General features: G+C 36.7%; 59 protein-coding genes and 1 riboswitch (1 of these 60 running past the window's edge). Of the genes, 41 read left to right on the forward strand and 18 right to left on the reverse strand.

What is annotated here, in order from left to right; translation table 11 throughout:
- The 5 genes from V7097_RS09300 to V7097_RS09320 form a co-directional block, all read left to right on the forward strand.
- Positions 1–790, forward strand: a 790-nt coding sequence (locus tag V7097_RS09300; protein ID WP_335703327.1) for an O-antigen ligase family protein, incomplete at its 5' end; no start/stop codon positions are given.
- 55 nt (positions 791–845) lie between these two features.
- Positions 846–1,958, forward strand: coding sequence for a glycosyltransferase family 4 protein (locus V7097_RS09305; RefSeq protein WP_335703328.1), 1,113 nt, complete (start codon positions 846–848; stop codon positions 1,956–1,958).
- Between the two features lie 88 nt (positions 1,959–2,046).
- The gene (locus tag V7097_RS09310; protein WP_335703329.1) at positions 2,047–3,354 is read left to right on the forward strand and encodes a lipopolysaccharide biosynthesis protein; all 1,308 of its coding nucleotides are present in this window, start codon (positions 2,047–2,049) and stop codon (positions 3,352–3,354) included.
- A 268-nt stretch (positions 3,355–3,622) separates the two neighbouring features.
- On the forward strand, positions 3,623–4,993 hold the full coding sequence (locus tag V7097_RS09315; RefSeq protein ID WP_335703330.1) for a UDP-glucose dehydrogenase family protein: 1,371 nt from the start codon (positions 3,623–3,625) through the stop codon (positions 4,991–4,993).
- Positions 4,974–5,999: a GDP-mannose 4,6-dehydratase gene (locus tag V7097_RS09320; protein WP_335703331.1), complete on the forward strand. Its 1,026-nt coding sequence runs from the start codon at positions 4,974–4,976 to the stop codon at positions 5,997–5,999. Before V7097_RS09315 ends, V7097_RS09320 begins: the two co-directional genes overlap by 20 nt.
- A gap of 291 nt (positions 6,000–6,290) precedes the next feature.
- Here the strand turns inward: V7097_RS09320 and tagU are convergent, their stop codons facing one another.
- From tagU to V7097_RS09355, 7 genes are all read right to left on the reverse strand, one after another.
- Positions 6,291–7,247: a polyisoprenyl-teichoic acid--peptidoglycan teichoic acid transferase TagU gene (tagU, locus tag V7097_RS09325; RefSeq protein ID WP_335703332.1), complete on the reverse strand. Its 957-nt coding sequence runs from the start codon at positions 7,245–7,247 to the stop codon at positions 6,291–6,293.
- 549 nt (positions 7,248–7,796) lie between these two features.
- Complete coding sequence (locus V7097_RS09330) at positions 7,797–8,318, reverse strand: hypothetical protein (protein ID WP_335703333.1); 522 nt, start codon at positions 8,316–8,318, stop codon at positions 7,797–7,799.
- Between the two features lie 385 nt (positions 8,319–8,703).
- Positions 8,704–9,846: an acyltransferase family protein gene (locus V7097_RS09335; RefSeq protein WP_335703334.1), complete on the reverse strand. Its 1,143-nt coding sequence runs from the start codon at positions 9,844–9,846 to the stop codon at positions 8,704–8,706.
- 132 nt (positions 9,847–9,978) lie between these two features.
- Positions 9,979–10,254: a hypothetical protein gene (locus tag V7097_RS09340; protein ID WP_335703335.1), complete on the reverse strand. Its 276-nt coding sequence runs from the start codon at positions 10,252–10,254 to the stop codon at positions 9,979–9,981.
- 174 nt (positions 10,255–10,428) lie between these two features.
- A complete protein-coding gene (locus tag V7097_RS09345) occupies positions 10,429–10,992 on the reverse strand; it encodes a hypothetical protein (RefSeq protein WP_335703336.1) in 564 nt (187 codons plus the stop codon).
- A complete protein-coding gene (locus tag V7097_RS09350; protein ID WP_335703337.1) occupies positions 10,964–11,185 on the reverse strand; it encodes a hypothetical protein in 222 nt (73 codons plus the stop codon). The genes V7097_RS09345 and V7097_RS09350 overlap by 29 nt, the downstream gene beginning before the upstream one ends.
- Before the next feature lie 82 nt (positions 11,186–11,267).
- Complete coding sequence (locus tag V7097_RS09355; RefSeq protein WP_335703338.1) at positions 11,268–11,579, reverse strand: hypothetical protein; 312 nt, start codon at positions 11,577–11,579, stop codon at positions 11,268–11,270.
- A gap of 292 nt (positions 11,580–11,871) precedes the next feature.
- Positions 11,872–11,956, forward strand: a riboswitch (cyclic di-GMP riboswitch).
- A gap of 50 nt (positions 11,957–12,006) precedes the next feature.
- On the opposite strand from V7097_RS09355, the gene V7097_RS09360 reads away from it, so the two are divergent.
- Entirely contained in the window at positions 12,007–12,114 is a 108-nt protein-coding gene (locus tag V7097_RS09360) for a DUF3789 domain-containing protein (RefSeq protein ID WP_335703339.1), read from the forward strand.
- 774 nt (positions 12,115–12,888) lie between these two features.
- Here the strand turns inward: V7097_RS09360 and V7097_RS09365 are convergent.
- Positions 12,889–13,428 carry a GNAT family N-acetyltransferase gene (locus V7097_RS09365; RefSeq protein WP_335703340.1) on the reverse strand — a complete coding sequence of 180 codons (540 nt, stop codon included), beginning with the start codon at positions 13,426–13,428 and terminating at the stop codon, positions 12,889–12,891.
- 417 nt (positions 13,429–13,845) lie between these two features.
- Here V7097_RS09365 and V7097_RS09370 point away from each other — a divergent pair, with 417 nt between their 5' ends.
- The 7 genes from V7097_RS09370 (at position 13,846) to V7097_RS09400 (ending at position 19,626) form a co-directional block, all read left to right on the forward strand.
- Positions 13,846–14,436, forward strand: coding sequence for a 4Fe-4S single cluster domain-containing protein (locus V7097_RS09370; protein ID WP_335703413.1), 591 nt, complete (start codon positions 13,846–13,848; stop codon positions 14,434–14,436).
- Positions 14,437–14,490: 54 nt separating this feature from the next.
- Positions 14,491–15,210: a ComEA family DNA-binding protein gene (locus V7097_RS09375; protein ID WP_335703341.1), complete on the forward strand. Its 720-nt coding sequence runs from the start codon at positions 14,491–14,493 to the stop codon at positions 15,208–15,210.
- Between the two features lie 24 nt (positions 15,211–15,234).
- Positions 15,235–16,917 (forward strand): AAA family ATPase, encoded by a 1,683-nt coding sequence (locus V7097_RS09380; RefSeq protein WP_335703342.1) that lies wholly within the window; start codon positions 15,235–15,237, stop codon positions 16,915–16,917.
- Positions 16,918–16,929: 12 nt separating this feature from the next.
- Complete coding sequence (locus V7097_RS09385) at positions 16,930–17,142, forward strand: DUF2997 domain-containing protein (RefSeq protein WP_335703343.1); 213 nt, start codon at positions 16,930–16,932, stop codon at positions 17,140–17,142.
- Between the two features lie 71 nt (positions 17,143–17,213).
- Entirely contained in the window at positions 17,214–17,945 is a 732-nt protein-coding gene (locus tag V7097_RS09390) for a hypothetical protein (RefSeq protein WP_335703344.1), read from the forward strand.
- Positions 17,946–17,952: 7 nt separating this feature from the next.
- Positions 17,953–18,930, forward strand: a complete 978-nt coding sequence (locus tag V7097_RS09395) for a helix-hairpin-helix domain-containing protein (RefSeq protein WP_335703345.1) — start codon at positions 17,953–17,955, stop codon at positions 18,928–18,930.
- 171 nt (positions 18,931–19,101) lie between these two features.
- Positions 19,102–19,626 carry a type 1 glutamine amidotransferase domain-containing protein gene (locus V7097_RS09400; protein ID WP_335703346.1) on the forward strand — a complete coding sequence of 175 codons (525 nt, stop codon included), beginning with the start codon at positions 19,102–19,104 and terminating at the stop codon, positions 19,624–19,626.
- Between the two features lie 127 nt (positions 19,627–19,753).
- Here the strand turns inward: V7097_RS09400 and V7097_RS09405 are convergent, their stop codons facing one another.
- Positions 19,754–20,632: a M15 family metallopeptidase gene (locus V7097_RS09405; RefSeq protein WP_335703414.1), complete on the reverse strand. Its 879-nt coding sequence runs from the start codon at positions 20,630–20,632 to the stop codon at positions 19,754–19,756.
- A gap of 398 nt (positions 20,633–21,030) precedes the next feature.
- On the opposite strand from V7097_RS09405, the gene V7097_RS09410 reads away from it, so the two are divergent.
- The 4 genes from V7097_RS09410 to V7097_RS09425 all read left to right on the forward strand — a co-directional run bounded on the left by V7097_RS09410 (position 21,031) and on the right by V7097_RS09425 (position 25,769).
- On the forward strand, positions 21,031–22,455 hold the full coding sequence (locus V7097_RS09410; protein ID WP_335703415.1) for a sigma-54 interaction domain-containing protein: 1,425 nt from the start codon (positions 21,031–21,033) through the stop codon (positions 22,453–22,455).
- 378 nt (positions 22,456–22,833) lie between these two features.
- Positions 22,834–24,132 (forward strand): CitMHS family transporter, encoded by a 1,299-nt coding sequence (locus tag V7097_RS09415; protein ID WP_335703347.1) that lies wholly within the window; start codon positions 22,834–22,836, stop codon positions 24,130–24,132.
- A gap of 10 nt (positions 24,133–24,142) precedes the next feature.
- Positions 24,143–25,480 (forward strand): acyclic terpene utilization AtuA family protein, encoded by a 1,338-nt coding sequence (locus tag V7097_RS09420; protein WP_335703348.1) that lies wholly within the window; start codon positions 24,143–24,145, stop codon positions 25,478–25,480.
- The gene (locus V7097_RS09425; RefSeq protein ID WP_335703349.1) at positions 25,461–25,769 is read left to right on the forward strand and encodes an AtuA-related protein; all 309 of its coding nucleotides are present in this window, start codon (positions 25,461–25,463) and stop codon (positions 25,767–25,769) included. The genes V7097_RS09420 and V7097_RS09425 overlap by 20 nt, the downstream gene beginning before the upstream one ends.
- Before the next feature lie 224 nt (positions 25,770–25,993).
- On the opposite strand, the gene V7097_RS09430 is transcribed toward V7097_RS09425, so the two are convergent.
- The gene (locus V7097_RS09430) at positions 25,994–26,185 is read right to left on the reverse strand and encodes a hypothetical protein (protein WP_335703350.1); all 192 of its coding nucleotides are present in this window, start codon (positions 26,183–26,185) and stop codon (positions 25,994–25,996) included.
- Positions 26,186–26,561: 376 nt separating this feature from the next.
- Here V7097_RS09430 and V7097_RS09435 point away from each other — a divergent pair, with 376 nt between their 5' ends.
- Positions 26,562–27,581, forward strand: a complete 1,020-nt coding sequence (locus tag V7097_RS09435) for an acyltransferase family protein (RefSeq protein WP_335703351.1) — start codon at positions 26,562–26,564, stop codon at positions 27,579–27,581.
- Positions 27,582–27,783: 202 nt separating this feature from the next.
- Here V7097_RS09435 and V7097_RS09440 read toward each other — a convergent pair whose 3' ends face one another.
- The 4 genes from V7097_RS09440 to V7097_RS09455 all read right to left on the reverse strand — a co-directional run bounded on the left by V7097_RS09440 (position 27,784) and on the right by V7097_RS09455 (position 30,735).
- On the reverse strand, positions 27,784–28,224 hold the full coding sequence (locus tag V7097_RS09440) for a CoxG family protein (protein WP_335703352.1): 441 nt from the start codon (positions 28,222–28,224) through the stop codon (positions 27,784–27,786).
- Between the two features lie 415 nt (positions 28,225–28,639).
- Positions 28,640–29,674 carry a DnaD domain-containing protein gene (locus V7097_RS09445; RefSeq protein ID WP_335703353.1) on the reverse strand — a complete coding sequence of 345 codons (1,035 nt, stop codon included), beginning with the start codon at positions 29,672–29,674 and terminating at the stop codon, positions 28,640–28,642.
- Positions 29,675–29,760: 86 nt separating this feature from the next.
- Entirely contained in the window at positions 29,761–30,264 is a 504-nt protein-coding gene (locus V7097_RS09450; RefSeq protein WP_335703354.1) for a competence protein ComK, read from the reverse strand.
- 120 nt (positions 30,265–30,384) lie between these two features.
- On the reverse strand, positions 30,385–30,735 hold the full coding sequence (locus V7097_RS09455; RefSeq protein ID WP_335703355.1) for a helix-turn-helix domain-containing protein: 351 nt from the start codon (positions 30,733–30,735) through the stop codon (positions 30,385–30,387).
- A gap of 528 nt (positions 30,736–31,263) precedes the next feature.
- Between V7097_RS09455 and V7097_RS09460 the strand changes: the two genes are divergently transcribed.
- The 3 genes from V7097_RS09460 to V7097_RS09470 all read left to right on the forward strand — a co-directional run bounded on the left by V7097_RS09460 (position 31,264) and on the right by V7097_RS09470 (position 33,726).
- Positions 31,264–31,602: a hypothetical protein gene (locus tag V7097_RS09460; RefSeq protein ID WP_335703356.1), complete on the forward strand. Its 339-nt coding sequence runs from the start codon at positions 31,264–31,266 to the stop codon at positions 31,600–31,602.
- A gap of 763 nt (positions 31,603–32,365) precedes the next feature.
- Entirely contained in the window at positions 32,366–32,545 is a 180-nt protein-coding gene (locus V7097_RS09465) for an HAD family hydrolase (RefSeq protein WP_335703357.1), read from the forward strand.
- A gap of 557 nt (positions 32,546–33,102) precedes the next feature.
- Positions 33,103–33,726, forward strand: coding sequence for an EcsC family protein (locus V7097_RS09470; protein WP_335703358.1), 624 nt, complete (start codon positions 33,103–33,105; stop codon positions 33,724–33,726).
- Positions 33,727–34,364: 638 nt separating this feature from the next.
- Here the strand turns inward: V7097_RS09470 and gucD are convergent.
- Positions 34,365–35,837 (reverse strand): alpha-ketoglutaric semialdehyde dehydrogenase GucD, encoded by a 1,473-nt coding sequence (gene gucD, locus V7097_RS09475; protein WP_335703359.1) that lies wholly within the window; start codon positions 35,835–35,837, stop codon positions 34,365–34,367.
- A gap of 154 nt (positions 35,838–35,991) precedes the next feature.
- Between gucD and V7097_RS09480 the strand changes: the two genes are divergently transcribed.
- Positions 35,992–36,318, forward strand: a complete 327-nt coding sequence (locus V7097_RS09480) for a DUF3870 domain-containing protein (RefSeq protein ID WP_335703360.1) — start codon at positions 35,992–35,994, stop codon at positions 36,316–36,318.
- Between the two features lie 59 nt (positions 36,319–36,377).
- On the opposite strand, the gene V7097_RS09485 is transcribed toward V7097_RS09480, so the two are convergent.
- The 3 genes from V7097_RS09485 to V7097_RS09495 all read right to left on the reverse strand — a co-directional run bounded on the left by V7097_RS09485 (position 36,378) and on the right by V7097_RS09495 (position 39,805).
- Positions 36,378–37,586 carry an acyl-CoA dehydrogenase family protein gene (locus V7097_RS09485; protein WP_335703361.1) on the reverse strand — a complete coding sequence of 403 codons (1,209 nt, stop codon included), beginning with the start codon at positions 37,584–37,586 and terminating at the stop codon, positions 36,378–36,380.
- A 12-nt stretch (positions 37,587–37,598) separates the two neighbouring features.
- Positions 37,599–38,753 (reverse strand): CaiB/BaiF CoA transferase family protein, encoded by a 1,155-nt coding sequence (locus V7097_RS09490; RefSeq protein WP_335703362.1) that lies wholly within the window; start codon positions 38,751–38,753, stop codon positions 37,599–37,601.
- 290 nt (positions 38,754–39,043) lie between these two features.
- Complete coding sequence (locus tag V7097_RS09495; RefSeq protein WP_335703363.1) at positions 39,044–39,805, reverse strand: SDR family NAD(P)-dependent oxidoreductase; 762 nt, start codon at positions 39,803–39,805, stop codon at positions 39,044–39,046.
- A 174-nt stretch (positions 39,806–39,979) separates the two neighbouring features.
- Here V7097_RS09495 and V7097_RS09500 point away from each other — a divergent pair, with 174 nt between their 5' ends.
- The 19 genes from V7097_RS09500 to V7097_RS09590 all read left to right on the forward strand — a co-directional run.
- Positions 39,980–41,425, forward strand: a complete 1,446-nt coding sequence (locus V7097_RS09500; RefSeq protein WP_335703364.1) for a sigma-54 interaction domain-containing protein — start codon at positions 39,980–39,982, stop codon at positions 41,423–41,425.
- Between the two features lie 153 nt (positions 41,426–41,578).
- Positions 41,579–42,244 (forward strand): cysteine hydrolase family protein, encoded by a 666-nt coding sequence (locus V7097_RS09505; RefSeq protein WP_335703365.1) that lies wholly within the window; start codon positions 41,579–41,581, stop codon positions 42,242–42,244.
- A gap of 29 nt (positions 42,245–42,273) precedes the next feature.
- A complete protein-coding gene (locus V7097_RS09510; RefSeq protein ID WP_335703366.1) occupies positions 42,274–43,458 on the forward strand; it encodes an amidohydrolase family protein in 1,185 nt (394 codons plus the stop codon).
- A 44-nt stretch (positions 43,459–43,502) separates the two neighbouring features.
- Complete coding sequence (locus V7097_RS09515; RefSeq protein ID WP_335703367.1) at positions 43,503–44,075, forward strand: amino acid synthesis family protein; 573 nt, start codon at positions 43,503–43,505, stop codon at positions 44,073–44,075.
- A gap of 39 nt (positions 44,076–44,114) precedes the next feature.
- Positions 44,115–44,732 carry an ECF transporter S component gene (locus V7097_RS09520; RefSeq protein ID WP_335703368.1) on the forward strand — a complete coding sequence of 206 codons (618 nt, stop codon included), beginning with the start codon at positions 44,115–44,117 and terminating at the stop codon, positions 44,730–44,732.
- Between the two features lie 109 nt (positions 44,733–44,841).
- Positions 44,842–45,639, forward strand: a complete 798-nt coding sequence (locus V7097_RS09525; protein ID WP_335703369.1) for an energy-coupling factor transporter transmembrane component T — start codon at positions 44,842–44,844, stop codon at positions 45,637–45,639.
- Positions 45,640–45,654: 15 nt separating this feature from the next.
- On the forward strand, positions 45,655–46,524 hold the full coding sequence (locus V7097_RS09530; protein ID WP_335703370.1) for an energy-coupling factor ABC transporter ATP-binding protein: 870 nt from the start codon (positions 45,655–45,657) through the stop codon (positions 46,522–46,524).
- Positions 46,514–47,308, forward strand: a complete 795-nt coding sequence (locus tag V7097_RS09535; RefSeq protein ID WP_335703371.1) for an energy-coupling factor ABC transporter ATP-binding protein — start codon at positions 46,514–46,516, stop codon at positions 47,306–47,308. The genes V7097_RS09530 and V7097_RS09535 overlap by 11 nt, the downstream gene beginning before the upstream one ends.
- 78 nt (positions 47,309–47,386) lie before the next feature.
- The gene (locus tag V7097_RS09540; protein ID WP_335703372.1) at positions 47,387–48,322 is read left to right on the forward strand and encodes a carbohydrate kinase family protein; all 936 of its coding nucleotides are present in this window, start codon (positions 47,387–47,389) and stop codon (positions 48,320–48,322) included.
- Positions 48,323–48,336: 14 nt separating this feature from the next.
- The gene (locus tag V7097_RS09545; protein ID WP_335703373.1) at positions 48,337–49,488 is read left to right on the forward strand and encodes a hypothetical protein; all 1,152 of its coding nucleotides are present in this window, start codon (positions 48,337–48,339) and stop codon (positions 49,486–49,488) included.
- A 12-nt stretch (positions 49,489–49,500) separates the two neighbouring features.
- Positions 49,501–49,908 (forward strand): secondary thiamine-phosphate synthase enzyme YjbQ, encoded by a 408-nt coding sequence (locus V7097_RS09550; RefSeq protein WP_335703374.1) that lies wholly within the window; start codon positions 49,501–49,503, stop codon positions 49,906–49,908.
- A 27-nt stretch (positions 49,909–49,935) separates the two neighbouring features.
- Positions 49,936–50,346, forward strand: coding sequence for a secondary thiamine-phosphate synthase enzyme YjbQ (locus V7097_RS09555; protein WP_335703375.1), 411 nt, complete (start codon positions 49,936–49,938; stop codon positions 50,344–50,346).
- A gap of 32 nt (positions 50,347–50,378) precedes the next feature.
- A complete protein-coding gene (locus V7097_RS09560) occupies positions 50,379–51,530 on the forward strand; it encodes an SIS domain-containing protein (RefSeq protein ID WP_335703376.1) in 1,152 nt (383 codons plus the stop codon).
- A gap of 17 nt (positions 51,531–51,547) precedes the next feature.
- Entirely contained in the window at positions 51,548–51,952 is a 405-nt protein-coding gene (locus V7097_RS09565) for a secondary thiamine-phosphate synthase enzyme YjbQ (protein ID WP_335703377.1), read from the forward strand.
- A 122-nt stretch (positions 51,953–52,074) separates the two neighbouring features.
- The gene (locus V7097_RS09570) at positions 52,075–53,052 is read left to right on the forward strand and encodes a hypothetical protein (RefSeq protein ID WP_335703378.1); all 978 of its coding nucleotides are present in this window, start codon (positions 52,075–52,077) and stop codon (positions 53,050–53,052) included.
- A gap of 165 nt (positions 53,053–53,217) precedes the next feature.
- A complete protein-coding gene (locus tag V7097_RS09575) occupies positions 53,218–54,177 on the forward strand; it encodes a nucleoside hydrolase (RefSeq protein WP_335703379.1) in 960 nt (319 codons plus the stop codon).
- Positions 54,178–54,193: 16 nt separating this feature from the next.
- Positions 54,194–55,123 carry a nucleoside hydrolase gene (locus tag V7097_RS09580; RefSeq protein ID WP_335703380.1) on the forward strand — a complete coding sequence of 310 codons (930 nt, stop codon included), beginning with the start codon at positions 54,194–54,196 and terminating at the stop codon, positions 55,121–55,123.
- Between the two features lie 37 nt (positions 55,124–55,160).
- Positions 55,161–55,853, forward strand: a complete 693-nt coding sequence (locus V7097_RS09585; RefSeq protein WP_335703381.1) for an SDR family oxidoreductase — start codon at positions 55,161–55,163, stop codon at positions 55,851–55,853.
- 692 nt (positions 55,854–56,545) lie between these two features.
- A protein-coding gene (locus V7097_RS09590; protein WP_335703382.1) for a pectate lyase family protein crosses the window boundary here: on the forward strand, positions 56,546–57,671 show its beginning. 1,283 nt of this gene lie beyond the right edge of the window; the window shows 1,126 of its 2,409 coding nt (coding positions 1–1,126); the start codon lies at positions 56,546–56,548; the stop codon falls past the right edge of the window.

Genomic DNA, 57,671 nt, shown 5'->3' on the forward strand with positions numbered 1-57,671 from the left:
TTCTTTAATAGAATACTTATTAGGATTTAAACCAAAAGCGACTTATACAAATGAAAATAATTTAAGTACCTTTTTGTTATTTGTTACTCCCTTTCTGCTATCGGAAATTATATTGAAAATGAAAATTAAACGGAATGTAATATTATTAGCGTTAATTTTTATTACTGTTCACATCGCAGAAGCAAGGCTGGGACAGTTAGCATTTATTATACAACTTACTGCATTCTTTTTTATTTTTATGAAGGTAAATAAGGTTAAGGGTAGAAAGCTTTTTCTTATTATATTGACTTATTTAGTTATCCTATCTTCTCCAGTCGTTTTATGGGTCATTACTAAGGAGACTACTGGAGAGACAATAGCTCAACAATTAAATAGAACTGGTTCTTCAATTAATATAAGAATTCACATGATAAAAGAGGGAATCAGATTATTTAAAGAAAGTAATTTTATGGGAGTTGGAGCAGGAAATATAATTATTCAAGATGTATGGAATCCAGAGATAGAAAGAAAGCAGAGTTTGCATTTCTTTATTGTAACATTACTAGCATCATATGGAATAATAAGTGCGGTTTTATTTATCTATATGCATATACGATTATTTAAAATTATTAAATTTATGCGGGATAATTCTGATTTTATTAAGTTTCTTAAATCGTCATTAATAATATTTTTAATATCATTTTTAATAGTTGCTAATCTTCCTTCAACATTAATCGATTTTAGACCCTTTTATTTCTTTTTTGGGTACTTCTTTGCATTCATAAGAGTATATAAGAAAAAATATAGTTGAATTTTTGTAGGTCAATATTTATAAAAATTTTGATACTAAACTTAGGAGGCATGTTATGAAAAATATTGTTTATTTAGTTTCAACCTTAAAAAGAACTGGACCTACAAATCAGTTGTTCAATATTGTCAGTAACCTAGATCGGAATATGTATAATTTTAAGGTAATTACATTATCACCAGAACCTGAAGACTCTTTAATAGAAAAGTTTCTAGGAAATAATATTGAGGTTAAATCATTACAACTCTCCCGAGCAGAAGGAATTTTGACTGGTCCAAAAAAACTTAAAAAAATATTAAATGAGTTTAAACCCGATATTATTCACACACAAGGAATTAGATCAGATTTTATGTCTGCATCTTTTTTAAAGGAATATAAAAGAGTTGCTACTTTAAGAAACTATCCACTATTGGATTATGTTATGACATATGGCAAAATAGTCGGTAAATTTATGGCATATGTTCATTTAAATGTTTTAAGAAAAATAGAGGCGCCTGTTGCATGTTCATACAGTATTTCAAAGATGGTTGATAAACATAATGTAAAAACAAGTGTTGTTCAAAATGGTGTCGATACAAATAATTTTTTTCCTATATCTGACATACAAAAGAAGAAATTAAGAGAGGAACTTAATTTACCACACGATAAAAAAATCATTATATCTGTTGGACATCTTAGTTCAAGGAAAGATCCTGAAAAAGTAATAAGAGGATTTGTCAACAGCAATGCAAGTGAGAACGGAGAATTAATATTAATTGGAGATGGTCATTTAAGGAATGAATGTAATCATTTCGCACAAAAGTATGATAATGTCAAAATTTTAGGTAGAACAGATAAGGTTTCAGATTATTTAAGAGCATCAGACTATTTCATTTCTGCATCTAAAGCTGAGGGTTTTCCAAATTCCGTATTAGAGGCATTAGCCTCTGGATTGCCAATTTGTCTTTCAGATATTGAACCTCACAAGGAATTCTTTAAATTTGATGATCAAATTGGTGTACTGTTTAAAACTGAAAATGAAAACAGTCTTATAATTAAATTGAATGATTTAATTGCTAATGACAATTATGAAGAAATAAAAAATTCTACAATAAGTGTTATTGAGAAACATCTGAGTGCAAAAAAAATGTCTGAAAACTATATGGCTATATATGAAAAAATAAGCCACTAGTTTATTATTAGACTTTATGAATAATATTTTGTAAAAAGAGAAAAATTTATAGTTTATTTTTATTGATTAGACACCAAAGGGGCTTAGTATGAAAAGAATATATAAAGGTATAGGTAAAAGTCCATTTGTGCGTAATATAGTAATTATTGCAACGGGGACAGCAGCTGCACAAGCAATAACTATGGCCGTATCTCCTATTATTACCAGAATATACGGCCCAGATGCGTATGGCTTATTAGGTGTATTTACAGCACTTGTTGGAATTCTTTCACCAGTTGCGGCATTGACATATCCAACTGCAATTGTCCTACCAGCAAAAAATAATGAAGCATTTGGTGTTATTCGGCTTTCATTAATTATTACATTTATCATGTCGATGTTCGTTACACTTATATTGTTTTTTTTCAAAGATATTATAATCAATAGTTTTCAATTAGAGGCTATAGCTCCTTTTTTATACCTAGTACCATTGTTTATATTATTTTCAGGATTACTACAAATAATGGAACAATGGTTAATAAGGATCAAAGCATTCAAAATTACTGCTAAAGTGACATTTTTTCAGGCAATTATCATTCAGGGTAGTAAAATTGGGATTGGGACAATTAATCCAACTGCAGCTATACTTATATTCATTACAGTTTTAGGGCAGGCATTAAAAGCATTAATGTTATTATTAGGTGGGAAAAACCTAGTTGCAAAAGAAAAGATTCAATCTAATAATGAGAAAACTTCTATAATTGAGCTCGCAAAAAAGTATAAGGATTTCCCAATATTTAAAGCACCAGAAGTTTCTATAAATGCTTTATCACAAAGTTTACCAATTTTACTATTAACAAGTTTCTTTGGTCCTGCTTCAGCTGGATTTTATTCCATTGGTAAAACTGTACTTAATATGCCATCTCAGTTAATTGGAAAATCTGTTGGCGATGTATTTTATCCAAGGATTTCTGAAGCTGCAAACAATAGGGAAACTTTAACTGGGTTGATAAAAAAAGCAACTTACTTATTGGGAGCAGTTGGAATTATCCCTTTTGGAATAGTAATAATCTTTGGTCCAACACTCTTTAGTCTAGTATTTGGGGCAGAATGGGGTACTGCTGGAGAATACGCAAGATGGATAGCCTTGTGGTCTTTCTTTGGATTTGTGAACAGACCATGTGTATCCGCAATTCCTGTTTTATCTGCCCAAGCCTTTCATTTAAAGTTTTCAATTTTTATGTTGATTACCCGCATAGCAGCGTTAGCCGTTGGATATTACTGGTTTTCAAGCGACTTAATGGCAATAGCATTTTTCGGAGTGTCAGGAGCACTATTACATTTTTGCTTTATTTTAATAACACTTCAAATTAGTAAGAAGTTTGATGATCGAAATAATGAAAGAGTTACAATGTAAGTATTTTTCACCCGAATTTTTGGAGAATTATATAGAAAAAACATTATAAGAATTACCATTTTCAGTATCTTTATTTAAGGCTATAATTAATTTTGTTGATATATTTTTTTTACGAGGGTTTCGTATATTAAAATATATTTTTCAATGATGTATTATATTATAAATATTTTATAACAACTTAAATTAGCTATTAATTTCGATCCTTGATTGAACAATGAATCATAGTGATTTGTGATATATTAATAAAATTATGGGGTGGGTAAAAAATATGTTTAAAATAGCAGTTGCAGGTACTGGCTATGTCGGACTAGTAGCTGGAGTTTGTTTTGCAGAAGTAGGGCATCAGGTAACCTGTGTGGATATAGATGAAGATAAAGTTAAGTTAATGAAATCTGGAGTGTCTCCAATTTATGAAGCAGATTTAGAGGGCTTAATGCAGAAAAATTATGCCGAAGGAAGAATTAATTATACTACAGACTACAAAGCGGCATATAAAGATGCAGATGCAATTTTTATTGGAGTTGGAACTCCTGAACAACCAGATGGATCAGCTAACCTATCATATATTGCAACAGTAGCTAGACAAATTGCGGAATCGGTTGAAAAAGATTGTCTTGTAGTTGTTAAATCAACAGTTCCTGTTGGAACCAATGATAAGGTCGAGCAGTTTATTCAGGATTTTTTAGTGAATGATGTTAGAGTAGAAGTTGCCTCAAATCCAGAATTTTTGGCCCAGGGATCTGCAGTACATGATACATTACATGCAGAAAGAATTATAATTGGAACTGAAAGTAAATGGGCGGAAGAATTATTAATGAAGATCTATGAACCATTCAATTTACCAATCGTTTCAGTTAATAGACGTTCTGCTGAAATGATCAAATATGCATCGAATGACTTCCTTGCTCTTAAGATTTCTTATATGAATGATATTGCTAATCTTTGTGAGTTAGTAGGAGCGGACATTCAAGATGTTGCTAAAGGAATGAGTTTTGACCAACGTATTGGAAATAAGTTTTTAAATGCAGGTATTGGCTTTGGAGGTTCTTGTTTCCCAAAAGATACCAAAGCACTTGAGTATATTGCTAGACAAAACGGTTATGAACTTAAAACTGTAAAAGCTGCTATTGATGTAAATAAGGAACAAAAAACGATGCTCTATAAGAAAGCTAGTAAACGTCTAATTACATTAGAAGGCCTTAAGGTTGCAGTTTTAGGTTTAACCTTTAAGCCAGGAACAGATGATTTAAGAGAAGCAGCTTCTCTAGAAAATGTACCATTATTATTGGAAAAAGGGGCAAATATCTATGCATATGATCCAATAGGTGCCGAAAACTTTGCAAAAGTTCATCCAGAAGGCAAGCATGGTAGAGGAAGTATTACTTATGTATCTAATGTAGAGCATGCTTTAGAGGATGCAAATGTGTGTTTTGTGTTTACTGAGTGGGGAGAAATCAAAGAAGTTACACCACAAACATATAAGGAACAAATGAGAACACCTTTAGTATACGATGGTCGAAACATATATCGTGTCGAGGATATGCAGGACGCTGGTGTGGAATATCATTCAATTGGAAGAAAACCTACAACAAGAACTGTCCAGAAGGAGTTGAAGCATCTTGAGTTTCAAAACGCTTAATTCTAGTAAAGTATATTTAGTTACTGGTGCAGCTGGCTTTGTTGGATACTATCTTTCTAAAAATCTATTAGAGCAAGGATGTCAGGTTATCGGAATTGATAACATAAATGACTATTATGACGTTAATTTAAAGCATACAAGATTGGCTAACCTTGAACCCTTTGATAATTTCACCTTTATTAAAGGTGATATTTCAGATAAATCCTTAATTATGGATTTATTTGCAGAGTATAAACCTAATGTTGTAGTCAATTTAGCTGCACAAGCAGGTGTTCGTTATTCAATTGAGAACCCAGATGTTTACATGCAAAGTAATATTATTGGTTTTTATAATATTCTGGAGGCGTGTAGATATTATCCAGTTGATCACCTTGTATACGCATCTTCAAGTTCTGTTTATGGAGCAAATAAAAAAGTTCCATTTGAGGAGACAGATTTTGTGGACAACCCTGTATCATTATATGCATCCACAAAGAAATCAAATGAATTGATGGCACATACTTATAGCCACCTTTATAAAATACCTGCAACCGGACTCCGCTTCTTTACGGTCTATGGGCCAATGGGACGTCCAGACATGGCCTACTTTGGATTTGCGGATAAATATTTTAAAGGAGAACCAATAAGGATCTTTAATAATGGTGATTTCGAAAATGACCTTTATAGAGATTTTACTTATATTGACGATATTGTAGAAGGAATTACTCGTTTATTAAGTAATCCACCTGAAGGTGAAGTTCAGCATAAGGTCTTTAATATCGGAAACAATAATCCTGAGAAATTAATGGTATTCATCGAAACACTAGAGAAGTGCTTAAGTAACTCACTAGGAAAAGAAGTTCAGTTTGAGAAGATTTTCGAACCTATTAAGCCAGGTGACGTACCAGCTACCTATGCTTCGACTGAACGATTACAACAAGCAGTTGGATTCAAACCTGAAACATCAATTGAAGAAGGTTTGCAGCAGTTTGCTGATTGGTATGTAAAGTATTACGATGTGAAATAACTTTGAATAAGCTTTGATTTGTTGGGTCTTGGGTCTTGGAGACGTTTTGAAACTCCAAGACCTTTTGCTTCGTCAAGTTAGGGATATTTGCACATGGTTATTAAATATTTCAATGGAAACCTGTAAGTTCAATAGCTCGGTGTCGTAAATTTGATGATCTAGTTTATTGCTTGGTCGGTCTACGTGAGAGCGTTCTAATTTAATATATTTTAAAGATGAAAACTTATAATAAATTTTATCCATAAAAGGCCCGATGAGCAATTACTCATCGGGCCAAATCTATACCTTAGGTTATTTTTTTGTTACTGTTTCACTTACGTGTAAATGCTCTTTTAGCGTGGATGACAAAGACGTACGCTCATTCTCAGGAACGATGTAATAATAGATACCGTCTAACTTTGTTCCGCTACCTTTAACCATATACTGTTCAAGGCTATGTCGTGCTTCTTTATAATTTTTTTGAATATCGACCATTTCGTCGAAGGTCATATTGGTCTGAATGTTTTTTCCAATTGCAGATAGAATTTCACCGGAATTTGTTAAAGAAGAAAAGCTTGCACCTTTATTAATTACGGCCATAATAATCTGTCTTTGACGGTCTTGGCGTCCAAAGTCACCACGAGGATCCTCGTAGCGCATTCTAGCATAAGCTAATGCTTGGTCACCATTTAAATTAACTTGTCCTTTATTAAAAGTGTATCCACTGGAACTAAACTCAAAGCCGTTATTTACAGTTACTCCACCAACTGCATCAACAATATCCTTAAAACTCTCCATATTTACCTGAACAAAATAATCTATTGGAATATCTAAAAAGTTTTCTACTGTATTAATTGTCATTTCAGGGCCACCAAATGCGTAGGCATGGTTGATTTTATCCTGGAATCCCTTACCGACAATTTCAGTTCTTGTATCTCTTGGGATACTTACCATTTTCATTGATTTATCAATAGGGTTAACAGTAAGCACGATTAATGAATCAGATCGACCTCTATCGCCAGAACGTGCATCAACCCCCATTAGTAATACTGAAATTGGCTCTCGTTTTTCAAAAACAATCTCTTCCGTACGCTTTTCAGACTTTTCACGGTCAATTGGCTTGTGCATCGTTACTGCTGTTTTTTGTACTGAATGATAAAGGTAATATGCATACCCTCCGACTCCAAGAATTATAACAATAAAGATACTAAGAACAGAGATTAGTATTTTCTTACCTGTGCTAATTTTCTTTTTTTGTTGTTTCTCCACTTTTTTTCTCCCTTTTTGTCTAAAATTGTAAACTACTATGAATTATAATCTTGTTTCATAGAGATAACAATAGAAATAATATGGAATTACATCAATGTTAGACGTGGTCGCAGTAATTTCTTGAAATTCCACAAACTGTAACAATAGCTACAACCTATTAGAATTAGGCTAAGAAAGGTTGTATTTGGTGGAGTTCTACTTGAAGTAAGAACAAGAAAAGTAGCTTGATAGTAATCAAAAGGGATCCTGGGGACGGATCTTTTCGTTTCATATTAAATACAGGCAGATTGGTGAGAGTTTCTACAATGAATAATGACTTAAATCATGGAGTGATGAGTGCTAGAGAGACCATAAAAATTAATGATAAATAAGTTTGGTTAGAGGTTTTCGCTCATTATCATAATATTCCCTAGCGTCAGATGTAGAACTTGGTCCCATAGTAGCTATTTTTAAATTGTTCAATGGATTTGTTTTGACTGGATATTGTAATTCGCTTTTCGGCCTTATAAAAGGAATAGTACCATTGTCCCCTTTATATACAGCCTCAATTCAGATTGCGTCAACGCCTTGGGTAGTTTTCCGAACTTGCGAAGCGCCATAAGGTAAAATTTCGAATAATGGGTCTTGGACTGTTTTAGCAACCGTTAAACCTGTTCCAAAACGGTTAGGATCACGTTCCCCAAACAACTCTTTGTATTGAAGATCAGTGAAAGGGACTTTTTTATCGGTGTTAACTTGGTTTGTTAATAAGTTTCCTCCTGGAATGTTACCGACAACCTCGCCTAATAATGAAGCACCTGCATTCGTGATGTTGCTTCCAGTACCACCTTCACCTTTTTCATAACCTTCTTTAACTGCTCCGACAAGATCAAGTGATACACCATTTTGAAAGTTGACTACGTCGGCTTGATTTCTCTTGTCATAATACTGTTGGCATGTTTCTTTTTTCTGTGTGTTAATGGCAGTAGTTTCACGTTGTTGCTCTGCTCGTAATTCACCTAATTGGGTATTACATTGTTGATTGTATATATCATTGATACGTTGTTTTACATCTGTTGGGATTGTTGCCATGATTTCACCCCTTTTACAAATTAAAAGGACTCTCAAAGTGAGAATCCTTAAAAATCTTTATGTCGCTCTTTCTTTCTTCCAACTAATCATTTATAGCTTTATTTTAATAACTTTGTCATATTTTTTTATTGGTTTGTAATAGGTGAATAACATTAAACCATTATGATTGATTATATAAACTAAACATCTTAGGAGTAACAGAACATGAAAAAGTTAAAATCTATCATTTGTTTTTTTTGTAGATACCATAAATATGATTATTACAGTGAAAAGTGTATTAGTTGTGGAAAGAAAAAATAAATCACCTAAAAACCTTCGGATACATAGAGTAACCGAAGGTTTTTAGGTTAATATTATTATTCTTGTCACATTTTTACCCGATAACTTAACTTACTTTTAATCCATTCTTGCTACTCTCGATATTTTTCGGAGAAGCAAACTTCCTACCGATAATTATGGATGGCTTTTCGACATAATTATATAACAGTGTTGAAATGGCATAAGTAGTTACGAAAGTCACGATCCAAATCATCCAAATAGGCAGAGTTCCGGATAAGGTGTAAAGAAAAGTTAGTAACACTACGAAATGAGTAAGATAAAAACTAAATGAAATTTTACCCATTTGTAATACAAATTTTGTTTTTAAGAATCCAATTAATGTTGCTGATGACAAAGATACACCTATGATAATTAATGCTCCTACGGCTGAAACCCAATCGTTAATTATTTTTATGTGAAGTATATTTACATTCGGCATAAACCAATAGGAGTAGGTGAGAAGTAATAGGCTAAATAAAACTAGAATAAATTTAGTATTCTTACTCAGTGATTGATACCAATCACTAAATGTATCTTTATACATTGCCAATAATGCCCCTAAGATAAACAAAGATGCATAGTGTAGAGTAATAAACAGGTCAATATTTGATGCACCAGTTAATACACTTAAACCGAAACCGATAATCGACAGTGCAAATGCCCCAAAAATTGATTTCCATTTATAACGAATAATAAAAAACATAATAAAAGGAAACACTATTGAAATCCGCATTTCATGTACTAGAGACCAAATCGGTGGATTAAACACATGGGTATCATAATTACCTAAAAATAGTACATGTGAAAGAATAGATTCCCAACTAATATTTGACCACTGATTATTTATCCAATTACTTGCTTCTTTAATTTCTCCTTGATAAAAGATAAGATTCAATAATATTGATAGAAGCAAAACAATTATAAACGGGATGTATAATCGACAAAACCGTTTAATTAAAAAGGGTTTGTATCTTTGTGGTTTATAATAAAAAGCTAATGAAAGTACAAATCCGCTTAAAATAAAAAAGATAAGAACAGCTACATGTCCAGCCCATACAATGCTTAGAGGGCTATTTTTTAATAAACCTACAAACAAGTTACTGTCCTCAATTTCATTTGTAAAGATAGGTAAGATTAAAAACATATGATTAATAAAAACAATAAGAGCAGCAATACCTCTTATCGAGTCTAATTGCTCTAAACGATTCATTTACTCACCTCAATTTTAATTTAACTATTATAGTTTATACTAATGAGTTAAATCAGCAAAGACACAATTAGACATTTTTTATCTTATATAATAGTAAATTTTTCTAACCTTATACCTAAATAAACAGCCGAATTAACACTCTTGGATATTATCCATTGGGAACGCAAAAGTATAGCCATTTTCCAAAGCCCATTTACATGCGTTATCAATCTTTGTTTTCATGCTTTCTTGATATAAGTATTGTTCATCAGTGAAAATACACTGAATGTTCTGTTGTCCTGCATACGTATTGTCTGTCTTACGTGATTCTAATACTGAAATGGGGTTAGAATGATTTTCAAGGCGAACGTCAGTACGTACGAAATATAACTTTTCAACAGGATCATATAAATCATCACATTTCACCAAAGTATATCACGTTGCAAACTGTTTAAATAATAAACTACTGCCCTCGTATCATCGGCACTCAGAAAACCTTTTACTCCCACTCTTGCATCTCTCCACAATCTAACGGAATCAATATTCCCTGTGTAGTAGTGTATTCTCAGCATAACATCGATACAGTACGGTGATGCAAAGTTCTTAATTGCGTTCAGGAATAAATTGTAATGATTCAGCGCATCTGTTGAACTGATAGAATCTATCATACCTACTTGCCATTTCATAAGCATGAAATCCAAATCTGAACCAACTAGAAGCTTTTCTAAATTCATCCTTAAACTTGGTAGTCATTTGACTTAAATTCCAACTACCATCCTTATTAAAACAATACAAAGAAAACACCGCACCATATTTATCGTGCATCGCCTTGAAAAATCCAAAGATAGGATGATCCCACACTGAATTGTAATTACCTGTGCTTAATTCTTTCAACATCTCTATTACATCATCGGTTGATAAGTGCATATATTTAGGCTTGGATTCTGGATAGACTTTAACGGAATCATAAAATACATTTCGTGTATTATCTCTCCATGATACGCCTGCCATTATTGGTCTATCTTCGGGGAGAATATAGCACTGTTCAGGTTTTAAAACAAAAGTTGATGACAGGACATTGTTAACAAACAATTGTATAGCTTGCCCTTGTCTTACGGCTTTCAATATGTCACCAGCTTTAGCGCCATAAAGTACACCACGTTCCATCCGTTTTCTTTGCTCCGATATTAGTTGATGCACTCTCTGCGGTTAATTCGTCAACCAATCGATTATGAGCTTCTTGTAATTCATCAGAAGGAGTCTTAAACTGTTCTTTTAATTGAGAGGCAGTATAGGTAGGAGAAGGGATGTCGGGCAAATCTGTAATTTTCTTTACAAAGTTGTTTATTTTGGTAAACATCTATTTCACCTCGTTTTGTGTGTTCCACTTGATGCCTAATGAAGTCACACCTAAACTTTCGTCTAATTCGTTATTTTCGAGTCTAATTTGGAAGTGTGTTACCTTTTTTCTCTTTTAACTTTTTACTCATTTCTTGTTGTACATCTGAAGCTTTAAAAGAAAAACGAGTAAAATCAAAAATTAGGAAAATTAATTTATCCCCACGTTTTAGATCTACAAAGCTTACATCTTTTCTATCTGTTCGAACATACAACTTACAAGATGTATGGTCACTTGGTTTTAATGAATAAAAGATACGATTTATAATTTTATATCGTTCAGGAACATTGAAATCTAACATTTTAGAACACCAATACGCATTAATAGGTTTTCCATCATCATTATAAGGTGTCAAATGCTCTGTCTTCTTGAATCGGTAGACCATCCTATCTTTTGAGCTACCAAAATACAAATAACCTTTAAACACCATGAATGATGAAGCGTGTATATTGTCGTAGATGTACCATTCTTTAATTTGGTAATCGTAGACATACACCTTGCCATTAAGCGCAAGCCAGTAACGCTTGTCATAGAGTAGTAATGAAAAAGTATTTTTGGATACAAAGGAAAAGATAACTACTTAATATAGGTATTTAGGCACTGTTCATTTTCGAATAGTGGGTTATGCTAGGATAAAAGGCATAAATCGTACGAAAGGGCAAAGCCATTGAAAGGTGGCGGCGCAAAACTATAGGGGCTAAAATCCTAGGATGATGCCAGCCAGTTGCCGAATACAAGAACCTTCTACGATTTGTGAAATACCTTAGTAGGAGGCATTTTTTATGTTGTTATTTATTTTGGGGCTAACCTTAGGTAGTATCGCTTCAGTGTTCATTATGAGCCTAATGGTAGTATCGAAGCGGGCAGATGAAATGTCAGAAGAAATTTAGAATCTAGGAAACATCCTTAGATTTTTTGGTAGATTATTACTCATTGGCACACTACTACAAGAAAGAAATAAGTACAATAATTGATTTAATGAAACATTAAAAGGGAAGCAAAAATATTCAAATGCTTCCCTTTTTTAATTACTAAGAAGTAATTGATAAGTGAGAAATTGACGTTAGTTTTTCAGTGGCCTTGTTGAAAACTGGTACTTTATTAACATCTACTAAACCTAAATATTATTTGCAAGTACATGCAATCTAGCATGTAGAGCCGCCTTTCACAACTATATGATTGGCGGCTTTTGTTTTTGTATAGATTGAATTCCTAAGAATAGTTTGGATGTTATTCGTGTGGTCTTGAATACTTGATGAATGATACTTGGAATGATTATTGAGATTAAGATTATTAGCCAAATATCCCTTTTTGTATACTCTGCTAATACAGTTAATAAAAAAATATGTAAATACATAATGGTTAATGATGATTCACCAATTCTGGATAGTATTTTATTAATAGCAATTTTGGATTCCAGTTGTGTCATCGTGAATTACGTCACCTTTGACAAATTGACCATCATCGCACTTGAAACTTTTAACATTAACGAAGTATTCAACTTTTTTCGCGTTCTGTGCGAAATAAGACAAAGACTATAGGAATTCTTGGTTGGTTTTTCCGTATTCTTCCGCCAAATCTTCCGATTCTACCAACTTGAATTGCTAGTTCTAGTTTTCCATTCGTCAAATCGTTGGCGAGACCTTATATAGAGTATCTTGCTGCTATCTTAATTCTTTTTGAAAAACGATGAAATTGCAAGGGATAGCCAGCATCTCCGCCAACCTTGGGAACGAAGCATCTATGGTTTCTGTATGAATCGGTTGATAGCCGATACGAGAATACCAGTTTCCCAAGATTACTTTGTCTGGGTGAGAACCTTCCTGAGGTACTAACAATTCAAGTTGCATTTTACGAAATTGTTCTTTTTGACACTTCTGTTCAGCAAAGCGGATTAGCTCTCGTCCAACGCCAGTCCCTTGGTATTTATCATCCACAGCTAGCATTCCGAATTCTCCCGTTTCTTTGTCAACCTGTCGAACACGGACACAACCAACAATTTGCCCCATTGATTGAGCTACGGCAATCTCACCGCTGTTCGTTAACTCTGCCACTTCCGCTGCTGTCGTACGGAAAGCACCAGGTATCCAAAGACTTCCCTCAGATGCCGCATATACACGGTTAACTATGTTCGCAATGTGCTCCATTTCCACTATATTTGTACTCTCGTTACAAGGTAACATTTGTATCTCGATTGACTGCATAATAAGTCGATACCTCCATATCACTGTTCAACTAATGGAGCTTCAAGAAGCGGTACGGCATAACTAATACATTAGTAATTACCTTTCTTCTTAACAAGATTCATAGTTGTATGTCTTTACATTCCTATCCTAACAATTATTTCAAATTCCCCTCACTTGTACAACGATTTATTCCACGATTTTGGTCAATTTGAGGTACGTTCATTTTCATTTACAAGTATGATGCTTTCCCCTTTGCAATCCTTCGTCTGTTTTAGAGTGCACTTAGGGCCTGGGCCTATTATCCTATTAAGCCGGAATGACTGTCAATCATGTGTAATCTATATTAAAATATAGTTGGAAGATTATGAGAATGTATAGAAATGTGGTGATGTTGTGTCCTCCATCCGTATATCGAGAATTGTGAAGGAAACGAAGGTGGAAGGTCCTGGGGTGCGTTACTGTATCTGGGTACAAGGATGCCCGATTCACTGCGAAGGTTGTTTTAATCCAAACACCTGGTCTTTTGATGGCGGAACTATCATGACGATTGAGGAAATTTTCCATGATATCGAAGGTGTATTGAAGAAAAATCCAGAACTTGAAGGGGTTACCTTTTTAGGGGGAGAGCCTTTTAGCCAAGCCCATCCTCTTAGCATCCTCGCAAGTCGTGTGAAAGAATTGGGTCTATCCATTGTGACATTTACAGGTTATGAGTATGAAAAAATAAAGAACGCTAATAATCCGGTTTGGAACGCTCTATTGGAGCAAACGGATTTATTAATCGATGGACCGTATATTCAAAGTCAGCATGATCTCAGCCGGCCTTGGATTGGATCTAAAAATCAGCAATATCGGTTTTTAAGCGATTTCTATCAACATCTTGAACAATATTTACAAACGATAAGCAATAAGCTAGAAATTCGAATCCATCCGAATGGTACGATTTCAGCAAATGGAATGGCAGAGCCTCTCGATTTGCAGATGCTTTATCAGCTTGGATTCATAGGAACGAAGGTAGAACAGTGAGGGATGTAGGAATCAAAAGTGAAATTTTATCCTGAAAATAAGGAGGTGGGAAAGGTGTTTAAGAGTCACGCAAACCGAGGAAAAGGCTGGGAATGGCTCCAAAGTTGGTGGATGATATTCGTGCTCGCGCCTTTTGGAGTATTGACCTTTTTTTCCTTTTTCTATGTGGGCTTTAGGGTACGAAATGTAAAGTGGATATTATATGCGCTTATTTACCTTGGGGCTTTTATTTTTGCAATGACAAATACGGATAGTGGTATAGGGGCTTTGGTTGCCATTTCCTCATGGATAATAGCTATTGTCCATGTCATCCGAATCCGTTCTGTCTTTTTAATTCAATTAGAGGTCATAAAAGAGATGGAACATGAAAAGAATGAAAAGATTCGTGAAGAGGCAAAAAGGCGATTGGCGAAGAGGAAGGAATTCCAATCGGAGCAGCGAGTGAAACAAACTGCAGACAAAGAAGCAGAACCAAAAACGGCTCCAAAGATTGAGCCAGATACAAAAACACCCCCAATCCCTGAAGTTGAAAAAATGGATCTCAACACAGCAACCAAAGAGGAAATTGCATCGATTCCTGCGATTGGCCTTATTTTAGCGAAACGAATCGTCGCAGTGCGTCAAGAGATCGGGGGATACCAATCGTTTGAACAATTTGTACAAACAATCGGCATCAAGCAGCATACCGCTGAAAAAATCAAACACCGTGTGGAATTTTCCCAAACAGAAAAATCCGCACTTCCATATCAATCGGGAAGGCGCGTGGATTTCTAACAAAAGTAAAGGCAGGTCACTGTAGTGAAAACTAGAAATCAATCGAAAACAAAAGAGATATTAGCCAATTTATTAAAAGCACGTTTTCCTTATTTATATATCCAAACGTGGGAAGAGGATCGGGTCTTATCGCTCATTCGTTCCGTCGCACATGATGTGGCGTTGATCAAAACAACAAGAGAAGTATTAACCTGGAGAGTGACAACGGGAGTCGTTGATGGGAATGGTCAAGCAAAAAGTGATACAAAGGCGCCATTAAAAGCATTGGAATTTATTGAAAAATATGATCGGCCATGCATTGTGGTTTTACAGGATTTTCATGTGTACTTTGGCGGTCAGGGAAAACTTGCGGATTTTCAAGTGATTCGAAAATTAAGAGATATGCTAAATTCTATCAAGCGTAGCGTTCACCCCATCAATGTCATTTTTACTTCTCCATTTTTATTACTACCCGAAGATTTACAAAAAGATATCACAATCGTGGATTTTGAGCTGCCAACGTTTGAGGAGATCATGAAAGTTCTTGATGAGATGATTTATGTCAATGAACAAAGTGGCAGAATTCAAATTTCCTTAACGGATGAAGAGAAGGAACGCTTAGCAAAAGCTGCACTAGGCTTAACACTTTCGGAAGCGGAAAATGCGTTTGCGCGGGCAATGGTCGAAGATGGAAATCTGGCTATTGATGATCTAGAGGTTATTTTAGAAGAAAAAGAACAAATCATTAAAAAGTCAGGAATCTTGGAATTTATCACAAGTGAAGTAAGGATGGAAGACGTTGGCGGATTAGAAAATCTTAAACGCTGGCTATCCAAACGAAATAAATCCTGGTTGGACTCAGCAAGAAAGTATGGTCTTCCTGCACCAAAAGGGGTCCTTATTACTGGTGTGCCAGGGTGTGGTAAAAGTTTAATTAGTAAATCAATTAGCTCTATGTGGCAGCTTCCGCTGTTACGATTAGATATGGGAAGTATTTTTAGCGGGATTGTTGGCAGCAGTGAAGAAAATATGCGAAAGGCCATTAAAACGGCAGAAGCGATTTCTCCGTCGATTCTATGGATCGATGAGATTGAAAAAGGATTTAGCGGCATCACGAGTGCAGGAGATAGTGGGACATCGTCACGCATTTTTGGGCAATTTTTGACCTGGATGCAAGAAAAAACGAGTCCGGTCTTTGTGATTGCGACCGCCAATAATATTTCTAGCCTTCCTCCTGAACTAATGCGAAAAGGCCGATTTGATGAAATCTTTTTCGCTGATCTCCCGACATTGCGTGAACGGAAGGAAATTTTAAAGGTCCATATGAAGAAACGCTTAATAAACCCTGATGTCATTGGAACTTTTGAATTAAATGATGAAGTGTTAGAGAGCTTGGCGATAAAATGTGAAGGTTTTGTGGGAGCGGAAATTGAACAGCTTGTCATTGATGCCCTTTTCGAAGCTTTTGCAGATGATCGCTCGATTATACTAAAGGATTTTGAGAGGGCGATTGAAAACACAGTTCCATTGTCCGTGACCCAAGCAGAGCATATTCGAGCCATTCGTGATTGGGCAAATGTTCGTGCGGTAGCCGCAACTCCTAAAGAGGACCGTGAAAACTATATCGGTGTTCCTGTGTTAGCTGCAACTGATGGTGGGGACAAAGCACCTGAACATACTCAAGATGATGTTCGGTTTAACCGAGGCGGACGAACAATTGACTTTTAGGGAGGTACCAATTTGGAACAGAAAATTCAAGTGCGGATTTTCCCTGATGGCCGAATTGAAGCGGAGACCAAGGGGATTAAGGGCGAAAAATGTACGAATTATATTCAATTGATTGAAGAACTTCTTCGTGCTGAAACGGTGGAATCTACTTATACAGAGGAATTTTATGAAACAGAACAGGTTCGTATTCAACAAACGCAGCATAATAAGTTGGAGAATAAATGATCATTGAAATCAAGGAGCTGTCCAAGAGAGATGGCTCCCTGATTTTTACTTTTACAGGGAGGAATTTTCCGATGTCGGTATCCTTAACGTTGATTCCTGTCGCCCTCGCGATGAGGGTAGTGATGGGAAAAGAAGGTTTTAATGATTTTGTAAAATCAAATGAAATTCTAAAAAAAGCAAATTTTACTAGTGAGCGGGATCTAATTGTGACCGTCAAGAAATGTGGCTACGATGCGGAAAAATGGGGTGGGATGATTAAAACCCATTTTCGGGGTGAAAAGGAATTTTTCTTCTGGGAGTTCAGAGATGGTGCGTGGTATGCGATTTTTTCTTCTTATGATCCGCCAAGTAGGATTAAGGAATTTATGAAAAATATTGATGTACGTTCTGGACGTAATATTTTTGGAGGAGAAGTTGAGACTTCCACGATCCAAAAGCCGCTAAATCTAACTTTTCCAACCAATTTTCGCGACAAGTCGTTATTAAAACAAGTGCTACTCGATAATGGAATACAGCCGATTGAGTTAGAGAATGGACAAATAAGGTGTGATTTGGCGGGTGCGAACATGACCTTTAAGCAGGGAAGTCCAGATAGTATGATTGTAGTGGAGCTTTCATCAGAGGTGAACATGCAGACAGTCTTTCGTCATCTTTCAGTAGTAGATGATGAATATAAAAGGTATATTCAAAATGAGGTTTACCAGCATTTACTGCAGAAGGTGGAAGAGAAAGGATTGAAGATTGAGCAGGAACAGGTGCTAGAAGACCACTCTATTGTCGTAACGTTAAATATCCAGAGGTGATCATTGGGTGAGCTTAGTTAAGGACTTATTGAGTATTTGTGATGCCTATGTTTCTAGGGCCTGGTATGTCGGTGAGGCAATTTCACAGAAAAAGTTAAATAGGATGATATCTGAATTTCCAATCCCACCTGAAGATGAAGTGCTTGCGGTTTTGGATGGTACCGTCTTTGGCTCTTGTAAGTACGGATTTGCCGTCTGCAAGAATGGACTATATGTGAACCAGGATTGGACAGCAACTGTCAGAAAAGGGTATCTTTCATGGGATGATTTTGTCAATGCAGAAATTGTTGCACATGGGAAATATGAGGTCGATGTGAGTTCTTCCCTTGTCGTGAATTTTGCTGTAAGTGGTATAAAACAGGAGGAATTAATTGCCCTGTTGAAACATCTTCAGTCGTATTTTGTTGAACTTTCAAATCAAACAGGAGAAAAGCGCGAGGCGAATCCCCCATCCTTGCCTGTGGATGAGCCAAATAGTGAAAAATGGATGTTAGCCATTGAAGGAGAGCAATACGGGCCCTATTCCACTGGAATGGTAAAAGAAATGATTAGCAGTGGTCAGGTGAAAGCTGAGGTTACGTATGGGTGGAAGCAAGGGATGGAACAATGGCGGTTTTTACATAGTTTAAGTGATTTCGGGCAGCAGACGTCTGCGCCTATGACCCCTCCGCCACTTCCTGGAATGACCACGACCGAAACGACTGAAGTGGAAAATGAAAATGTAGGTTTTGTCCGTCCACAGGAGGGAACGTTGGATCTTAACACCGCTACTGTTGAGGATTTATTATCTCTCCCAGGGATTGATTTGAAAGTAGCCGAAAAGTTTATCGAGGAAAGAACCAAGAGAACCGGGTTTACTCATTTTCATGAAGTAAGAAAAGTCATGAACCTGCAGCCCCACCAATTCGAACAAATTCGTAAATCCACTACTTTACAACCATTGCGTTCAAATGTTGTGGGGAGGGGACGGGTGATTGATTTTTGATTCCGGGGATAATGGCAATTATACTGACGAGGTTAACCTCCTTCCTACATTAAGATACTCGATTCTATCAAGCAAAATGACATACGAACGAATATTCAAGTAAACAGTTGTTTAAGAACACTTTAGGAAATGTTACTATTAATAAACTGCTAATGAAAGGATGGTTATGTAATGCGTTTAAAGGGAAAAAAAATTATCGGTCTTATTCATCACGACTTTGAAGATCTTGAACTATGGTACCCGGTTTTGAGGCTTAGAGAAGAAGGTGCTATTGTTGATCTTGTTGGTGAAGAAGCGAAGCAGAAATATATAGGGAAGTACGGTGTCCCTGCCGTTTCCGAATTTGCGTATGGTGATATAAAAGCAGAGGATTATGATGCCATTTTAGTACCGGGAGGATGGGCACCAGATAAAATTCGTAGGTTTCCTGAAGTATTATCTATGCTTCAGCAAATGAACGATGCCGAAAAGCCAATCGGACAGATTTGTCATGCAGGCTGGGTATTGATCTCAGCTAAGATTTTGGAAGGGAAAAAAGTTACGAGTACTCCAGGAATTAAGGATGACATGGAAAATGCAGGTGCGGTTTGGTATGACGAACCTGTTGTGACCGATGGACATCTTATTTCAAGCCGCCGTCCACCAGACCTACCAGATTACATGAGGGAATTTATTAATGTTTTAGCACAAAAATAATAATGAGTGTACAGATAAAGTTTGTAAGTATTAAAGTAATTAAGGAGATATGTCCTTTTGAGGTGCCTGTAATTTTACTGGCACCATTTTTTTGCTCGGCTCGTTTTACCGAGCCCCTTCGGAATCTCTACTGATATCTTGTCACAATGACCCCATCTAGGTTATTCCCAGAAATCTCATATTGAGAAAAGATTGGTTCTACGATTTCAAGTGTTTCTGAAACAGGGTGGTAGGAGATGTAGTAGTCTTTTTCGTCAACAGTTGTCATCACGGTCTTTTCCTTTTTTAGATAATCTATGTATTCCTCCAACACGAAATTCTTTTCCCTCATAAGCACACTATGGGGCAAACCCACATAGCGAAAGTGCCAAGGCTCATATTCAATTCCGGTAATGTCTGTTTTGTCCTTTGGATACCGTAGAATAAACCCGTATTTCCAAGCGTTTTCTTCCATCCATTTTCCTTCAGGTGCACTTTCCATTTTCATCAATATCGAACCAACATCAATTGATAAGCCTAGATTATGTTCACTATACCCCGGTGGCAAAGCGTAACTAGGTCCCATCTCTTTATAGAGCTTTGCTTGTTGTTCAAAGTCACGAAACCCACTATTCACAGAAAAGTGAACTAACCCATCCTTTTTCGCAGCCTCCATCATCTTTGAGAATTCAAGTCCAGCTTCCTTTGATAGAGAAATAGAATCAATGCTTGTCCCGAATTGTTTCCCCATTTCCGCTATTGTAGATAATGGTACAATATCTTCTTTTATACTAATTTGTTTAATCGGAAAGGTATTGTTGACTAATAGCAAGTCTCCTTGAAAAATCTGCTTCTCGTTAATATCGATAGTTTTGATTTTCTTTACTGGAGGCTCTCTTTTAATCATATTGGCAACGATTTTTAATTCAGACTGTGTTTCTCCATGTTGCTGAAGGAATGGATTAGAAACCACAAAAACAACAGCAATGAGCGTGATCAAGACCGCCAGCAATATCCACTTTTTCATCCGTTGCAATTTTTTCGCCACCTTTACTTGCATCTGAAGCTTCGGTATTTCTTTTCTTACAAAAGACATGTGAGCTTTTAGTATCGACTGTATGATTATCTTACATTTTTATTATATTCGTTACTATAGTAGAAACTCAGATTATTTAATCTATATTTTGCGTATTTTTATCCAATCAGCCTCACGGAGTATCTTGCGCACAAATCTGTTCGAAATCACGCAGAGGTTCCCCAGTAATATCCGTAATCCGTCTCCTTTGGTAAAATAGGGATACAAAACAATGAAAAACACGGAAATTTGAGCGCTATTTCTAAAATGAGAATGGTGAGGATTGCAAGTAGAGCATCTACTAATTAGTAGTAACGAGATATTAGGATTAGAAAGGATGGGATAAAGTGATGTTAGAATTTTCAAACCTTGGGGCAACGAATCTTACCCTCGAGGAGCAGATCAAAAGGTGGAAGGCAATTGTTCACTCTATAAATGATGGTGTCCTTGTCATTGATCATGAGGGAATTGTTCGACTGGTTAACCCAGAGTATTTAAAAATTACAGGGACCACTCCTGATATGATCGGAAAGCCGTTAAGAGAATCTCGTCCTGGTGCCCAATTACCTGAAACAATAGTCGAACGAAAAGGTAGGGTAGGAGTTTATCGGAAAACAGGGAATCGAGAATATATTGTAGATATGGCACCGATTATTGTAAATGATCAAGTCATCGGTGCGGTATCTGTTTGTAAGAGCCTGACCGAAGTACATAAGCTAACCCAAGAATTAAAACAAAAAGGGGAGAAATTAAATCAGCTTCAAGAGAAGATGAATTCTCTTCATAAAGCAAACTATACGTTTAAGCAAATCATCGGCAAAAATAGGGGCCTTAAGGATGTAGTGTATGTGGCTGAAAGAGTTGCCGAATCAGATTTAGCGATTCTAATTACAGGTGAAAGTGGGACGGGAAAAGAGCTGTTTGCTCAAGCAATACATAATGAAAGCCGACGAAAAAATCGACCGTTTGTCCCTGTCAATTGTGCTGCGATTCCATCTTCCCTATTGGAAAGCGAATTATTTGGTTATGGGGAAGGTGCTTTTACAAATGCAAGAAAGGGAGGAAAAATCGGCCTATTTGAAATGGCGAACAAGGGAACGATATTCCTGGATGAAATCGGGGATATGTCATATGATCTTCAGGCTAAGTTGTTAAGGGTTTTACAAGAAAGAAAGATTCGCAGAGTCGGAGAAACAAATGAACGGAGTATAGATGTAAGAATTATCGCTGCAACCCACCGTGATTTGCAGCAACTTGTTAAAAAGAACCGCTTTCGTGAGGATTTATTTTATCGGCTGAATGTCATCAGACTACAAATTCCCCCACTACGTGAAAGAAAGGAAGATATACCTGAATTGGTGGATTCATTCCTACATTCATCGATCATGAATTTGTCGTTAGATCATTTGCCTTCTGACTATACAATCGACAGGAATACCTTAAGGTTTATACAAACCTATGAATGGCCAGGCAATGTCCGCGAATTAAAAAATATGATTGATTATGCCTCTTGTATGGTCGAGGGAACAGAAATCAAAATGGAGCATCTGCCTAATATCATTACAAAAAACCGTATCGACCTTAAGGATTCGAATGAAAATGGCGCAAATAAAACTTTACGAGAAGCCATGGAAGAAGCCGAAATGAGATTCATTCAAGAAACTATAAAAAGATTTGGGGCTGGCGTAGAAGAAAAGAAAAAGGCAGCTAATGCATTAGGGGTTTCATTGGCTACCTTATATAACAAGATGAAGCGTTATAATATAGATTTCTAAATATTTAGAATAGGAACTTGATATTTCTAAAATGTTAGAAATGTAGAGAACTCATTGTAGTAGCAGTATTTTTATGAGTGAACTCCCTTTTTTTGTTCTAAATAATTAGAAAATTGTGTAATTAATTTGACGATAGATTATCGAAAAGGAATAACACTTTCTTTTTTAAATTCTGCCAGAAAGGCTTGAATCATCAGGTTTTTTGCAGAATGGATCAACCTTTACCCTTTCAAAAGATGCTTTTGGCACGCGTCTTGCATCGTTAAGGTTGTAAGACTAAAAGTTTAAAAGAAAAAGGAGGGGAAAAAAAGCAAGAAGATTTTTTGATTGATAAAGGTAACAAAGGGGAAGTGAACAAAAGGAATCTGGGGGGATTAAATGTTAACATTATTAGGATATTTAACGATTGGGACTTTTCTATTTTTAATTATGACAAAGAGGCTTTCAGTGATTGTTTCCCTTGTTCTTGTACCAGTTGTTTTTGGGCTTATCGGTGGATTTGGCACAGAACTAGGACCGATGATGCTTGAAGGTGTTCAAAAGGTTGCACCAACAGGGATCATGGTCGCTTTTGCGGTATTATACTTTGGATTAATGATGGACGCGGGGTTATTTAATCCGATGATTTCAGGAATGATTAAAATCGTGAAAGGAGATCCGCTGAAGATTGTAGTCGGAACAGCCATTGTTACGATGCTAGTTGCATTGGATGGAGATGGTGCATCAACATTTATGATAACGATTTCAGCGTTCCTACCAATTTATAAGAAACTCAGAATGAACCCTCTTGTTTTATCAGGTGTAGTTGCATTAGGTGCAGGTGTCATGAATATTGCACCGTGGGGAGGCCCAACAGCGAGAGCGATGAGCGTACTAGAAGCAGATTCAACTCAATTATTTAATCCCGTCCTGCCCGCCATGTTTGCAGGGATCATCTGGGTATTGTTTTCAGCATTTTGGCTTGGGAAAAAAGAGCGTGAAAGACTGGGGATTATCGATTTAAAAGGGGAGCATAAAGAATTCTTGAACGAACATGCGGTTGCCCTTGAAGGAAGAAGAAATTATCTTTTTTGGTTTAATTTGTTGCTAACCATTTTGCTTCTCGTTGGACTAGTCATGTCATGGTTGCCGATGCCAGTTTTATTTATCGTAGCATTTGTGATTGCATTGCTTGTTAACTATCCAAATGTAGAAGAGCAACAAGAAAGACTATCCAGTCATGCAGGCAATGTTGTATTGGTGTCTTCGATGATCTTTGCCGCAGGTATTTTTACAGGGATTTTAACTGGGACAAAGATGGTCGACGCTATGGCAACTTCTTTAGTTTCAGTTATTCCTGATCATACCGCTGGCTTTTTACCTTTATTGGTAGCGCTCACAAGTATGCCGCTTAGCTTTGTGTTTACTCCAGATTCATATTACTTTGGCGTACTGCCAATCATCTCTGAAACAGCTGTGAATTTTGGAATTGACCCAATTGAAATTGGGCGTGCAGCAATCCTTGGCCAAATGACGACAGGATTTCCATTAAGTCCTCTAACAGCATCTACCTTTATTCTTGTAGGAATGACTGGGGTCAATTTAGGTGATCATCAAAAGTTTATTTTTAAATGGGCATTTGGAACAACAATTGTGATGACCATTATTGCATTAATTACAGGAGCTATATCAATTTGAGGTGACAGAAATGATTAGAATTGGGTCAGGAGCAGGATTTTCAGGAGACCGATTAGAACCAGCTGTACTCTTAGCCGAAAAAGGAAATCTAGATTATTTAGTATTGGAATGTCTTGCAGAACGCACGATTGCATTGGCGCAAAAGCGAAAGCTAAATAATCCATTAGTGGGCTACGACCCGTTATTAGAAAAGAGATTGGAATTACTTTTACCTGTCATTAGTAAAAACAAGGTAAGATTAATTACCAATATGGGGGCAGCTAATCCAGTAGGAGCTGCTGAAAAAGTGGTAGAAATGGCTAAAAATCTAGGTATTCACGTAAAAGTGGCGGCTGTAACTGGAGATGATGTCCTTTCACAGATTCAATTGCATGAAAAGACTTTAGAGGCTCATACCCCATTGTCTTCTTATGGGACATTAATTTCAGCCAATGCCTACCTTGGAGTAGAAGCCATTTTACCAGCATTAGAGACAGGTGCGGATATCATTATTACTGGTCGTGTTGCGGATCCGTCGTTATTCGTTGCGCCAATGGTCCATCATTTTGGATGGTCATTAGATGATGTGAATCGAATCTCACAAGGGACAGTAGTGGGACATTTGTTGGAATGTGGAGGGCAAATTTGTGGGGGCTATTTTGCCGACCCAGGGAAAAAGGATGTACCGGACTTTGCTCATTTAGGTTTTCCATTTGCAGATGTGGCATCAGATGGTACTGCCGTCATCAGTAAGATTGAAGCGACTGGAGGAAGGATCTCATTGGCGACCGCCAAAGAGCAGCTTTTGTATGAAGTAACCAATCCGAATGAATACATCACTCCCGATGTCATTGCCGATTTTACAACGGTTCGGCTTGAGGAGATTGCAACAAACAGTATTAAAGTTTCTGGCTGTAAGGGGAAGGCCAAACCAAGTTCATTGAAAGTAAGTGTAGGTTACCATGCTGGTTTCCTTGGTGAAGGAGAGATTTCCTATGCGGGAGCCAATGCCATAAAGAGGGCAGAACTCGCAGGAGAAGTTCTACATGAACGGTTAAAGGAAGAATTCTCACAGCTTCGAATGGATTATATTGGTTGTTCATCTGTTCATCGAACAACCTTCGGATCGTTTGAAGAACCGTATGAGGTTCGGCTTCGTATAGCAGGTAAAGCAGAAACGATGGAAAAGGCGGAAAGGATTGGAGAAGAGGTAGAAGCATTGTACACGAATGGTCCCGCAGGTGGGGGAGGAGCACGTAAATACACGAATGAGGTGGTTGGGATTGTCTCTATTTTAATGCCACGAAAAAATATAAAAGCGTCTGTCACCATAAGGGAGAGTTTGAAAAATGAAGAAAAAATTATATGAACTAGCCCATAGCCGTGCAGGAGATAAAGGAAATACGCTCATTCTCTCTCTCATTCCATATGATGAAAAAGATTACGATCTGTTATGTGAAAAAGTAACCGCTGAAAAAGTAAAAGAACATTTAAAAGACGTTGTCGATGGTGACATTATCCGTTATCAAGTTCCAAATATATCAGCACTTCAGTTTGTTTGTCATCAAGCATTGCTTGGAGGAGTCACTACTTCAATAAGTATGGATACCCATGGAAAAAGCTTAAGCTATGCTTTGCTAGAAATGGAGATTGGGTGACAAGGGGGGCGGTTCAACCGTTCCCCATTTTTTTCTTCAGGACATCATTTATCAAAGCTATATCTTTATGGAACGCATTTTCGAAAAAAGAATTTCAAGAATTGAAGGGAAATCTAGTAAACAGATATTCAAATTATCGTTTTCAATAACGTCGGATTGCATTCATACCAGTGCTTTAACCGCTTTCCTGTATTTCTCGGCGTGAAAGTTTTGTTGTTAATTTACTAACTAGGGCCTTGCTCTAGGTAACAATCCCCAAAAGCTTTAAGTATTTTTATTAATTCTTCTTTTGTAAACTCTATTTCGTTAAAGGTGGCCTTTTCTTTTACCTCTTCCCACTGATCGCCATATACTAAAGGTCTTTCAAATAGCTTCCCATCTTTATATAGGAAACGTTGAAGTTCAAATCTTTCCAATTGGTGTAGCTCTCCTTCTTCTGTGCAATAGTGTTATTGTCCATTTTTGTGAAGTCGTTACAGTGTGCTGCTGTGCGCCTTTTTTTATTTAGGATATATTGTTCATGTGTTAGCTGCAAGCCCCAGTTAATCCAGTTTGTTCGATAAATATGCAGTTTCACCTGCGTCTTATTTCAATATGATGAACTCTTTGTTTTTTACATTGCTTTCTCATCTATTACAACTGATTTACGTATCTTCAAAAACAAATAACAACTCCGAATAATTTCTATGACATCCGATTAGTTTTACAATTTAAGGTGTATGATAGTTTATCAGCATACTTCTTTTTTGTATGTATTTTAGAAAAATATTTTGCAACTAGGAGGCCCGTATCGTGAGTAAGAAACGTGAATCCTATTTTGACAATGCTAAATTCATTCTAATCTTTCTAGTTGTATTTGGACACTTCATAAGCCCACACAAAGAAGATAGTGAATCTTTATCTACAGTTTACAACTTTATCTACACCTTCCATATGCCTGCCTTCATTCTTATAGGCGGATTCTTCTCAAAGGGAATTATGAAGAAGGGCTATTTAAAAAAGATTTTCAGAAACTTATTGATTCCTTATTTCATTTTCCAGCTTATTAATTTCGTCATTCTTAGAATCTGGAACGGAACAGAAACCTTCACTATTTTCGACCCATACTGGACTCTTTGGTTCTTATTGAGCATGGTGCTCTGGAATCTCCTGCTTCTTCTAATCATTAAGATGAAGCACCCAGCGATCATGATGATTGTAGCATTGACAATCGGTGTTTTTGTAGGTTATATCCAAGATATCGGAACCTATTTCAGTCTATCGAGAACCTTTGTATTCTTCCCGGCATTCCTTGGCGGCTACCTGTTGAGAAAAGAACACTTTTCGAAAATCCTGCGACCTGAAATACGAATTGCAGCGGGGATGATATTAGTGGGTATGTTTGTAAGTTATTTTTCCATTTTCCCGCAGGAAGCGAAAGATTGGCTGCTCGCGTCATCCTCTTATGAAAAAATGGGTGTTGAATTAGGGCAAGCGTGGTTCATCCGTCTATTGATGTACGGACTGATGGCTCTTGCTACATTCTGTTTCATGGCTATCGTTCCGAGAAGGAAAATGTTCTTAACCCATCTAGGGGCGAGAACGCTTTATGTATACTTATTACATGGATCTATCGTGAAATTGTTCCAGTTTTCACCGTTTTATAACTTAGTGAATGAATCTGGAAACTATTTTGTATTATTAGTCCTGGCAGCGATTGTAACATTGATTTTAGCATCAAAACCGATCATTACACTCGCACAACCGATAATCGAATTGAGGACCCATCTACTCCAGCGTTATATGAACAGAAAAACAGCGTATGTATCATAGATTTACACAACAATCCGAAAATCACGAGTGAAATAATGCGTAATTCGACTTTAAAAGAGCTGCCATTTTTAAGATGATCCTCTCATACTAGACAGAAAAGGATAGCACATCAGTCAGTCTAGTATGAAGGGGACTTAGAAAAACGTATGATATAGAATTTATGATAAAAGCTGCTTATGAAGCGACTTTCAATCTTTGAAAACTATGCGAATACTGCAATTTTACGTGCGATCGATTCTGTTAAACGAGTTGCTACTTTTGGAACAGCCCATTTAATAATTGGTGTTAACATCGCACCCGATAATCCGCCTGCATGGACTTCCACGGTACAAGTCATCATTGTTTTACCATTAACATCTTCTGCAGTAAAGTGACCGCTGCCTGTAAAATTATCTGATAAACCTTTTAGTTCAAACTTAATAGTTGAAGGTTCAATCCATTCGGTAATATCTACCTGCGCTTGTATTGTTTTTTTAATCCCCTTCACACTACCTTCAAATGTCCAAATAGATTGCTTGTCATTTATTATTTCATGTTCTTTATAGGCTGGTACTGTCGTTGCCCATTTTTCAAGATCACTGACATAATCCCAAACTGCTTGTACATCTACTGGAATTTCCACTATATGTGTTCCTATTGCCATGATGATTCCCACTTTCACTATGTATGAATTGTAAATTTGCATTTCTGCAAACTACTATTATTACATAAAAGATATAAACTTACATCACTTATTCTGGGGTCTGATCCCGGTCGAGATACATTGAGCAATTGTAGGGACAGAGTGTCAGGTTCGAGACATAAGTCCTCGTCCCACTCCGAGTGTTATTGGATAATGAATATTAGGGTACGTTCATTTACTTTCATCTGTACTAATCCCCAAAATTTTATTTCAAACAAACGTTTGATTTGCAGTATAACGTTACAGTAACAAGGTTTTTCAAATTCACACAAACGCTTGATTGGATGACTTTTTGAGGTTATCAGAACCGCTGGTATAGTGGTGAAGGGTGTTTATTTAGTATTCTTGAATAGAATTTAGGGACAGAGGGACAGGTTCATTGCCCCAACATACCTTTATCACAATCTCTTTCCGTGTACTTCTTCATCCGCTCCTCAAATAGTCTCTTTTTATCTTCAAAGGTAGGGTCATGTGTAGCTTCATGGTTTTGCTCACGCTCATGAAACCAATCTGGAATGCATTCCTGCCTGATTGGCTTTTTCGTAAATGGGTGCTTCTTTTGTTGTTTATAGGCAAGGCGTGCAGCTTGTACATCATCCAGAGTTTGATAGCCTTTATCCACCCAATCTCTTAGGATTGCCTCGACATAGCTCCAGCGCTTTGAGGCATTTTCTATTGCTAGCTTCATGGCTTCAATGATTAGCTCGTCTGATAGATCATTACTCCAGGCTTGTATCTTTTCCGAGATATAGCTACTGATTGAACCAAATCCATTTTGTTCAAAAAAATTGAACGGATTTTCTTTGTCTTCTTTTTTGCCTGAAGGTTTTGAAGAAGAAGAAGTAGTCTCTGTAGTATTCTTTGTAGTAATCTCTGAAGTACTCTCTGGTATTGGTCTGTTCAAGTTGAACACATCCTCTGCCCAATTTGAACAGCTCGACTGCTCATTTTGAACACATGGGCTGTCCATATTGAGCAGATCATCTGCCTGATTTGAACACATCGTCTGTTCATTTTGGATAGATGGAGGTAATTTTGTTTCTGTAGGAGTAAGATCAAGGTCCACACACTCAATTTCGTTCACTTTCAGGTTTTCGAGATTTTCATAATTGATCGTGTACCATTTTGTCTTATCCATTTTTAGCTTGTTGAAGTGGTCAGAGGATAGTAGACCATCGTTTTCTAAATTTGAGATTGCTCTACGAATGGTGCTTTTCGAGAGGAATGGGATCTGCTTAGCAAGATGGTCATAGGTGAAATACACCCATTTACGGTCCAAACGAAAATTATTCGTTCGTTTTAGCCAATAGTGAATTTGCTGCAAGATAATGCTCTCATTTAAACCAATCAATGTAGCAAGAGAGGGGATAATAAGTAGAGGACTTTCCTCAATTAATAAATTTCCATTCATGTTAGTAATCATCCTTTTTGTGGGACAGAGGTTTCCACGTTTATTTTGTGTTTGGGTCGAGGGGACAGGTCCACTGTCCCACCTGGTTACATACCTAGTAATGTATACGTTTGCATTTTTTCTTGCATTGCAAATTGTAAGATGCACATGCCAGTACGTGTGTGTTGCTTTTGAAGTAGATAATGAGATTCGGTCATGGGTAGTTCTTGGTTATTTTTGAATTGGATAATGGATTGGGTTGTATTGCTTGTTTGTTGGGATGGTACGATTGTTTTTATATGGTGGTAGAATATCCAGTTGCACTCAAACGCGGTAGGTGAGTGAGTGGGAAACGCGAAGATATTTCTTCGGGGATTGATTGGAATAGGTACCTTTTGAATCGCACCTATCAGATGGGTGACAGCCTTGCGTCTGCCTTCGTAAGTTGCGCCGCCTTCTAGGCATGAGGCTTTGATTATTTGGAGTGGTGTTTGTCGGACGTAGATGATTTTGTACTCCTCTTTGACAATCGCTGAGTATTCGATTTCCCTTGCAGGAAGGATTGCCATTGTTTGGGGGTTCACTTCATAAGTGAGTTGAATGTTTTTCATGTGGTTTTCTCCTTTTTTTTGTGGTGGTGTTGCGGGGGATTTTGACTGCTGAAACAGGGTAATCGGTCAATAAAAGTCGTGGATTAATAGTGGAGAAAGAGTGGTAAACTTTTGCATGTCTTATTTCTTTTTAGGATCAGAATTAATAAGTTTTACCATTCTTCTATTCATTATTAGTATATCTTCATGGAATTTCTTAGGGATGTCTTGATGTATTTCATCAAGTTTAAGCATTAACTCGGGATTGTTAAGGTGGCTAATTAAATCGTAATCGCCAAAAAGTTCTCCAGGATTTGAATTAAGTTTAACCCAAATGCTCTGTAGCAAATTGACAGAAGGTAAGCTTTCGCCCCGTTCAACCTCACTTAAGTATTCTGGTGTTATGTCTAGTAACTCTGCTAATCCTACTTGAGTCAATTTTCTACTTTTACGTAACCTTCGAATACTTTGACCAATTGCCTTATCTATCATAAAAATCACCCCTAGGATTAGTAAATCCTAGAAAATATAAAATTGAAACAAGCCAACTGTTTAAGTCGCAGAAAAACCAAACTCATAGTTTTGATTTATGGAAATTTTTTTGGAGTTAAAGTAAATTTCTGTTGTTTAGAGATGGAGGGACAAGTTTCTCGCCCATGATTGCGTTTAACGCTTTTTTCTTTCATTATTAAAGCGATAAGTTTTTAAAAGCGTAGCGGGAACTGTATTGGACAGCCGACTTAAGTAGGAAGAAAGTACTGACAAATGAGTAAATTAATATCTTGGAGGGCTTTGATGTTTATCTTTTCCTTGTCTCATCAGCCCGCCTCCGTCTCGAATAAATTAAGTAAAGGAATAACAGGGGTTAATGTTCATAAAGTTGAACAGGTAGTTTCTAAAGGGGAATTTTCTTTCAGCAAATCACAGAAAAACAAGTCAAAACTATATAGTTGTTTAGTAGAATAGTTCAATAGTAAAATAAGACTAAATACGTTTTTTCAGGAATAGTGGGGAGATATTATGCCAAACAAAACACAAGATGACTCAGTTTTTAAAGAGCTAGAACAAAATTTTAATAATAAAATATCAGCATTAACATTAACCACTGTAAAAAGCAACAATGAGTTAATGCAATTGAACAATGTTAATTCTTTGCAAGAACAAGTGAAAAGTGAAATTCAAGTAGATGTTGAAGAATTATCACAGGTTGCTAGTGATTTGATAGAGAAAAATGCTAGATTGTCAGACCAAGAAGTTGCCATTGAGTTACTTAAAAATATAGCAAGCAACAATAAAAGTAAGACCATGAGAAAATTAGCATCAAATATGATTAATGAAAAGTGGTGGAACAAGAAATGATTAAAGCTGTTCTGCACTTTATTTTAGAGTTTTTCAAGAAATGGTACAAAGAGAACGAAGAAGAAATAAAAAAGTTCTTATGGGAACTACTGATTTCAATAGTGAAAACAACAAGGGAAAGCCACAAAAGGAAATAAACAGAAAATATATAGTGATCAAGCAAAGAACGACTTTTATTGATTGAAGTCGTTTTTATTTTATTCTTTCCCAATACTGATCTTGGTGCCAACCCCATGTGATAATGTTTTGCCGTATTAAAGTTTATGAGATTCAAATGTAATGTTTTAGATAATTTAGTTGCACTTTTTGTCGGGAGAAAGGCCATCTGTACTAATTGGATGATTTTCGAAAATGGCGATTTCAAACAAACGTTTGTTTAAGGGTTTAGGCTAGTGGTAGCATGAAACTTTTGATTCAATCAATCGTTTGTTTGATTTAATTTTGTGAAGAAGAGGGGCATGTGAATGTAGCTGTTATACTCGACTGCTGCTGAAGTTCGACATTTTTATTTTTAAATTGACAATTTTCCTCATGGGGCTTGTTCCATTGTTCCCCTATTTTTCCATCAGAATGAAAATTGGGACAGTGGCCAAGAGGTCCATCGTCCCAATTTTAAATTTTGACATACCGATTGCCATGTCCCCAAAATCCAAATTAACTACACATAACATGAAGTAGGGGGAGACAGGCCTTCGCGGTAAAATCTTATAAGGTTACTTCTTCATTTATCTTTTGTTCGAATGTGACAAGGCTAGTCTTATAGATGACGTTTATTTCTGGTACGATTGGTCATGCAAAACCGAAAAGAGAAGTATTTGATTTTATTGAACAGAAAATGGACCTTGATCAAACCAAAACCGTGTATATCGGGGATAATTTTGAAAAAGATATTATCGGAGCAAAAGAAGCAGGCTGGCAAGCGATCTGGGATGAATCATCGTAAGAAAGATTTACCGACTAATGCTGCCTATAATCCAGATAAAGAAGTACAAAGTGCCAAGGAGTTATTAGAATTATTTGCGTAGGGACAGGTCCCGTGTCCCACTCCAGAACTGTAAGGATAAATGTTTGGGTATTATTTTTTTACCTTCACCTTTACCAATCGCGAAATTTTATTTCAAACAAACGTTTGATTGGTGCTTTAAGACAACAGCTACAAGGATTTGAAATTTTAAACAAACGATTGTTTGAATGGTTTAATGAGTGAATTTGAACTGCTGTTATAGCGGTGAAAGGTGTGTATTTAGTATTTTTGAATAATTAATTAGTCGCTTTTCGGGCAGCTACAAATTCCGTATTGAATAAATCATGTGAAGAGGTTTCATCCTAAGCTTAGATCAATAACTCGCATAATGGGGGTAAGACTTATCACTTTAATTTTTGGTAAATTGCTGGATTAGTATGTTAATAGTATTGGAATACTTACTCTTATGGTAAAATTATAGTGCAAATTACCTATTATTCAAAAGGTGTATCGATTTCATTTTAGGGGAGATTATCTTGGCAACAAACTCTTTAACAGAAAGTAAAATGACACAAGTATTAGATTGGGCATATGAAAAGGCAGTTAATGGTTTACCAGGAACTGAAACCGCAGCGGAGTTGGCAGATAGCTATTTAAGGAAGAATTCATCCGTCGAGAAGGCTATTGATAGTTTAATCCGTTGGCAAAATGCTAAAGGAGCAACAAGTGGTTTTCTAACTGGATTAGGCGGACTCATTACGTTGCCAGTAGCTATCCCGGCAAATGTTGCTTCAGTTATGTATGTGCAAATTAGGATGATTGCTACGATAGCTCATATGAGGGGTTATGATTTAAAAGATGACCAAGTTAAAACGTTTGTATTTGTATGCTTAACTGGACAAGCTGCCACTGATATTCTAAAACAGGCAGGTGTAAAATTTGGCACGGCTCTTGCTAAAGAAGCAATAAAAAAAATACCTGGAGAAGTAATTAAAGCAATAAATAAAGCAGTTGGATTTAGACTTGTAACGAAATTTGGACAAAAGGGAATTGTAAATTTAGGAAAAGCAGTGCCCCTTGTTGGTGGAGTTATTGGTGGAGCTGTTGACGGTATAGGAACTAATACCATCGGAAAGACAGCTAAGAAGGTTTTTGTTTAAGTAGGGACAGAGGGACAGGTCCCTCGTCCCAAAGAAAGAGAAATATAGTTTCATAGTTGAAACGAACTTGTTATAATAGAATACCAATAGCCCGATTAGTAGCAATGTGTACTAATCGGGCTATTTTTGAAATCGTTGATTTCAAACAAACGTTTTATTAACGGTCTAGACCAGTGATACCAACTATTTTTCGATTCAATCAATCGTTTGTTTGTGCGGCCGAGCAAGGTCGTAACATATAGCGGGTGGGATTCCCGTCGAGAAAGAACTAGCCACTCACTCGTAGCGAGTCTTGGAGGGCTAAAAGTAACATTCTTTAAAGCTAAGGTTGAAAAACTTTAATCTAGAAATAGCTGAAGATAAAAGTAAAATTATTGCCTTCGGCAGGTTTGCGAAAAAACGATACAAGACGAAAAGGACTGGAAAAGCAGCTACTTTTGATTTTTTTGGTTTCACTCACTATTGTGGTAAATGCCAAGAAGGAAAGTTCCGTGTGAAGTGAAGAACTAGTTTTGAGAAAAAAGGTTTTTGATTTTAGCTGTTATACTATTTAATTGGCATTCTGACATATGGATGGCGAGCCTATCCCATGTCCCACAATGAATAGCCCCAATTAATCTTAGGATGAAGAAGGTTTTTTAATTTTTAATAAATACGGTTTTGATAGATGTAAAGAATTCAATTGCAGCTTGACCTTGTTCACGGGAATGAGAGCTTGATTGTTTCATCCCACCAAATGGTGCTTGCGGTTCGGCTCCAGTTGATTCAGCATTTACACGAACTAGACCAGCCTCAATGTCATTAATAAAAGGAAGAATGTTCCCAATGTTTTTCGTGAAAATTGAAGCGCTTAGTCCAAATTTTGAATCATTTGCTGTAGCTATTGCCTCTTCCGCTGTTTTGACCTTAATTAGGGCTAAAACAGGTCCAAAAATTTCTTCCTGAGCAATTGTCATATCGTTTGTTACATTATCAAAGACTGTCGGTACAATAAAGAATCCATCTTCTAAGTTATTACCTTCCGCTTTTTTTCCCCCATAAATTAATGAAGCACCTTCTGCAACACCCTTTTCAATAAATGAAAGAACTGTACGAAACTGGCTTTCACTTGAACAAGGCCCAAGCCATGTTTCTTCATTTAAACCATCACCAATTTTTATTTCTTTAATTTTATTGATCAGCTCGTTTTTAAATTCTTCATAAATCCCCTCCTGGACAATCACGCGACTTGTTGCAGTACATTTTTGTCCTGTTGTTCGTAGTCCACCACTAATTGTTGCTTCTACGGCTTGATGGAGATCAGCATCATCAAGAACAATAGCAGGGTTTTTTCCGCCCAGTTCAAGCTGGTACTTGGCACCACGTTTGAATGCACCGAGTCCAACCTGTTTTCCAACCTTATCTGACCCAGTGAATGTGACTCCATTAACATTGGGATGATCGACAATGCCCTGCCCAATTACACTTCCGGAACCAGTTACCATATTTACTACACCATCAGGGAAACCGGCTTCGTGAAAGCATTCAATGATTTTCGCTGCAGTCACAGCCGTTTCTTGCGCGGGCTTAAAGACAACTGTGTTCCCATAAATAAGAGCAGGTGCCATTTTCCAAATTGGAATGGCAACGGGAAAATTCCAAGGAGTAATAACACCAACAACACCAAGTGGAGCACGTGTTGTAAACATTAAACCATCTGCGTCTGAAGACGGAATGACATCGCCAATTTTACGTAATCCTTCTCCTGCGTAATAACGAAGAATAGCTACTCCACGTAATGTTTCACTTCTAGCCTCTGGGTATGTTTTTCCCATTTCCATCGTCATCGTTTTTGCGATATCGTCCACACGAGATTCAATAAGATTTGCAACATTATAGAGGTAATCTCCGCGAGTAGAGCCAGCTAATTTTTTCCACGAAAGCAAAGCATCTTTAGCAGCTTCAACGGCATTATCGAGATCTTCAATTGAAGATTGTTGAACATAGCCTACGATTTCATTGATATTCGCGGGATTGACACTTTCAACGGTTTTATTTTTGGCACTGCTAACCCAGGAACCATAAATATAATTTTTATAGATTGGAATCATTGTTACAACATCTGTACTCATATACTCAAATCCTTTCAGAATATTCTGTTGTACTTTATTTATCTTATAGGGTAATATTGCACTATCAAACGATTAAATGCGTCAATAATTTTTTAACACTGTAAATTTCAGGAAAACATATTTTGATCAAAATATAAAACTATGGGAGGGAACAATGAATACTATTTTTATTGCGGGTCACGCACGTCTGCCATCTGGAATGGCTGCAAAAAGTGTTTATGAAACGTTAACCATAACAGCTGAAATTGATAAAAAATATGGTGTAATCGTAACAGCAAATTGTACATTAGCAACTGAGCATGGTAGAGAATTTATTCAACAATTGTTACGTGGACATAGTTTACGGGACGGCATTAATGAACCTGTTGAAAAATTAAAAAAATATTATTTAGGAAAAGCTGGTGCGGCACTGGCATCTGCTTTAAATGATTTATATAAACATTACGAGAACTATAGTAGTCTTAAAGACTTAGAAGAATAAATATCCCAAAGGAAGGCCTCATCTAAAATTTAAGGTGAGGCCATTTTGGATGAAAAAAATTAATACTGACTTACCAATTCCTCATTCCAGGCTGGTAACATTTTGTTTAACTTTTTGTCTTCACGATAGCCGAGAACATACTCAGCTTGCATAATCGTATGAATCTCACGGGTTCCTTCATATATTACAGGGGCTTTAGAATTACGCAGGTATCTTTCAACAGGATATTCATCTGAAAATCCATAAGCACCATGTACTTGCACAGCATCATCAGCAGCTTGATTCGCAAAATCACATGCTTGCCATTTTGCCAAAGAGGTTTCACGTGTGTTTCGTTTACCCTGGTTTTTTAACTCACCTGCACGGTATACAAGTAGGCGGCTCATTTGTAATCCCGCCTCCATTTTTGCAATCATTTGCTGGACGAGCTGATGTTTGCCAATTGGTTTTCCAAACGTTTCTCGTTCGTGACAGTACTTCACACTAGCCTCTAAGCAAGCCATAATTTGTCCAACTGCTCCAGCAGCAACTGTAAAACGTCCATTATCTAAAGCAGACATGGCTATTTTAAAACCGTCCCCTTCTTCGCCAAGTAGGTTTTCCTTAGGTACTTTTACATTTTCAAAGAATAATTCTCCTGTGTTTCCTGCTCGAATTCCAAGTTTTCCTTTAATCGCTTTCGATGAGAAGCCCTCCCAAGAACGATCCACTATAAATGCGGAAATACCTTTATGTCTTTCAGATTTATCGCCTGTATAAGCAAAAACAATGAAGTAATCAGCCACATCACATAAGGAAATCCAAGTTTTCGAACCGTTTAATACATAATAATCGCCATTTTTTACAGCAGTAGACTGTAAAGCTGCAACATCGGATCCAGCTGATGGTTCAGTTAGACCAAATGCGCCTATTTTTGTTCCTTGGGCCATTGGAGTAAGATATTTCTTCTTTTGTTCTTCTGTACCCCATTGTAAAATCGTCATACTATTAAGTCCGGTGTGAACAGAAACTGCTGTACGAAAGGCTGTATCTCCTCTTTCCAATTCCTCACAAACAATTGCGAGTGAATTGTAGTCCATTCCACTACCACCGTATTCTTCTGGAATACATACCCCCATTAGTCCTAAATTAGCCAGTTTAGTAAATATAGAAGGATCAAAATATCCTTGACGGTCCCATTCTGCAATATAGGGCATAATCTCTTTGTCTGTAAAATTCCTTACCGTTTGTCTCAACATTATTTGTTCTTCTGAAAATTCAAAGTTCATTAGATTCATCTCCTATTTATTTTCAATTTTTGATTGTCTTAATATTTCATTATTATGTTCACCCGGATTTGGTGGGTGATATCTTACCTTTACGGGAGTTCTTGATAACTTCAAGGGACTTCCAATTAATTTAATAGGTCCAGCACTCGGATGCTCAATGTCTATAAACATATCCCTTTCAATTAATTGAGGATCATTTACAACCTCATCGAGACTTTGGATTGGGCCGAAGGGAATATTATTGTTATTGCACATTTCTTTCCAAAAGGCTGTTGATTTAGTTGCTAAAACCTCCTGCAGCATTGGAATTAACTCTTCCTTATTGCTTACTCGATTTGGATTAGTATTAAATCTCGGGTCCACACCTACATGAGGTAGTTCTAGAATCTTACATAATGCCTTAAATTGATTGTCATTGCCAACAGCAATCACTATTTGACCATCCAGTGTTTGGAAAGATTGGTAAGGAACTATATTAGCATGTTGATTTCCAATTGGAGTCGGTATTTTTCCTGACATCAAAAAGCTGCTCCCAATATTAATCAATGCGCTTACTGCAGAATCGTATAAGGAAATATCAATTTTTTGGCCTTTGCTAGAATTATTTCTCTCAGATATTGCAGCAAGAATACCGATACACGCATATAAACCTGTTAAAATATCCGTAATGGCAACTCCATACTTTTGTGGTCCTGATTGTTTGTCACCAGTTACACTCATCAATCCACTCATCGCTTGAATAATAAAATCGTATCCTGGCATATGTTGATAGGGTCCAGTTTCACCAAATCCAGTAATCGAGCAATAAATAATGGATGGGTTGATAGATTTAATTACTTCATAATCTAGTCCTAAACGACTCATTGTACCAGTTTTGAAATTATTAATAATAACATCGCTTTCTTCAACGAGTTCTTTAATGATTTCTATGCCCTCTGGTGTCTTTAAATCTACTGTTATACTTTTTTTGTTTCGATTCGCACAAATATAATATGCGCTTACATCATTTTGAAAAGGGGGACCCCATTGTCGTGTATCGTCACTTCCTCCTGGAGCCTCCACTTTAATTACATCTGCACCTAAATCTCCAAGAACCATTGTACAGTAGGGGCCAGCTAGAACGCGTGATAAATCAAGCACTCTTATTCCGCTTAAAGCACCATCCATAACAAATCCTCCTTTCCGTGACAATCTTGAATAAAAAAAGCCAGCTCAAATTGATTACAGGTAACTGTAATTCAATAATGAACTGGCTTTTAACTGTTGGATCAGTTCTGGGTTTGAACTGTGAACAGAATAGGCAGTGTATTAACTTTAGTCAAATAAAATGAATGTTTATTATTATCACACATTATATTTCTTTCTTAATCCTTTGTAAACACTTACATTGGATTTTCTGAAAAATTTTGATATGAATTTTGTAAAACACGTAGGTTTCATATCAATTATAAGGCTAATTAAATAGAACTATATCCTCCATCAATAACTAGTTCCGTACCTGTGACATATTTCGATTCGTCAGAGGCTAAATATAAAACACCGTAAGCTATATCTTCTGGTTCACCGAAAACTTGTGGAAGCATAACATTATCTTTTAACGTTTCTGTTAAATAATCTAGCGCTCCATCTAGCATTGGAGTTTTAATTACACCAGGGTGGACTGAATTTACACGAATATTATATTTACCTAGTTCGAACGCTGCTTGTTTTGTAAGTGATCGAATGGCACCCTTGGTAGCAACGTATGGAGCATCGTCACCAGTAGCAATCGAACCTCCTCTTAATCCAGCAATAGAAGAAATATTAATGATGGATCCCCTGCCATTTTTCTTCATTTCAGGAATGACAGATTTCATCCCGATAAAAACGCCTTTTGCATTAACTTCCATCACTTTGTTCCAATCATCAAGGCTTGATTCCTCTAGGCTTTTTCTTGTCATAACAGCAGCATTGTTAATTAGAACATCTATTTTCCCGAACTTTATAATTGTTTCTTGGACTATATTTTTCCAGTCAACTTCTGACGAAACATCGGCTTTTAAGGCAACTGCACTACCGCCATTGTTATTGATTAGTTGTACTTCCTTTTCTAGATCCTCATATAACAAATCAACAGCAACGACATTTGCACCTTCTTTTGCTAACAATTGTGCCTCAATTAATCCTTGTCCCCTAGAAGCACCAGTAATGATTACTACTTTTCCTTCAACTCTACCCATTAGATCCCTCCTAGTTTTTAAGAATTTAAGAATAATTAACATTATAAGTATGTAATCAAGTATTGTAAAGGTTCAAAACTTCTAGCAATTTAATTAATTACAAAACTTCAAAATATTCTGGTTTATAGTAATATATATGTTATACGGCAAATTACTGAAGTTAGGAGATGATGAATGTTGAATAAAATAAATAAAGAATTCACTTCTGAAGTTCAAATACTAAAGGAAAAATTAGACCAATTAGAAATCAAACATAAAGACCTTCAAAATATATTGGAACACTCGTATGACGGCGTTGCATTAACAAATAGTGAAGGTGTTACAGTTCAGGTGAATAAAGCGTGGGACAGGCTTACGGGATTAAAGAGGGAAGATGTATTAGGAGTACCGATGGAAATATTGGTAAAACGGGGTTACTTTAGTGATTCGGTGACAATGAAAGTAATAGAGAGTAATCGCCCAGTGACTATCATGCAAAAAATGAAATCTGGAAAACAAGCAATCATGACAGGAAGTCCTGTATTCGATAATAGTGGCAAATTGTATCAAGTAATAATTAATATACGTGATGTAACGGAATTATACCAATTAAAAGAAAACCTAGAGAATAAAGAGAAATTAGCAGAAAGATATCATACAGAGATTTCTCAAATTAAACTGTACCAAAATAATCCGGATGACATCGTTGCCCAAAGTAAAACAATGCGTGATCTATTGGATCTTGCTTCAAGGGTTGCAAGAGTAGACAGTACAGTGATGATAACAGGAGAATCGGGTGTTGGAAAAGGTGTAGTAGCAAGGTTTATTCATAAAAGTAGTAAACGTGGGATTGCTCAACCGTTTATTACTGTCAATTGCGGGGCAATTCCACATGAACTATTGGAATCTGAATTATTTGGTTATGTAGGTGGTGCATTTACAGGAGCAAATAAAAGTGGAAAGCCAGGAATGTTTGAATTAGCTAACGGGGGCACCTTATTTCTTGATGAAATTGCAGATCTCCCATTAAAACTGCAGGTTAAGCTGCTTCACGTTTTGCAGGAAAAAGAAATGACAAGAGTTGGTGGAACAACCCCGATAAAGTTAGACTTAAGAGTAATCTCGGCAACTAATAAGGATTTATTAAATTTGATTGGTGAGGGAAAGTTTAGGGAGGATCTCTATTATCGATTAAATGTTGTTCCGTTAACGATCCCTCCCTTACGATTACGAAAAGAAGATATTTTACCTTTAGCTGCTCATTTTCTAAATGTTTACAACCATAAGTATTCTATGAATAAAAGTATTTCGGCTGAATTACTTGATACGATGATTGATTATGACTGGCCGGGTAATATAAGAGAGTTATCCAATATAATCGAAAGAATGATGGTTACGACAAACAGTGATGTTTTATATCATTATATTTTTCCAATTCATTCAAAAGAAGTGTTTAATCCGCATCTAGACCATGTTACTGAGGATGAAGTGATGACACTTAAAGAAGCATATGACCACTTAGAAGCTAACCTAATCACAAGAGCTCTTGAAATAGGTAAAACACAAGTAAAGGCGGCAGAAATTCTTGGGGTTAGTTTAAGTACCTTCCTACGAAAGGCAAAACGCCTAAACGTATTATGAAGTATCAAAAATGACATGTCATTTTTGATACATTTCCAAATCTGACATGCAAGTATGTTCCCATAAGTCATATTTTACAAGAATCAAAGTTTGGCACGATTATTGCATAATAAATTCCTGAAGTGATTTTTAAAAAAAGAAGGAGGTGGATGAATGGAAAAGAACTTCTGGGAGTGGAGTCCAACTTTCAAATTAAATCCTGGTAAATCTGCATTGATTGTGATTGATATGCAGAATGGATTTATAGAAGAGGGTTCGCCACTTGAAGTACCAATGGCACGAGAACAAGTCCCAACTCTGAAAAGATTAATTTCATACTGTCGGGAACATGATATTCCCATATTTTTTACCGCTTTCTGTGTTGGCCCAGATGCAAATTATGATTTTTATTGGAAAATTGCAAAACAGAGGGGGCTCAAACTTGAAGCACCTTATTGTGAGTTTTGGGATGGAAAATATGAGACAGATATTTTTTCAGAGCTGAAGCCATTACCAAATGAAAGGGTTATTAAAAAATACGGTTATGATTGTTTTGCTGAAACTACACTTGATGCGAATTTACGAGCATTAGGTGTTACAGATTTATTAATTACTGGAACCGCTTTAAATTGGTGTGTAGATAGTACAGTTAGAGCCGCATATCATAAACGTTACCAAGTTACTGTAATTTCGGATGCTGTAAGTTCTTATGAACATGCGGGAGGGACTGCGGATGAATGGCATAAGATGGAACTTAATATGTTTGCGGAGGCTTTTGGTAGGGTAACAACCTCAGAAGAAGCAATGAAAGAAATGGATAGTTTTCTCCACATAACCTAGCAAATGATACTACAAAGAGGGGGGAGTCGATGGCAAGGATTGCCTTAACTAATATCGGAAAAATTGTAAGTGGTGATCTTAACAATCCAATTGTTAACGGAGATACCATCGTAATCAATCAGGGTTTAATCGAAGGAGTAGGATCAACAGCTATTTTACAAGGACTTGAAGTAAATGAAATGATTGATGTTAAGGGAGCCATTGTAACACCTGGTTTCATTGATAGTCATGCTCATCCTGTAATCGGTGACTTCACTCCAAGACAAAGTACTGTTAATTTTCTTGAAGGTTTCGTTCACGGTGGTGTCACTTCAGTTATTTCAGTAGGTGAGGTTCATACTCCGGGGCGGCCAACTGACCCAGCCGGGGTAAAAGCTTTAGCGGTGTTAGCACATAAATCTTTTTCAAATTTTCGTCCTTTGGGAATTAAGGTACATGGTGGAGCACTCATTTTAGAAAAAGGATTAGTCGAAAAGGATTTTAAAGAAATAGCTGATGAAGGTGTATGGCTAGTGGGTGAAGTTGGTCTAGGCAGTGTAAAAGAACCAAAAGATGCAATTCCAATGGTGCAGTGGGCGAAAAAATATGAAATGAAAGTGGCTATGCATACAGGGGGTATATCAATCCCTGGAAGTTCAGTCGTAACCGCGGATATGGTTATGAGTGTGAATCCAACTTTATCTTCTCATACGAATGGTGGACCAACGGCAATTCCAATAAGCGAAATTGATAAATTAATCGATGAAACGGAAATGCCTTTGGAAATTGTACAATGTGGAAATATTAAAGCGGCAGATCATATCGCGCGAAGATTAAACGAAAAAAATCAACTAAATCGACTGGTCATTGGAAGTGATGCACCGTCAGGAAGTGGAGTTATTCCGTTAGCTATTTTAAGAACCATATCCCAAATATCTGCAATATCTAATATACCTGCAGAAAAGGTTATCGCTTGTGCGACAGGTAATACAGCTAAGCTTTTTGGTTTAAATACATCGATGATTGCAGTAGGTAGAGAGGCTGATCTTATCATAATGGATACTCCTATTGGTTCATCGGGTCATGATGCTCTTGCTGCAATTGAATGTGGGGATATCCCGGGGATTGGAATGGTAATGATTGATGGTAAGATTCGAATTAAGACAAGTAGGAATACACCACCACCATTAAAAGAACCATTATTCCATTCTACAAGTTTAGTAGAGTCCCACTAGGCAAACTTTTTTTCAGAACAATTTTGGTTAAGGGAGTGGTTAAGATGGAAATTAGAAAGATTTATACCTTTGTTGACGAAACCTTTAGTGACCAAGGGCAAAATGCCGATACACCACTACGCAAAGTTGCAGTTGTAGCGGTAGTTAAAAATCCATATGCAGGAACTTATCAACAAGATTTAAGTTATCTTATAGAGCAAAGTAAAGAAATCGGACAGAAAATTGGAAGCATGGCTGCCCAGGCGATGGAGCCATATCCAGTTGAGAGCTATGGAAAAGGTGCTGTAGTTGGATTAGCCGGTGAACAAGAACATGGGGTAGCATTGTTAACCGATGTATTTGGTAATGAATTACGAAATGCAGTAGGTGGGGGGATAGCTTGGATTCCATCTATGAAGAAAAGAGCGGGTGCAGGATCTACCATAGATGTTCCATTGGCTCATAAGGATGCCCTTTATGTTCGATCACATTTAGATGGGATTTCGATTACATTACATGACGCTCCTTTAGATGATGAAATTGCAGTGATTGCAGTCGTCGCAAATGGTGGAAGACTCAATTCTCGATTAGGGGGATTACTTAAGGAGAATATTGAAGGGAAAGATGGTTTAAGGTAGTTTTTAAAAAATACTTTAAAAACAAATGGGGGTTTTTTAATGAAAGCTAAAAAAATGAGTACACTGGTATTATTCCTTCTTCCTATTGGTGTTGCAATGAATTTTATTGGTTATCAGCTTGCGACCTTATTGAAATTACCGTTAACAATTGATGCAATTGGAACAATTGTAGTTGGTGCAACATGCGGACCATTAGCAGGTGCAATTGTAGGGCTCGTTACAAATCTTATTAATGCTATAAGTGTTCCAACATCTGCATTTTATGCCCCAATAAGCATCTTATTTGGTATAGCTGCAGGAATGCTAGCAAGAAAACGTGTATTTACTCACTTTTTAAAAACACTCCTAACATTTATCGTGTTTGCTGCTTTGGGAGCCGGTTTAGGTACTGGTATAACGTGGGTTGTTTATGGTTTTGATTGGGGAACACATTTAACCCATGTACTATTAGGTATTCCATTACATGAAGTTTATGGGCTTCCAATTTTCTTAGCGCAGCTTTTATCAGCTTTAGTCTTTGATTCCGTAGATAAGATTATTACAGTTCTGGCAGTTTTCTTTATTCTTAAATCATTACCTCTCCGTTATCTAACTAAACTACCTTATGGAAAATACTTTTTAGATAAAGATGATCATAACAATAGCATTCAAGCATAAGAAATAAACAAAAATGTAAGTGCTTTCAAATATTTTTCAATATTAATTAAATATGAAAGAGAGAGCAGCCCTCTCTCTTTCATATGAACCTTAAATAAGGGGGGTAAACATGTATAGTGATTTTATTAAAAAATTTATAGACTATCAAACTTATGATAATTGGTTCTTAAATTTGAATCCACTAACTAAGTTGAACTTCTTTCTTGCATTAGGAATTTTGTCAATGGTATTTAAAGACTGGAAAGTAGGTTTAGTAATTTGTTTGTTTTATTATTTAACATCTCTTTATGTGAAAAAGTTCAAACCATTTAATTCCATTTTCTCTAAAGTAATTATTTTTATCGGAGTATGGACCATTTTTCTCCGTTTAATCACAACGGATGGCGAAACTGTATTTTTTGAAATATTTGGATGGAAATGGACAGTAGAGGCATTAGAAAATGGATTAGATATGGCATTTTTTCTTTTAGGATTTTCAGGTGCAATCATTTTATTTTTTGTGACAACCCCAATGCGGGATCTCATGTACTCTTTAGAAAAAAAAGGAGTATCTCATGCAGGATCTTATGTGATGCTGTCTTCATTTCAAACAATCGCTGATTTAAGGAAAAATTTAAATACCATCTTTGAAAGTCAAAAAGCACGGGGAATTGAAACGGAAGGAAGCTTATTCCAACGCTTCAAGGCTTTTTTTCCAGTGCTAAGCCCACTAATGCTAGGAGCAATCTCCTCAACGGAAGAAAAGAATATTGCGATGAATGCAAGAGCATTTTCAGTAAACACAAAGCATTCATTTTTACGTGAACTACGTCCTATGCCTTCATGGGAAAAAGGTATTCTTGTATTGATTAACGTTGGATTTATAGCAGCGATATGTTTGAAAATCTATCAATCATTTTTTGTATAAATAGGGGGGATGATGGTGACGGCTGATATTAAATTAAAGAATGTTAATTACAGATATCCTTTAAGTAAAATATATGCTTTGCAAGAAATTAATTGTAAATTTGAACCCGGTAAATTTTATGGAATTATCGGTGAAAATGGAGCGGGAAAAACGAGTTTGTGTAATTTAATAAGAGGGTTAATACCTCATTTTTATAATGGGGAATTGTCTGGAGATATCTTAATTAATGGAACGGATGTAAGAGAACTGGATGATTCTAAGCTGGCGGTTAATATTGGTTATGTATTTCAAAATCCATATACCCAAATCAGTGGCATCAAGGAAACTGTATTTGAAGAAATTGCGATGGGACTTGAAAATTTGGGTGTAGAAAAAATGGAAATGATAGATAGAGTGCTTTCTGTAAGTAAACAATTAGAAATTGAAAATCTTTTGGATAAAAATCCAAATGCATTATCTGGTGGTCAAAGGCAACGTGTAGCGTTTGCTTCAATTATTGTGATGGATGCCCAAACAATGGTTATTGACGAGCCAACAAGCCAACTAGATCCAGAAGGAACACAGAATGTTTTTGATATTATTCACATGCTAAAAGAAACTGGAAAAACGATTATACTCGTAGAAAATAAAATAGATTTAATCGCACAGTATAGTGATGAAGTAATTGTGATGGAAAAAGGAAAAATCGTAATAAATGGCCCAACCGAAAAAGTCCTTTCAAACCGTGATCTTCTGAAACATAAGGCAGGCATCCCCATTGTGGCTCAATTTGGGCACGCGATGGAAGATGAAGGTAAATCATTAAGCAAAATCCCCATTACTGTAAACGAGACAATTCATTTGATTAAAGAAAGAATAGAAAGGGGGAGCTACATTGGCAATTGAGTTAAAAAATGTATCATTTGCTTATCCAAATGGTCATTTAGCTAATCAAGATTTAAATCTTACCATTAATGACGGGGAATGTGTTGCAATTATTGGGCAAAATGGCGCTGGTAAAACGACAGCAGTAAAATTGATGAATGCCCTATATAAACCGACCAAAGGCGATGTCTTTGTAAATGGAATAAACACGAAGAGTAAGACAACCGCAAAAATTGCTAAATATGTAGGTTATGTTTTCCAAAACCCTGATGAACAGATATTTAATAAAGATATTATTACGGAACTAGAATATATGCCGCGCTATCTTAAGTTGGATGAAAGTGAGATTCGTAGGCGTGTTGATAAAGCAATTGAGTTAACCCAAATTGAAGAATATGTAAATAGCAACCCTTATGATATACCCTATCCAATACGTAAGTTTGTGACCATTGCATCGGTAATTGCAACGGAACCTAACTATATAATTCTTGATGAACCCACTGCAGGACAGGATGAAAGGGGTATGCAGATTCTAAAAAATATTATAGCGAAATTGGAAAGCGAAGGTACAAGTGTCATTACGATTACACATGATATGGAATTTGTAGCAAATAATTTTACACGTGTGATTGCAATGGCCAATAAACAAATAATTGCTGATGATACCCCTAAAAATATTTTTTGGAATGAATCTGTAGTAAAAGAGTCCCGAATAAAAAAACCTCAGATGGGTGAGGTTGCTAAACAATTGAATTTGCCTGGCAAGATCCTTCATATCAATGAGTTAGTGGATGCAATTAAGTAGTGTGCAGGAGCGTACATATTTTTGTTTCTAAATTACTGAATAAAAGAAAAATAGCTTAGCTTTTTAAAGGGGAGAGCTGTGTTGCAATATGTTGTTACTGGAAATGTAATGATTGATAATGTTTATTTTTCGGATGGAACAGTTAACAAAAATCAGCTTGGTGGTCCATCCGTTTTTGCTTATACAGGAGTAAGTCTTTGGACGGATGATGCATTACTTGTTTGTAATGTAGGTAGAGATTTTTATGATTATTTCGATGACTGGGTAAGGCAGAACGAAATTTGTACTTCGGGTATTGTGATTAAAGCTGATCATTGTAATACTTGTCATCTTGAATATTATGAGGATGGAACATACGGTGATAGAGGATTGATTACAGGAGATCGCTTTTGGGAGAATTTGGGGTCTCTCAAAACCACACCAGAGGACATTGAAAAGTTTACTATGGACGGCAATGTGAAAGGGATTTATATTGCACAAAACTGTGATAGTGTATTTTGGAATAAATTAGGTGAAATGAAACAAAGAGATAAATTCAAAATTATGTGGGAAATAGAAGCACCATTTGCAACAAAGAAATATATGGACAAAATCTTACATGCTTTAACGTTTACGGATATTTTCTCCATTAATCTTCAAGAAGCTCAAAAATTAACCGAAGCAGAATCTGAAGAGAAGATTATTGAACAGTTAAAACAACTTCCCGTGGACATGATTCTTTTTCGAGTAGGGGAAAGAGGCCTATATACTATACATACAGGCGAATCTTATTTTCATCCAAGCGTTAAGGTTGACAAAGTTATAGACCCAACAGGCTGTGGGAATACTTCTACCGGTGCTGCGCTTTATGCATATTGTGAATATCGTGACCCAATTAAGGTCGGTATTATGGCAAATGTAGCTGCAGCTATGAATCTACGTCAATATGGAGTAATCCCAGATACTAAGGTTTTGCGAAGTGACGCTTTGGAACAAGTCGAAAGGCTCTATAAAAATTATTTACACAAAATATAAATGGAGTGAAAAACATGAGAAAACAAGATTTTGCTAACTATCTCAGAAATCAGATTTATAGCTTACCAGATTTGGTTGAACAGCAGGTTGAAAATTGTTTTGGTCCAAGTGTTAGAGATTTAATGTCAATGGCTGAAATCTTTGATGCAAGAAAAATCATCATAACTGGATGCGGTGATTCTTATGCAGCAGCATTGGCGATGAAACCAGTTATTGAGAAATACTGTGATTGCTTTGGCGTAGACGTCATGAGGACGATTGAGTTTACACGTTTTCTTTCAAAAGAAGAAATCGGAATCGGTGAACCGAATAGTCCTATCGTTATTGTGATCAGTGTTGGCGGCTCAACTGCACGTGCATGCGAAGCAATAGAAAAGGCAAATCGCGTTGGTGCTTTTTCAATTTTACTAACGAATAATGAGAAATCAAAGGCTGCTGGAATCGCTAATCGAGTATTTTCCGTAAACACTCCAAAGTTTCCAAATGATAGTCCCGGATTACGTTCCTATTTTGCATCTATTATTGGTTTAATCGCTTTTGCTTCTAGACTTGGTCATGTTCGTGGAACTCTAGGACCAACAGGACCTAGTAGTTGGAAGGAAGCTATAGTAAGTTATGTGAAAAGTTTTGAAACCGTGTTAGATTCAATTGATTCCCAAATGTTCGAATTAGCTGAGACTTGGGCTGATTTTAGAAAGTTTGATTTCATAGGAGATGATGTAGGAAATGCTTCTGCATTATTTGGAGCCGATAAGTTTATCGAATGCTGTGGTTCAATTTGCACAGTAGATGATTCCGAAGATTGGTGCCATATTAATTATTTTCTAAAAGATCCCGAAGACATAGGTACTGTGGTTATGGCTGATAAATATGCTCCAAGTTTTGGAAGAATAGTAGAAACAATCGGTTCTGCCCAAAAAATTGGTCGTCCAGTACTTGTCATTACAAATGCAGAAAAGGAATCATTCATTGAAGGAGTTACTGTTTGCAAATTACCAGATACTCCAGATAGTTTTGAATGGTTACAGCCATTAATGGACTATGTTCCGATTGCTCTCTTGACCGGATATATAGCGAAAATGAATCAATTAGATTATTTTATGGGTTCATCATTAGACCCTGAGGTCCTAACTCTTTCCACAAGTAAAATAGAAATCTTTGAATAGGAGGTATTGATAGTGTTATATAAAAAAACGATAGAAACTGAGTTTAGAACATGTCAGTCAATAACGGATGAAGTCAATGAGATTGTTACTCAAAGTGGAGTTCAAGATGGATTATGTATTGTTTCCTTGCCGCATACAACAGCTGGTCTTGTTATTACCTCATTTTGGGATAAAAGGGGCTTAGATGATTTAATGGATGAAATTGATCGAAACATCCCTACACGGGTTACTTATAAACACCAAGATTCGCCGTACGATGCGTCAGGACATGTAAAATCGACAATTTTTGGCACATCATTAGCGTTAATTGTAAAGGATGGAAAATTAATTTTAGGCTCTTCTCAAGGGCTTGTTTTCGTTGAGTTCGATGGTCCAAGACCTAGGGAATTTTATGTAAAGATGTTATCAACAAGTAAGTAAATATAATCTAGTAATTAGGAGGTAGCTATGAAACTTGAAAAAATAAATATTAATACTACCTATATGGGGATGCACGATATCACGAACGAAATTAACGATATCATCGATAAAAGTGGGGTTAGAACGGGTATATGCCATGTTTCTGTTCTTCATTCAACAGCTGGTCTAGTTATAGCTTCTGGAAAAGAATCTTCATGTAATGTAGATATTATGGATGACATAGAAAGATTAGTCCCAACACGTGTTGATTTTAAACATAGAGAAACAGCATCCGATGCAGGTGGACATGTAAAAACTGCCTTAACCGGTACACAAATTACATTAATTATAGAAAATAACAAATTACTGTTAGGGCCAGAGCAGGCAGTGATTTTCGCAGAGTTTGATGGACCGCGTCCAAGAGCGTGCTTTGTTGGAGTATCCTCTGACGAAAATTGATTGGTATCTTAAAAATACGGAGGTACATGAAAATGAATAAATTAGATTATGATAACCACTTACACCGGCAATGCATGAGCATAATTGACCTTTGTGATTCACAGATTGATGGGGTTTATAGTGGATTAGAAAATATTAGTGAATCAGTTTTGAAACAAGCACGTAACTTAACATTTACCGGTTGCGGTGATTCATATATGGCTTGTATCGCAGCGTTACCAGTTTTTCAAAAGTATACGGGAGCTTTTGCTTCAATAATTAAAGTTGAACGCGCAATTGATGCAACACGTTATATGCCGATAGATCAACAATTCCCCGAAGATACGATGTTAGTAGCTGTTAGTGCTTCTGGCAGTCCTGCTCGCATATTTGAAGCATTAAAAAGGGCTAATAGCCATGGATATATGTCACTTGCAGTTAGTAATAATACAGAATCAAGAGCTGTCCAAGAAGCCCAAAATTCCCTAATTGTTAACACACCAAGTTTCCCAAATGCAAATCCCGGACTACGTAATTATTATGCTTCAGTAGTAGCTCTAATGATGCTAGCTGCAAAAATGGGAGAAGTAAAAGGGATTAGTAAAAAAGGAACATTAGATAGATTAACTGAGGCTATAAAAGAATATACAAAAAGTTACTCGCCAGTCCTTGAATCGATTGATAAGCAAATGTTTGAGTTGGCGAAAACTTGGAAGGATTTTGAAGGATTCAATTTTATTGGGGATGATACTGAACTCGCGACTGCAAGTTTCTGTTCAGCGAAGGTGATTGAAGTTAGTGGCATTATTTCATCGGTCGAAGATTCGGAGAATTGGTGTCATGTTAACACGTTTATTAGGAATCCAGAAAAAATTGGTACTATTATTTTTGCTGATAAACTAGCAAATAATAAATCTAGAATTATTGAAACAATAAAGCAAGCAAAAGGAATGAATCGGCCAATTTTGGTCATTACAAATGGAACCAAGGAAGACTTTGATATCCCAGAGGAAGTGAACGTATGCAGTATACCACAAGCACCTAGCGGGTATGAATTTTTATCACCTGTAATGAACTACCTTCCCGGGGCAATTTTAGCTAGTTATATTTCCCACCTTTTAAAAGAGCCATATTTTCGTGGCGATGGCATTTGGGCGCAAGAAGGTGTTGGAACGATAAAAAATAGTGAAATTGAAATCATTTGAGAAGGGAGGACTACAATATGCTGAAACAAAATGAACTAAATACGAATGAAAAATACCAACTAATTGAAATAACTAATCAAGTAAAAGAAGTAATAACTCAAAGTAATGTTACAAATGGACTCTGTGTGATATTTGTCCCCCATAACGACGCAGGAGTAGTCATTAATTCTGTCGATGACCCTCTAATACAAGAAGATGTAATCGATGACCTAACAAGAATGTTTCCGTCAAGAGATAATTTTCAATTTGAAGGTAGTCTAACCGAGGGTTCAGCTCATTCAAAAAGCTCTATTGTTGGGCCTTCATTAGACGTAATTATTGAAAATGGAGAACTAGTCTTAACTAAATCTCAAGGAATCTTTTTCTCTGAATTTAACGGTCCACAACAAAGGCAGTTCTATGTAAAAGCTTTTGGGAATTAAGGTTAGGATGTAGAAAGGTTTAAATAATTTTATTATTTAAACCTTTTTTATAATAATTCCATAAAAGATTCTTTAGAATCACAGTAAAAAATTATCAATTTACTTTTATATAAGGGGCTACGATGGATTCTAATATTGCTATTTTAACTACACTTTTATCTTCTGCGATGTGGGGCTCATGGTTTTTATCACTCAAATATCTAGGAAGGTACCCTATATCAGGTTTTGTTCTTTGGCTTTATAGTTCATCATTTATCATTGTATGGATCATTGTTCTGCTTTTTACTCCCCTTAATCAAATAATTGGAGAGATAACTGATAAAAATATATCCTTTATTTTTATTATATTGCTTTCAGGAGCGTTAATGGCGGTTGGAATGCACATGCAGTTGATATTTATGAATAAGTCAGGTTTGATTCTAGTAATCTCAATTTCTAGTGCCTTTTCAGCCATTTTTGGCCTAATTATCTCTATTTTGGTTGGCGGTCTACCAGAAACAGTGTCAATAAATTTTGTATTGTTGGCAGCAGTCATCCTTCTAATAGCAAGTTTTATTTGTCAATATTCCGGGGTTTTAAGGGATCGGGATCGGAACGGAAAAGGCGAAAAAGAAAGGGTGGGCTTTAGAAGCTATCTGCTTCTGATATTGAGCAATTTTCTCTTAACGGGATACGTTTATGGATATTCAATAGGAACAAGGACGGAAATGAACCCCGATGGATTGCCGCCATTAATCTGCGTAGCGGTTTTAGTTACTGGTTCATTTATAGGTGCTTTCCTTTCGACTAGTCTAGTAACCACTAGAAATAAGGAATGGAAGGAAGTACTGAACCTTAAAAAAGCACTCCCGATTTTAATGGGTAGTCTCTCTGGAATATGCCATTATGGAGGCAATATTTTAAGTATCTTTACGGCCCCTATCCTAAGCGTACCAGTGACATTTCTACTTGGTCAAACATCTCATATGTGGACTTACTTATGGGGGATTATTTTTAAAGAGTATAATGGTACAAAAATATCTACTAAATTAACATTGGGTGCAGGTATCTTCGTTTATGTTATAGGTATCTTCCTTTTATCATTCGGATTGTATGATTAATAGAATTCTCCAGAATGACAGACCATGAAGCGCCGTATTTGCTACGAGAGTAGTTGCGGTTGTTGTTACTCGTGAGGGAGCTCAATCATCCATTCCAACATTGGATGAACTTGAAAGTCATTTAACGAATGCTTAAGTCAATATCATACTAAGGGTGGTGTCATATTGGAAAATGTAAAACGGATTATTTTAGATGTAGATACGGGTATAGATGACGCACTTGCGATTATTTATGCCATTAAATCAAAAAATATTGTAATAGAAGGCATAACCACAGGCTTTGGAAATGTTTCAGTAGAGCAGGCAACAGTGAATACCTTAAAAATGATTGATTTAGCTGGTCCTGCATATGATATTCCAGTTGCAATGGGAGCCGGTAAACCACTTGTAAGGGAAATGCGAGCCCCTTCAGTTGCTATTCATGGAAGTGATGGTCTAGGTGGGTACGATCTGCCTGAAACAAAAAGAACACCTATTGAAGAAAGTGCTCCAAATTTTATAATTCGTAAAATAAATGAAAGTATCAATAAACTAACGCTCGTTTTTACTGGCAGACTTACAAACTTAGCGATTGCCTTAGCAAAGGATCCTTCAATTGCATCAAAAGTTGAGAGACTCGTTTTAATGGGTGGGGCTTTAAAAGTACCTGGGAATATTACTGAGGTAGCTGAAGCAAATATACATGGTGATCCAGAAGCAGCTCATCGTGTCTTCGAATCGGGTATTCCGATTACAATGGTTGGGTTGGACGTCACATCTAATACCAAATTTGGAGAAGCCGAATTCGATTTACTTATGGAGAAGCTGACGGATAAACAGCAAGCACTTAAAGACTTCTTTTATCATGTATTTAAATTTAGCTTTGAAGCAAGTAATCGTTTAAATGAAGGGAAGTTTCGCCTTATGCATGACCCACTTGCTGTAGGTGTAGCGGAAGACTCTAGTATTGTAGCAACCGAAGATTACTATATTTATATTGAAACTAAAGGGACATTGTCAATGGGAGCAACATTAGCAGATTTGAGGTTACCCCAAACAAAAACAAACGCTTCTGTCTGTATGAAAGTAAATGATCAATTATTTCTGAATCGCTATATTGATACAATTGCATCAAATGAACGATAAGGATGGGAGTGTCAGCATGGAAAAGATAATACTGGATGTCGATACTGGAATTGATGATACATTAGCTTTAGTATACGCTGTACGTTCTCCTCAAACGAATGTATTGGGGATTACAACATGCTTTGGGAATGTTTCAGTTGAAAATGCAACGGAAAATACATTACATGTCCTGGAGCTTCTTGATGCAAACATACCTGTAGCTGCAGGGGCGGGCGCACCAATTTTTCATTCAATGATAAAACAATATTCAACCCATTTTCATGGGGAAAATGGATTAGCGAATGTAGATTATACAAAACCAACACAAACCCCCTTATCCATTCATGCAACCGAATTTATCATTGAACAGATTAAGAAGCATCCACATGAAGTGACTTTGATTTGTGTGGGATCACTTACAAATCTTGCATTAGTCATACTCCAAGAACCCGAAATTGTTTCATTAATTAAAAAGGTTGTCATTATGGGAGGTGCAGTGACTGTACAAGGAAACAACCAAATGCATGCAGAGGCTAATATTTATGCTGATCCCGAGGCGGCGGATATTGTGTTCAAGTCAGGAGCACCAATAACGTTAGTGGGGCTGGATGTTACGATGAAAACAAAGTTGACACGTCAAGAAGTAAAAAAGTGGGAAGAAATCGATTCCCCTTTGAGCAAGCTTTTATCCCAGATTACAAACTTATATATCGACAGCTATGTTAAATACCAAGGATATAATCATTATTGCAATTTACATGATCCATTAGCGGTAGCTGTTGCACTAGACCCAAGTTTAGTTGAAGTAAAACCGATGTTCGTCCAGGTTGATCTTGAAGGTCATTATTCCTATGGTCGAACCGTTCCAGACTTGCGATCTCGATCTACAAAGGAACCGAACATGAATGTCTGCATTGGTGTAGATGAATCGAGGTTTAAGAATCATTTTTTACACACAATCTTTTAGAAAAGATTTCGTTAGAGATGCAATAGGGGGAGAAGGCATGGAAAAGAAAGTAGTTGTGATTACAGGTGCTGGAAGTGGACTAGGGGCCTCACTGGCAAAAAAATATTCTAATCAAGGTGCACATGTTTGTTTAATTGGTCGTAACCAAGAAAAATTAGAGCGTACCGCTAGCTTTTTACAAAATGAATATTCGATTTACCAGCTTGATGTTACGGTAAAGAGGGATGTGGAAGAAGTCTTTCAGGCTATATATAAGGAAGTAGGGTTAATAGACTTATTGATTAATAATGCTGGCTTGGGGATATTCGATTTAGCTGAGCGACTCGATGAGAAATCCGTTCATGACATGATTGATATAAACTTAAAAGGAACCATATTTTGTTCACAAGAAGTGCTACCACAGATGAAGGCAATTAATAAAGGCATTATCGCAAATATTGTATCTACTGCTGGACTAGAAGGAAAAGTAAATGAGTCCGTATACTGTGCCAGCAAATTTGGTGTCCGGGGCTTTACAGAAAGTTTGTTTGTTGAGCTACAAGATACTTCTGTGCAGATTTATGCAGCTTATATGGGTGGAATGAAGACGGAATTTTGGGATGGTATCTATAAAGAAGAGGAAATGAATCATATGATGGAAGCAGATGATATAGCAGATATCATAATTGACAACCTAAAACCTCGAAAGAATTTGAGCGTACCGCAGGTTGTAATTAAAAACAAACTTTGAAAACACGGGGACAGGTACAATGTCCCCTATTATTTTCCACCGAGAACATGGTTACTATTTTTTAGCTAATCTTTGCTTTTGTGACAAAGAAATTATCCAATCTAAGCCCTTTGCCAATATGCAAGTCTTCCGCCAAGAAAAAGTTTTACATAATATTAATTTTCTTTTAGAGGTATCTGTAATTACGGGTATCTCCATTTAATTTTGACGATTATTCGAACACTGGGACGGTTCTTGTGTTTCCGGGATTCGGTGCCTGCCCCCTCTATGATAAAGATTTACAATGTTAAAACGACCGTTAATGCCCCCACAATACTTGCAACTCTTTAATATTTAAATTCACTGCAAATAAAAAAGCATTCCTAAGAGTGCATCAGTTAAAGAAGGGACAACATACCTCTATTATTACGGTGGAAAGATAGAACGATCTTTTTGAAAAATAAAGAGGGAGAAGAGAAGTCAATTAATGATGATTTCTCTTCTCTCATTTTTTTACATTTATTTCCGGAAGGGTGGAAGATAAGTCCTATAGGTATACCCTCATTGAGTGACAAAAGTACCGAATAGTACAAATTATCAGGAGGTTCATTGAAATACTGGTATTTCGCAGGTATACTATGATTAGGTTTGGGTATTATCAGACTATTCAAACTTATTTTTGTGGCGAATGAAAGGAGAGGGGGAGCTAAAAAATGAAATTTTTAAAAGTAAAAAAAGTGATGACCATCGCTTTAGCCGCGACCATGTTTTTTACGCCTTTCGGGATTGCGCCTGTGATGGCACAAGATGTGTCCGCTTCGGAAACATCAAGTGAAATCGCGGTCAACGAAGCGGGTATCTGGTTCGAAACTGCGTTTGCCGTCTGGACGGGTGACATCAATGCCAAATACGAAGTTTATGTGAAAGGGGACAACGTTATCGACTGGCGTGACGGTAGCCCGATACCCGACTTCCTGACAGACTGGACATTAGTCAATGATGAGGCTAATGCGCCATTGGTGCGTGTGGTCGACCCGGCAAGAAATACATGGCGCGCCGATATCCCGGGGCTTCCGGAAGGTGCTTACGAGATTCAAGTGAGATTTGATGGAAAAGTTATACATAGATTCTCGAACTTGCAGACAGAAGCCTTCCCGCGTAATGGTGCGGCGTTTGTTCCATCAAATGAAAATCCATACGAAGGGAACCATGATTTTGCTTTAGATGGCGCTATCGGCGGCTATTTACCTGATGGTCGTGTAAATCCGGCCGCGAAGATTGTTTACATCACGCCTGAAACCGCTACGCAATATGCAAACAGCTTGTTTAACGATAGCAGCCGTGGATCGATTGCCAATCAAAAACAGCCGCTGATTGTCCGCTTTGTCGGGACCATTACCGGACGCGGCGCTTCGATTGGAGCAGGCAACGGGAATGTCACCATCGAAGGGATTGGGCCGGATGCGACTCTTTCTCACGGTCCGACCTTGATTGGGACAGGCGGTGCCCACAATGTCGTCATCCAGAACATGAATTTCGATTATTGGACCGGTGATGCCGTTGAGATTCATGGTGGAGGCACAAACCAAAGAGCTTCAAACATTTGGGTACATAACAACACCTTCGGCTATGGTCAAAACCTGCACTTGGCCAATGCCGCTGACCCAGATCAGGCAAAAGGTGATGGCGCGTTGGACATCGTTAACCACGCACGGAATTACACTGTCGCTTACAACCACTTCGCTGGCAGCAGTAAAGTCATGCTGATTGGCGGCGGTGCGGGATCGATCAGCGAACACTATGGAACGATCCATCACAACTGGTTTCAAGGAACAGAAG

It is taken from the genome of Bacillus sp. JJ1562 (genome assembly GCF_036962705.1).
GTDB lineage: Bacteria > Bacillota > Bacilli > Bacillales > Bacillaceae_L > Ferdinandcohnia.

Coding starts and splice junctions, on each gene's coding strand:
- V7097_RS09360 (WP_335703339.1), top strand. CDS start 12,007: ATGTTGTTATTTATTTTGGGGCTAACCTTAGGTAGTATCGCTTCAGTG.
- V7097_RS09335 (WP_335703334.1), bottom strand. CDS start 9,846: ATGAATCGTTTAGAGCAATTAGACTCGATAAGAGGTATTGCTGCTCTT.
- V7097_RS09445 (WP_335703353.1), bottom strand. CDS start 29,674: ATGAATGGAAATTTATTAATTGAGGAAAGTCCTCTACTTATTATCCCC.
- V7097_RS09330 (WP_335703333.1), bottom strand. CDS start 8,318: ATGGCAACAATCCCAACAGATGTAAAACAACGTATCAATGATATATAC.
- V7097_RS09570 (WP_335703378.1), top strand. CDS start 52,075: ATGGATTCTAATATTGCTATTTTAACTACACTTTTATCTTCTGCGATG.
- V7097_RS09525 (WP_335703369.1), top strand. CDS start 44,842: ATGTATAGTGATTTTATTAAAAAATTTATAGACTATCAAACTTATGAT.
- V7097_RS09505 (WP_335703365.1), top strand. CDS start 41,579: ATGGAAAAGAACTTCTGGGAGTGGAGTCCAACTTTCAAATTAAATCCT.
- V7097_RS09455 (WP_335703355.1), bottom strand. CDS start 30,735: ATGATAGATAAGGCAATTGGTCAAAGTATTCGAAGGTTACGTAAAAGT.
- V7097_RS09420 (WP_335703348.1), top strand. CDS start 24,143: ATGATTAGAATTGGGTCAGGAGCAGGATTTTCAGGAGACCGATTAGAA.
- gucD (WP_335703359.1), bottom strand. CDS start 35,837: ATGAGTACAGATGTTGTAACAATGATTCCAATCTATAAAAATTATATT.
- V7097_RS09560 (WP_335703376.1), top strand. CDS start 50,379: ATGAATAAATTAGATTATGATAACCACTTACACCGGCAATGCATGAGC.
- V7097_RS09465 (WP_335703357.1), top strand. CDS start 32,366: ATGACGTTTATTTCTGGTACGATTGGTCATGCAAAACCGAAAAGAGAA.
- V7097_RS09350 (WP_335703337.1), bottom strand. CDS start 11,185: ATGTTTACCAAAATAAACAACTTTGTAAAGAAAATTACAGATTTGCCC.
- V7097_RS09580 (WP_335703380.1), top strand. CDS start 54,194: ATGGAAAAGATAATACTGGATGTCGATACTGGAATTGATGATACATTA.
- V7097_RS09585 (WP_335703381.1), top strand. CDS start 55,161: ATGGAAAAGAAAGTAGTTGTGATTACAGGTGCTGGAAGTGGACTAGGG.
- V7097_RS09405 (WP_335703414.1), bottom strand. CDS start 20,632: ATGAAAAAGTGGATATTGCTGGCGGTCTTGATCACGCTCATTGCTGTT.
- V7097_RS09545 (WP_335703373.1), top strand. CDS start 48,337: ATGAGAAAACAAGATTTTGCTAACTATCTCAGAAATCAGATTTATAGC.
- V7097_RS09500 (WP_335703364.1), top strand. CDS start 39,980: ATGTTGAATAAAATAAATAAAGAATTCACTTCTGAAGTTCAAATACTA.
- V7097_RS09520 (WP_335703368.1), top strand. CDS start 44,115: ATGAAAGCTAAAAAAATGAGTACACTGGTATTATTCCTTCTTCCTATT.
- V7097_RS09425 (WP_335703349.1), top strand. CDS start 25,461: ATGAAGAAAAAATTATATGAACTAGCCCATAGCCGTGCAGGAGATAAA.
- V7097_RS09555 (WP_335703375.1), top strand. CDS start 49,936: ATGAAACTTGAAAAAATAAATATTAATACTACCTATATGGGGATGCAC.
- V7097_RS09400 (WP_335703346.1), top strand. CDS start 19,102: ATGCGTTTAAAGGGAAAAAAAATTATCGGTCTTATTCATCACGACTTT.
- V7097_RS09415 (WP_335703347.1), top strand. CDS start 22,834: ATGTTAACATTATTAGGATATTTAACGATTGGGACTTTTCTATTTTTA.
- V7097_RS09390 (WP_335703344.1), top strand. CDS start 17,214: ATGTCGGTATCCTTAACGTTGATTCCTGTCGCCCTCGCGATGAGGGTA.
- V7097_RS09510 (WP_335703366.1), top strand. CDS start 42,274: ATGGCAAGGATTGCCTTAACTAATATCGGAAAAATTGTAAGTGGTGAT.
- V7097_RS09450 (WP_335703354.1), bottom strand. CDS start 30,264: ATGAAAAACATTCAACTCACTTATGAAGTGAACCCCCAAACAATGGCA.
- V7097_RS09480 (WP_335703360.1), top strand. CDS start 35,992: ATGAATACTATTTTTATTGCGGGTCACGCACGTCTGCCATCTGGAATG.
- V7097_RS09305 (WP_335703328.1), top strand. CDS start 846: ATGAAAAATATTGTTTATTTAGTTTCAACCTTAAAAAGAACTGGACCT.
- V7097_RS09315 (WP_335703330.1), top strand. CDS start 3,623: ATGTTTAAAATAGCAGTTGCAGGTACTGGCTATGTCGGACTAGTAGCT.
- V7097_RS09310 (WP_335703329.1), top strand. CDS start 2,047: ATGAAAAGAATATATAAAGGTATAGGTAAAAGTCCATTTGTGCGTAAT.
- V7097_RS09440 (WP_335703352.1), bottom strand. CDS start 28,224: ATGGCAATAGGAACACATATAGTGGAAATTCCAGTAGATGTACAAGCA.
- V7097_RS09515 (WP_335703367.1), top strand. CDS start 43,503: ATGGAAATTAGAAAGATTTATACCTTTGTTGACGAAACCTTTAGTGAC.
- V7097_RS09410 (WP_335703415.1), top strand. CDS start 21,031: ATGTTAGAATTTTCAAACCTTGGGGCAACGAATCTTACCCTCGAGGAG.
- V7097_RS09495 (WP_335703363.1), bottom strand. CDS start 39,805: ATGGGTAGAGTTGAAGGAAAAGTAGTAATCATTACTGGTGCTTCTAGG.
- V7097_RS09565 (WP_335703377.1), top strand. CDS start 51,548: ATGCTGAAACAAAATGAACTAAATACGAATGAAAAATACCAACTAATT.
- V7097_RS09365 (WP_335703340.1), bottom strand. CDS start 13,428: ATGCAGTCAATCGAGATACAAATGTTACCTTGTAACGAGAGTACAAAT.
- V7097_RS09345 (WP_335703336.1), bottom strand. CDS start 10,992: ATGGAACGTGGTGTACTTTATGGCGCTAAAGCTGGTGACATATTGAAA.
- V7097_RS09485 (WP_335703361.1), bottom strand. CDS start 37,586: ATGAACTTTGAATTTTCAGAAGAACAAATAATGTTGAGACAAACGGTA.
- V7097_RS09490 (WP_335703362.1), bottom strand. CDS start 38,753: ATGGATGGTGCTTTAAGCGGAATAAGAGTGCTTGATTTATCACGCGTT.
- V7097_RS09460 (WP_335703356.1), top strand. CDS start 31,264: ATGCCAAACAAAACACAAGATGACTCAGTTTTTAAAGAGCTAGAACAA.